This is a genomic window from Paraburkholderia caballeronis (assembly GCF_900104845.1).
Classification (GTDB): Bacteria; Pseudomonadota; Gammaproteobacteria; order Burkholderiales; family Burkholderiaceae; genus Paraburkholderia; species Paraburkholderia caballeronis.
This window is the reverse complement of sequence record NZ_FNSR01000002.1, coordinates 344,840-400,947: the sequence shown is the minus strand read 5'-3', so window position 1 is coordinate 400,947 and position 56,108 is coordinate 344,840. Positions and strand designations below refer to the sequence as shown.

53 protein-coding genes (2 of these 53 running past the window's edge) are annotated in these 56,108 nt (G+C 64.8%); 28 read left to right on the top strand and 25 right to left on the bottom strand.

The window, feature by feature from the left end:
- From BLV92_RS18245 to BLV92_RS18235, 3 genes are all read right to left on the bottom strand, one after another.
- Positions 1-1,937, bottom strand: partial view of an alkaline phosphatase family protein gene (locus BLV92_RS18245; protein ID WP_090547632.1) — the 5' portion only. The gene continues 187 nt to the left of window position 1, outside the view; 1,937 of the gene's 2,124 nt are visible here — the first part of the coding sequence; the start codon lies at positions 1,935-1,937; its stop codon lies off the left edge, out of view.
- Positions 1,909-2,268: a hypothetical protein gene (locus tag BLV92_RS18240; RefSeq protein WP_090547630.1), complete on the bottom strand. Its 360-nt coding sequence runs from the start codon at positions 2,266-2,268 to the stop codon at positions 1,909-1,911. The genes BLV92_RS18245 and BLV92_RS18240 overlap by 29 nt, the downstream gene beginning before the upstream one ends.
- 134 nt (positions 2,269-2,402) lie before the next feature.
- Positions 2,403-3,302, bottom strand: a complete 900-nt coding sequence (locus tag BLV92_RS18235; protein ID WP_090547629.1) for a LysR family transcriptional regulator — start codon at positions 3,300-3,302, stop codon at positions 2,403-2,405.
- Between the two features lie 151 nt (positions 3,303-3,453).
- Between BLV92_RS18235 and BLV92_RS18230 the strand changes: the two genes are divergently transcribed.
- On the top strand, positions 3,454-4,656 hold the full coding sequence (locus BLV92_RS18230) for an MFS transporter (protein ID WP_208862124.1): 1,203 nt from the start codon (positions 3,454-3,456) through the stop codon (positions 4,654-4,656).
- Here BLV92_RS18230 and BLV92_RS18225 read toward each other — a convergent pair.
- From BLV92_RS18225 to zwf, 3 genes are all read right to left on the bottom strand, one after another.
- Positions 4,620-4,925, bottom strand: coding sequence for an NIPSNAP family protein (locus BLV92_RS18225; protein WP_090547626.1), 306 nt, complete (start codon positions 4,923-4,925; stop codon positions 4,620-4,622). The genes BLV92_RS18230 and BLV92_RS18225 overlap by 37 nt on opposite strands.
- A 210-nt stretch (positions 4,926-5,135) precedes the next feature.
- On the bottom strand, positions 5,136-5,957 hold the full coding sequence (locus tag BLV92_RS18220) for an ROK family protein (RefSeq protein WP_090547624.1): 822 nt from the start codon (positions 5,955-5,957) through the stop codon (positions 5,136-5,138).
- A gap of 62 nt (positions 5,958-6,019) precedes the next feature.
- Complete coding sequence (gene zwf, locus BLV92_RS18215) at positions 6,020-7,615, bottom strand: glucose-6-phosphate dehydrogenase (protein ID WP_090547623.1); 1,596 nt, start codon at positions 7,613-7,615, stop codon at positions 6,020-6,022.
- A 426-nt stretch (positions 7,616-8,041) separates the two neighbouring features.
- On the opposite strand from zwf, the gene BLV92_RS18210 reads away from it, so the two are divergent.
- Positions 8,042-8,533 (top strand): polyhydroxyalkanoate granule-associated phasin, encoded by a 492-nt coding sequence (locus BLV92_RS18210; RefSeq protein ID WP_090547621.1) that lies wholly within the window; start codon positions 8,042-8,044, stop codon positions 8,531-8,533.
- A gap of 38 nt (positions 8,534-8,571) precedes the next feature.
- Positions 8,572-9,447, top strand: coding sequence for a class I SAM-dependent methyltransferase (locus BLV92_RS18205; protein WP_090551146.1), 876 nt, complete (start codon positions 8,572-8,574; stop codon positions 9,445-9,447).
- Between the two features lie 371 nt (positions 9,448-9,818).
- Here the strand turns inward: BLV92_RS18205 and BLV92_RS18200 are convergent, their stop codons facing one another.
- Positions 9,819-10,754, bottom strand: a complete 936-nt coding sequence (locus BLV92_RS18200) for a hypothetical protein (protein ID WP_090547619.1) — start codon at positions 10,752-10,754, stop codon at positions 9,819-9,821.
- A 281-nt stretch (positions 10,755-11,035) separates the two neighbouring features.
- Here BLV92_RS18200 and BLV92_RS18195 point away from each other — a divergent pair, with 281 nt between their 5' ends.
- The 8 genes from BLV92_RS18195 to BLV92_RS18160 all read left to right on the top strand — a co-directional run bounded on the left by BLV92_RS18195 (position 11,036) and on the right by BLV92_RS18160 (position 15,577).
- Positions 11,036-11,605, top strand: coding sequence for a phasin family protein (locus tag BLV92_RS18195; protein WP_167627113.1), 570 nt, complete (start codon positions 11,036-11,038; stop codon positions 11,603-11,605).
- Positions 11,580-12,137 carry a hemerythrin domain-containing protein gene (locus tag BLV92_RS18190; protein ID WP_090551142.1) on the top strand — a complete coding sequence of 186 codons (558 nt, stop codon included), beginning with the start codon at positions 11,580-11,582 and terminating at the stop codon, positions 12,135-12,137. Before BLV92_RS18195 ends, BLV92_RS18190 begins: the two co-directional genes overlap by 26 nt.
- Positions 12,138-12,339: 202 nt before the next feature.
- Complete coding sequence (locus tag BLV92_RS18185; RefSeq protein WP_243842374.1) at positions 12,340-12,792, top strand: DUF2934 domain-containing protein; 453 nt, start codon at positions 12,340-12,342, stop codon at positions 12,790-12,792.
- Between the two features lie 373 nt (positions 12,793-13,165).
- On the top strand, positions 13,166-13,402 hold the full coding sequence (locus BLV92_RS18180) for a hypothetical protein (RefSeq protein ID WP_090547615.1): 237 nt from the start codon (positions 13,166-13,168) through the stop codon (positions 13,400-13,402).
- A gap of 327 nt (positions 13,403-13,729) precedes the next feature.
- Entirely contained in the window at positions 13,730-14,266 is a 537-nt protein-coding gene (locus BLV92_RS18175; RefSeq protein WP_090547613.1) for a low affinity iron permease family protein, read from the top strand.
- Positions 14,267-14,519: 253 nt separating this feature from the next.
- A complete protein-coding gene (locus BLV92_RS18170; protein WP_090547612.1) occupies positions 14,520-14,783 on the top strand; it encodes a CsbD family protein in 264 nt (87 codons plus the stop codon).
- Between the two features lie 120 nt (positions 14,784-14,903).
- Positions 14,904-15,278 carry a phage holin family protein gene (locus BLV92_RS18165; RefSeq protein ID WP_090547610.1) on the top strand — a complete coding sequence of 125 codons (375 nt, stop codon included), beginning with the start codon at positions 14,904-14,906 and terminating at the stop codon, positions 15,276-15,278.
- Entirely contained in the window at positions 15,275-15,577 is a 303-nt protein-coding gene (locus tag BLV92_RS18160) for a hypothetical protein (RefSeq protein WP_090547608.1), read from the top strand. Before BLV92_RS18165 ends, BLV92_RS18160 begins: the two co-directional genes overlap by 4 nt.
- A 639-nt stretch (positions 15,578-16,216) precedes the next feature.
- On the opposite strand, the gene BLV92_RS18155 is transcribed toward BLV92_RS18160, so the two are convergent.
- From BLV92_RS18155 to BLV92_RS18145, 3 genes are all read right to left on the bottom strand, one after another.
- Positions 16,217-17,026 carry an IclR family transcriptional regulator gene (locus BLV92_RS18155; protein ID WP_090547607.1) on the bottom strand — a complete coding sequence of 270 codons (810 nt, stop codon included), beginning with the start codon at positions 17,024-17,026 and terminating at the stop codon, positions 16,217-16,219.
- A gap of 111 nt (positions 17,027-17,137) precedes the next feature.
- Positions 17,138-18,493: an MFS transporter gene (locus BLV92_RS18150; RefSeq protein WP_167627112.1), complete on the bottom strand. Its 1,356-nt coding sequence runs from the start codon at positions 18,491-18,493 to the stop codon at positions 17,138-17,140.
- A 103-nt stretch (positions 18,494-18,596) separates the two neighbouring features.
- A complete protein-coding gene (locus tag BLV92_RS18145; RefSeq protein WP_090547604.1) occupies positions 18,597-19,511 on the bottom strand; it encodes a TauD/TfdA dioxygenase family protein in 915 nt (304 codons plus the stop codon).
- Positions 19,512-19,737: 226 nt separating this feature from the next.
- On the opposite strand from BLV92_RS18145, the gene BLV92_RS18140 reads away from it, so the two are divergent.
- From BLV92_RS18140 to BLV92_RS18130, 3 genes are all read left to right on the top strand, one after another.
- Positions 19,738-20,346: an SRPBCC family protein gene (locus tag BLV92_RS18140; RefSeq protein WP_208862123.1), complete on the top strand. Its 609-nt coding sequence runs from the start codon at positions 19,738-19,740 to the stop codon at positions 20,344-20,346.
- Positions 20,347-20,489: 143 nt separating this feature from the next.
- On the top strand, positions 20,490-20,765 hold the full coding sequence (locus BLV92_RS18135) for a hypothetical protein (RefSeq protein ID WP_090551138.1): 276 nt from the start codon (positions 20,490-20,492) through the stop codon (positions 20,763-20,765).
- Positions 20,766-20,831: 66 nt separating this feature from the next.
- The gene (locus tag BLV92_RS18130) at positions 20,832-21,173 is read left to right on the top strand and encodes a cupin domain-containing protein (protein ID WP_090547602.1); all 342 of its coding nucleotides are present in this window, start codon (positions 20,832-20,834) and stop codon (positions 21,171-21,173) included.
- 18 nt (positions 21,174-21,191) lie between these two features.
- On the opposite strand, the gene BLV92_RS18125 is transcribed toward BLV92_RS18130, so the two are convergent.
- On the bottom strand, positions 21,192-22,664 hold the full coding sequence (locus BLV92_RS18125; RefSeq protein WP_090547600.1) for an HD domain-containing phosphohydrolase: 1,473 nt from the start codon (positions 22,662-22,664) through the stop codon (positions 21,192-21,194).
- A gap of 300 nt (positions 22,665-22,964) precedes the next feature.
- Here BLV92_RS18125 and BLV92_RS18120 point away from each other — a divergent pair, with 300 nt between their 5' ends.
- The 5 genes from BLV92_RS18120 to BLV92_RS18100 all read left to right on the top strand — a co-directional run bounded on the left by BLV92_RS18120 (position 22,965) and on the right by BLV92_RS18100 (position 26,610).
- A complete protein-coding gene (locus BLV92_RS18120) occupies positions 22,965-23,540 on the top strand; it encodes a DUF308 domain-containing protein (RefSeq protein ID WP_090547599.1) in 576 nt (191 codons plus the stop codon).
- 108 nt (positions 23,541-23,648) lie between these two features.
- Positions 23,649-23,855: a type 2 periplasmic-binding domain-containing protein gene (locus tag BLV92_RS33100; protein ID WP_090547597.1), complete on the top strand. Its 207-nt coding sequence runs from the start codon at positions 23,649-23,651 to the stop codon at positions 23,853-23,855.
- Between the two features lie 476 nt (positions 23,856-24,331).
- Positions 24,332-25,078, top strand: a complete 747-nt coding sequence (locus BLV92_RS18110) for an SDR family oxidoreductase (RefSeq protein ID WP_090547595.1) — start codon at positions 24,332-24,334, stop codon at positions 25,076-25,078.
- Between the two features lie 151 nt (positions 25,079-25,229).
- Positions 25,230-26,084, top strand: a complete 855-nt coding sequence (locus tag BLV92_RS18105; protein WP_090547594.1) for a DJ-1/PfpI family protein — start codon at positions 25,230-25,232, stop codon at positions 26,082-26,084.
- Between the two features lie 61 nt (positions 26,085-26,145).
- Positions 26,146-26,610: a YybH family protein gene (locus BLV92_RS18100; RefSeq protein WP_090547592.1), complete on the top strand. Its 465-nt coding sequence runs from the start codon at positions 26,146-26,148 to the stop codon at positions 26,608-26,610.
- 110 nt (positions 26,611-26,720) lie between these two features.
- Here the strand turns inward: BLV92_RS18100 and BLV92_RS18095 are convergent, their stop codons facing one another.
- Positions 26,721-27,668, bottom strand: a complete 948-nt coding sequence (locus BLV92_RS18095; RefSeq protein WP_090547591.1) for a GlxA family transcriptional regulator — start codon at positions 27,666-27,668, stop codon at positions 26,721-26,723.
- An 87-nt stretch (positions 27,669-27,755) separates the two neighbouring features.
- Between BLV92_RS18095 and BLV92_RS33095 the strand changes: the two genes are divergently transcribed.
- Positions 27,756-27,896, top strand: a complete 141-nt coding sequence (locus BLV92_RS33095; protein WP_166676564.1) for a LysR family transcriptional regulator — start codon at positions 27,756-27,758, stop codon at positions 27,894-27,896.
- Positions 27,897-28,000: 104 nt separating this feature from the next.
- Here the strand turns inward: BLV92_RS33095 and BLV92_RS18090 are convergent, their stop codons facing one another.
- Together BLV92_RS18090 and BLV92_RS18080 are read right to left on the bottom strand one after the other, a co-directional pair.
- Complete coding sequence (locus tag BLV92_RS18090; RefSeq protein WP_090547589.1) at positions 28,001-28,720, bottom strand: Crp/Fnr family transcriptional regulator; 720 nt, start codon at positions 28,718-28,720, stop codon at positions 28,001-28,003.
- A 911-nt stretch (positions 28,721-29,631) separates the two neighbouring features.
- Entirely contained in the window at positions 29,632-30,660 is a 1,029-nt protein-coding gene (locus tag BLV92_RS18080) for a Crp/Fnr family transcriptional regulator (RefSeq protein WP_090547588.1), read from the bottom strand.
- A 180-nt stretch (positions 30,661-30,840) separates the two neighbouring features.
- On the opposite strand from BLV92_RS18080, the gene BLV92_RS18075 reads away from it, so the two are divergent.
- On the top strand, positions 30,841-31,218 hold the full coding sequence (locus BLV92_RS18075) for a hypothetical protein (RefSeq protein ID WP_177197934.1): 378 nt from the start codon (positions 30,841-30,843) through the stop codon (positions 31,216-31,218).
- Between the two features lie 133 nt (positions 31,219-31,351).
- Here BLV92_RS18075 and BLV92_RS18070 read toward each other — a convergent pair whose 3' ends face one another.
- On the bottom strand, positions 31,352-32,176 hold the full coding sequence (locus tag BLV92_RS18070; protein WP_090547587.1) for a PRC-barrel domain-containing protein: 825 nt from the start codon (positions 32,174-32,176) through the stop codon (positions 31,352-31,354).
- Between the two features lie 518 nt (positions 32,177-32,694).
- On the opposite strand from BLV92_RS18070, the gene BLV92_RS18065 reads away from it, so the two are divergent.
- From BLV92_RS18065 to BLV92_RS18060, 3 genes are all read left to right on the top strand, one after another.
- Positions 32,695-33,141, top strand: coding sequence for a type II toxin-antitoxin system HicB family antitoxin (locus tag BLV92_RS18065; protein WP_090547585.1), 447 nt, complete (start codon positions 32,695-32,697; stop codon positions 33,139-33,141).
- A 63-nt stretch (positions 33,142-33,204) separates the two neighbouring features.
- Complete coding sequence (locus tag BLV92_RS32135) at positions 33,205-33,360, top strand: hypothetical protein (RefSeq protein WP_167627111.1); 156 nt, start codon at positions 33,205-33,207, stop codon at positions 33,358-33,360.
- A gap of 896 nt (positions 33,361-34,256) precedes the next feature.
- Positions 34,257-42,941, top strand: coding sequence for a glycoside hydrolase family 94 protein (locus BLV92_RS18060; RefSeq protein ID WP_090547583.1), 8,685 nt, complete (start codon positions 34,257-34,259; stop codon positions 42,939-42,941).
- A gap of 294 nt (positions 42,942-43,235) precedes the next feature.
- Here the strand turns inward: BLV92_RS18060 and BLV92_RS32365 are convergent, their stop codons facing one another.
- Positions 43,236-43,541: a hypothetical protein gene (locus tag BLV92_RS32365; RefSeq protein WP_177197935.1), complete on the bottom strand. Its 306-nt coding sequence runs from the start codon at positions 43,539-43,541 to the stop codon at positions 43,236-43,238.
- 201 nt (positions 43,542-43,742) lie between these two features.
- Between BLV92_RS32365 and BLV92_RS18050 the strand changes: the two genes are divergently transcribed.
- Entirely contained in the window at positions 43,743-45,053 is a 1,311-nt protein-coding gene (locus tag BLV92_RS18050) for a cation:proton antiporter (RefSeq protein WP_090547581.1), read from the top strand.
- 229 nt (positions 45,054-45,282) lie between these two features.
- On the opposite strand, the gene BLV92_RS32130 is transcribed toward BLV92_RS18050, so the two are convergent.
- From BLV92_RS32130 to BLV92_RS18035, 4 genes are all read right to left on the bottom strand, one after another.
- A complete protein-coding gene (locus BLV92_RS32130; protein WP_167627110.1) occupies positions 45,283-45,423 on the bottom strand; it encodes a hypothetical protein in 141 nt (46 codons plus the stop codon).
- 144 nt (positions 45,424-45,567) lie between these two features.
- Positions 45,568-45,861 (bottom strand): DUF1488 family protein, encoded by a 294-nt coding sequence (locus tag BLV92_RS18045; RefSeq protein WP_373681812.1) that lies wholly within the window; start codon positions 45,859-45,861, stop codon positions 45,568-45,570.
- Positions 45,845-46,123 carry a hypothetical protein gene (locus BLV92_RS18040; RefSeq protein WP_243842377.1) on the bottom strand — a complete coding sequence of 93 codons (279 nt, stop codon included), beginning with the start codon at positions 46,121-46,123 and terminating at the stop codon, positions 45,845-45,847. Before BLV92_RS18040 ends, BLV92_RS18045 begins: the two co-directional genes overlap by 17 nt.
- A gap of 480 nt (positions 46,124-46,603) precedes the next feature.
- Positions 46,604-46,921 carry a hypothetical protein gene (locus tag BLV92_RS18035; protein WP_090547577.1) on the bottom strand — a complete coding sequence of 106 codons (318 nt, stop codon included), beginning with the start codon at positions 46,919-46,921 and terminating at the stop codon, positions 46,604-46,606.
- A 333-nt stretch (positions 46,922-47,254) separates the two neighbouring features.
- Here BLV92_RS18035 and BLV92_RS18030 point away from each other — a divergent pair, with 333 nt between their 5' ends.
- Complete coding sequence (locus tag BLV92_RS18030) at positions 47,255-48,196, top strand: transglutaminase family protein (RefSeq protein ID WP_243842378.1); 942 nt, start codon at positions 47,255-47,257, stop codon at positions 48,194-48,196.
- A complete protein-coding gene (locus tag BLV92_RS18025) occupies positions 48,174-48,983 on the top strand; it encodes a transglutaminase-like domain-containing protein (protein WP_090547573.1) in 810 nt (269 codons plus the stop codon). Before BLV92_RS18030 ends, BLV92_RS18025 begins: the two co-directional genes overlap by 23 nt.
- Positions 48,984-49,089: 106 nt before the next feature.
- On the opposite strand, the gene trhA is transcribed toward BLV92_RS18025, so the two are convergent.
- The gene (gene trhA / locus BLV92_RS18020) at positions 49,090-49,779 is read right to left on the bottom strand and encodes a PAQR family membrane homeostasis protein TrhA (protein WP_166676566.1); all 690 of its coding nucleotides are present in this window, start codon (positions 49,777-49,779) and stop codon (positions 49,090-49,092) included.
- 294 nt (positions 49,780-50,073) lie between these two features.
- Here trhA and BLV92_RS18015 point away from each other — a divergent pair, with 294 nt between their 5' ends.
- Positions 50,074-50,289, top strand: coding sequence for a DUF3820 family protein (locus tag BLV92_RS18015; protein ID WP_090547570.1), 216 nt, complete (start codon positions 50,074-50,076; stop codon positions 50,287-50,289).
- A 111-nt stretch (positions 50,290-50,400) separates the two neighbouring features.
- Here BLV92_RS18015 and BLV92_RS18010 read toward each other — a convergent pair whose 3' ends face one another.
- From BLV92_RS18010 to BLV92_RS17995, 4 genes are all read right to left on the bottom strand, one after another.
- A complete protein-coding gene (locus BLV92_RS18010; RefSeq protein ID WP_090547569.1) occupies positions 50,401-51,681 on the bottom strand; it encodes an oligogalacturonate lyase family protein in 1,281 nt (426 codons plus the stop codon).
- 108 nt (positions 51,682-51,789) lie between these two features.
- The gene (locus BLV92_RS18005) at positions 51,790-53,259 is read right to left on the bottom strand and encodes a sulfatase-like hydrolase/transferase (protein ID WP_090547567.1); all 1,470 of its coding nucleotides are present in this window, start codon (positions 53,257-53,259) and stop codon (positions 51,790-51,792) included.
- On the bottom strand, positions 53,256-56,024 hold the full coding sequence (locus tag BLV92_RS18000) for an exo-rhamnogalacturonan lyase family protein (protein WP_090547565.1): 2,769 nt from the start codon (positions 56,022-56,024) through the stop codon (positions 53,256-53,258). The genes BLV92_RS18005 and BLV92_RS18000 overlap by 4 nt, the downstream gene beginning before the upstream one ends.
- A gap of 20 nt (positions 56,025-56,044) precedes the next feature.
- Positions 56,045-56,108, bottom strand: partial view of a TonB-dependent receptor gene (locus BLV92_RS17995; protein ID WP_134166061.1) — the end only. 2,537 nt of this gene lie beyond the right edge of the window; 64 of the gene's 2,601 nt are visible here — the last part of the coding sequence; its start codon lies beyond the right edge, outside the window; its stop codon occupies positions 56,045-56,047.

The window sequence follows — 56,108 nt, the reverse complement described above, 5'->3', positions numbered from 1 at the left end:
AAGCCGACCTGCGACGGCTTCAGCCGGTAGTCGGCGACCGCGCGCGCCATGTAGCGCCCTTCGCGGCGCGCGAGCCGCAGCGTCGAACGCTGTTGCAGCAGGCGGTCGGCGGACTGGCTATCGGTATCGTCGTCGCCTTCGCAGGCGAGCTGCGGGCGGCTGTCGTCGGGGGCGGGCAGCGTGGCGGGCGCATCGGCGCGCGGCGCGGCGAGCGACAGCAGATGCAGGAAGTCGTTCGCGGCGGCGTCGCGCGCGGTCAGCGGCTTCATCCCGAAGAGCCGCTCCATCGACGCGAGCAGCGACGTGTGGTCATATCGCGTATGGTCGATCACGTTGCGCGGCACGAGCGGCGACACGACGATCGCCGGCACCCGCACGCCCAACTGGTCGAACAGGAAACCCTGCTTCACGTAGTTCTGATCGATCTGGTCGCCGGGCGGCGCCGCGGGCGGCGGCGCGACGTGGTCGTAGAAGCCGCCGTGCTCGTCGAACGTGATCAGCAGCACGCTCTTCTCCCACAGCGGCGAGTTGCGCAGTCCTTCGTACACGCGCTTCACCAGTTTCTCGCCGCGCCTCACGTCGTCGAGCGGATGCATCGAGTTTCCGCACGTGAAGTCGCCGGGGCCGGTCGCGTCGAATTCGTGCGCGCCGTACTTCGGCTCGATGAACACGAACTTCGGGCCGAAACCGGCGCTGCCGAGGTCGGACTCGAAATCGTCCATCGACGCGAAGCGGCCCTGCAACTCGTTCAGGTTCATTCCTTCGAGCGCGAAGCTGACCGGGAAATCGTCGCCCTCGAAAATCTTCCACTCGATGCAGTATTGGTCGAGCAGGTCGAACACGTTGCCGTTCTCGAAACGATAGCCGTCCACCGTCGTGCTCGTGACGACGTCGAGCTTGCCGGGGCTGTCGTCGAGTCCGCCGGAGGTCGCCGCGAGCTGGAAAAAGCGGTTCGGCCACGTCGGCCCGGGCAGCGACGAGAACCAGCAGTCGCACACCGCGAACTCGCGCGCGAGCGCGTTCAGTACCGGCAACTGGCCGGCGGCGAAGCAGTGCATGATCCGGTCGGGCGTGGACGACGGCGTGCTTTCGCCGTCGCGCGGCGCATGGTAGTTGTCGATGAAGCCCGAGTTGTCGATCGGCGGATAACCGCCCGGCACCGGCTGATACGCCGCGCCGCTGCCGCCGAGCGCGGTGAGCGTGTCCTCGAACTCGTGGCCGGGGTCCGCGTCCACGCCTTTCAGGAAGAAGTCGGCGGGCGCGCTGACGAACACGTTCGCGTTCGTCACCGGATCGACGTTGCTGTTGACCGCAGGATCGAAGCCTTCGTTGAACGTCGTCGGGTTGCCTTGCGGATCGACGCCGGTGATGCCGCTGAAGCCGAACAGATGATCGAACGAACGGTTCTCCAGCGTCAGCACGAACACGCGCTCGATGCGCGGCGGCGGCGTTTTTCCGCGGCCCGCGCGCCCGGTTAACGAGCCGAGCCATCGGCCGAACGCGAGCAGCGCGCAGCGCAGCGTGTCCCACGCGACGCAGACGAGCCGCAGCGCCCACGAGAACACGATGCACACTGCGTTGACGACCCACGCGAAACCCTTGCACACCCATTTCGCCACCCAGTACCAGCCCTGGCAGACCCAGTCGGCGACCCAGTACCACGCCTGACACACCCAGTTCGCGACCCAGTACCATGCCTTGCAGAAGAAGCCGGCGATGCAGTCCCACGGCGTGTACCAGTGGCATTCGTCCCACGCGCTGCACTGGTTCGAGCCTTCGTCGGCCCACTGCGAACACTGGTTCGAACCTTCGTCCGCCCATTGCGAGCATTGATACGCGCCTTCGTCCGCCCACGACGTGCAGGTCTCGCTGACCTCGTTGGTCCAGTCCGCGCAGGTGATGACGAACTTATCGACCCAGCGGGTGCAGGTGGTCATCGTGTCGATCCTCCACCGGATAACGGCGTTGCAGTCCGCGCACGAGCCACGCAAGCCGCAGCCGCGCGAACGCGATGCCGGCGACCTTGCCGAGCGCCGTCGCGAGCAGCGCGGCCAGCACGCCCGCGCCGATGCGCAATGGCAGGCCGGCCCAGTCGGGCGGCCTTGAGATCAGCATCGCGACGAACGCGAGCGTCGTCGCGGCGAAGCAGGCCGCGCCCATCGCGCAGCCGCACGCGTGCCTGAGCTTCGATGCTTTTTCGGCGCTGCGCGTGAGTTCGTCCCGCTGGTCGGGAAACCTGCGGATGGCCCGCCCGATGTCGTATTCCATGCTTGTCCTTGCGCGAGAGCCGCCCGGTCGGGTCCCGCCCGGTCTCAAGCATGATAGGTCGCGATGGCTGTTCGCCGGGTGCTTACAAGCGACGCGCCGACGATTGCAAACGGCGGGTTCCGTCCTGGCCGGCGTCAGGCGCGTGTCGGCGCGCCGTTCGCGACCAGCGCGTTGCAGAGCCGTTCCAGCGCGGCCGACCGCGTGCCGCGCCGGGTCAGCATCAGGATGTCGATCACCGCGTCGTCCGCGTCGATCGGCCGATAGACGACCCCGTCGCGGCTCATCGTCGTCGCGCAGTCCGGCACGATCGATACGCCGAGCCCCGACGCGATCAACGCGACGATCGTCGTGATCTGCGAGCCGAGATAACGCGTCGAGATGTCGAGCCCGCGCGCGCCGAACAGTGCGTCGATCCGCTGGCTGACCCCCGAACCGTAACCGTCCGGGTAACGGATGAACGGCCGCTGCGCGAGTTGTTCGAGCGTGACGTGCTCTTGCCGCGCGAGCGGATCGCCGGACGGCAGCGCGGCGAGCAGCCGTTCGCTGTGCAGCGTGACCGCGTCGATGCCGTCGATGTCGGGGAGCACCATCCGGCCCAACCCGATATCGAGGCGGCCGTCGGCGACCTGCATCCATTGGGACGCCGATGCGGTTTCGATCAGCGTCAGATGCACGTCCGGCGCGTCGTTCGCGAACGCGCGCAGCGTGTTGGCGAACAGCGGCGACAACGCGATCGAACTCGCGTAGCCCAGCACCACGTGCCCCGCGTTGCCGAGCGCGGTTTGCCTCGCGATCGACGTCGTCTTGTCGAGTTGCGCGAGCAGGTCGCGCGCATGAGGCAGGAAACGCGCGCCGTCGGCGGTGAGCGTGACCGCGCGCGTGCTGCGCTCGAACAGCCGGAAGCCGAGTTCGCTTTCGAGCGCGGAAATCTGCCGGGTGAGCGGCGGCTGCGCGATGTGCAGCCGCTGTGCGGCGCGGCCGAAGTGCAGTTCGTCGGCGACGGCGGCGAAGTATCGGAGCTTGCGTGGGTCCATGGCGGGGCGCGTGGGCGCCGGGTATCAATCGGTTGGAAATCGGTATTGGTCAACGCGCGGCGCGGACCGTATAAATATCGCAGTTAAGGAGAACGGTGCCAACCCTATGCATGGTCGTGACAGTCGTGAAGGTCGGGACAGGATCGCGGTGATGCTCGCCGGCTGCGCGGCGTTCCTGAGTCTCTATGCAAGCCAGGGCGTGTTGCGCGAACTCGCGGACGACTTCCGCGTGAACGCGGAGCGGGCCGGCTTGACGATCGCCGCGACGACGCTGGCGGTCGCGCTCGTCGCGCCGTTCGTCGGGCGGCTCACGCGCGGGTATGCGCGGCCGCGCGTGATCGCGTGGTCGTCGATGCTGCTCGCGGCGCCGATGGCGCTGTCCGCGCACGCGTCCAGCTTCGCCGCGCTGCTGCTGTGGCGGTTCGCTTCCGGGGTGCTGATTCCGGTCGTTTTCGCGAGCACCGTCGCGTTCATCGGCGAGCGATGGGAGCCGCGGCGGATCACCGAGGTCACGAGCCTGTACGTGACCGGCACTGTTGTCGGCGGCTTTGCGGGAAGGTTTATCGCGGCGCTCGTGACCGCGTATGCGGACTGGCATCGCGCATTCGAGGCGCTCGCGGCGGCGAGCCTGCTGGTCGGGCTGGTCATTCGCGTTCTGCTGGCGGATGGCCAGCCGCATGAGGCGCATGACGCGCATGAGGCGCGCGATGCGGCTGTCGATCGGCGCGAAGCGGGCGGCGGCGGGGCGGCGGCGTCGCTGTTCGGCGGCCCGCTGGTCGCCGCGTATGCGGTCGGCTTTTGCGTGCTGTTCGCGCAGGTTGCGTCGTTCACCTATGCGAGCCTCTATCTCGGGCGGCCGCCGTTCTCGCTCGGGCCGGCCGCGCTCGGGTCGATCTATGCGGTGTTTCTACTCGCGCTGGTGGTGACGCCGGTGGCGGGGCGGGTCGCGCGGTCGAGGCCGCAGTCGCAACTGCTGCTCGCCGCGTCGCTGCTCGGCGCGCTCGGCTCGCTCGTCACGTTGAGCCATTCGCTCGCGATGGTGCTGGCCGGGCTCGCGCTCAGTTCGAGCGGCGTGTTCGTCGCGCAGGCCGCCGCGACTTCGTTCGTGACGTCGTCGTCAGGAGCGGCGAAGGCGACCGCGATCGGCATCTACCTGTCGTGTTATTACCTCGGCGGGAGTCTCGGCGCGATCGTGCCCGGCGCGGTGTGGGCGCGGTTCGGCTGGCCCGGGTGCGTCGCGCTCGTCGTGCTGGTGCAATGCGCGTGTCCCGTCGTCGCGCACTGGGGCTGGCGCGCGAGACCCCCGCATTCGACGCGTCAGTCGAACACCGGCCTGAAGAAGCTGCGTTCGTAGCTCAATACGCAGCGGGTTTTGGCCGCGTAGGCGAACGCGGCCTGGCAATCGGTGTCTTGCTGCGAGTCCTGCCGGTAGGTTTCATAGGCCGCGAGGCTCGGAAACGAAAACAGCGCGAGCGCGATGTTGTTCGCGCCTTCGGCCGGCAGAAAATAACCGTGATGCTTTCCGCCGAATTTCTCGACGAGCGGAATCCACATCTTCGCGTAGGTCTCGAATTCGGCGATCAGATTGGCGTCGATCACGTAGCGGACGTGGCAGGTAATCATGGCGGCGGCAATGGCGAGTGGCGGGTTCGCCATTCTACCCGCCGTGGCGTGTCGCGACGTATTGGCGGATTGCCGGATAAGGCATGAATGGATCGCTGCAATCAGCCTTTAATCGCAACGGCGTTTGCCGATAAATATATGAATGGCCGGAGCGAACCGCATCGAGAAAAAATCATCGGAAAGACGACCGAAGACGGGAAGCCAAGAGAATCACCTGAAAATCCCTGTCCGCTGCGTCGCTTCGGGAAACTGCCGCGTTTCGCGCACCGACCGCGGATGCCACAGACGCGCCCCGCCTTCGAGGCCGCTATCGTTCGACACAGTCGTCACGTTCGGCGGCAGGTCGAACGTGAGCCGCGCCGCGTTGCCGCCGCCTATCCATAGTTTGTCGTAGTGCACGAGCGATTCGAGAATGCCGATGATTTTCTCGACGCGTCTGTTCCAGCGCTTGTCACCGGCCTTATGACGTGCGGCATCGCCGATGTACTCGTCGTACGCGTGTTTCCTGCTGACCGGATGATGCGCGAGTTCGAGATGCGGCATCAGTTCGCCGTCGCGGAACATCGCAGTGCCGGTGCCCGTGCCGAGCGTCAGCACGAATTCGAGGCCGCGTCCTTCGATGGCGGCCAGGCCCTGCATTTCGGCATCGTTGATCATGCGCACCGACGGATTGCCCAGGCGCTCGCCGAGCATCTTCGCGAGCGGCACGTCGCTCCAGCCATCGACGCCGAGATGGGGGGCAGTCAGCACGTGGTTCGCGCGCACGAAACCAGGAAAGCCAACCGATACATGCGTCGGCTGATACTGCTTGATAAGCGGTTCGACGAGCGCATGGAGCGTTTCGACGAGCAAGGTCGGCGTGCATGGATGCGGCGTCGCCACGCGCACGCGCCCGGTGCGCATTCCGCCGTCCGCGTCGACGATGGCGGCCTTTAAACCGGTCCCGCCCACGTCGATGGACAGAATATTCTCAATGCCTGCCGATGCAGGCGTCGCGCCCGTCGCGCCCGTCGTGCCTTTCGTCCTGGTCACTCATTCCTCCGTTGATGGTGCGTGTGTCGTCATGTCGTTTGCCCCGTCGATCGGGTTGACGTTTATGTCGGTTCAGTCGGCGTGAGCGAACGCCACGCGCGGCCGTCGCACGCGAGCAGCGCATCCGCCTCGGCCGGGCCTGCGCCGCCCGCAGCGTAGTCGTACACCGGAATCGCGACACCGTGCTTCGGATGCAGTACGCCGTCCACCGCGGCCCACGTCGCTTCGATGCTGTCGGCGCGCTGAAACAGCGTCTCGTCGCCGAGCATGCAGTCATACAGCAGCGTTTCGTAGCCGACGTTCGCACGTTCCGCAAAGAAGTCATCGTAGTCGAACGACGAATGCACCGCATCGATCTGCATGACCGGCCCCGGGGTCTTGACGTTGAAATGGAAGCTCGTGCCATGCGACGGATCGATGCGCAGCGTCATGACGTTGGGCGTCAGCGTGTCGACGGCCGTCGCGCGGAACGGGCGAAACGGTACGTTTTTCAGGTGCACGGAAATCTCCGTGCGTCGCGCGGCAAGCCGCTTGCCAGTACGCAGATAGAACGGCACGCCCGCCCAGCGCCAGTTGTCGATCTGCACCCGGGCGGCGGCATACGTTTCTCTTTGACTGTCTGGCGCGACGTCCGGTTCATGGCGGTAGGCCGCACCCGAGAGTCCTTTCCCGTATTGTCCGAACACCACGTCGTCGGGCGTGAGCGGCTTGAGCGCATCGAAGATTTCCGCCTTCCTGTCGCGCACCGCTTCGGCGTCGAACGAATTGGGCGGCTCCATCGCGACCATGCCGAGTAGCTGGAACAGGTGGTTCGGCACCATGTCGCGGAACGCGCCAGTCTGCTCGTAGAAGCTGCCGCGTCCTTCCACGCCGATCATCTCCGATGCCGTGATCTGCACGCTGTCGATATACTCGCGCCGCCAGATCGGCTCGAATAGCGCGTTGGCGAAGCGTACGGCGAGAATGCTCTGGACGGTGTCCTTGCCGAGAAAATGATCGATGCGATAGATCTGCCTTTCCCTCACGAAGGTCAGCAGATGCCGGTTCAGATCGCGCGCCGACGCGAGATCGGTGCCGAACGGCTTCTCGATCACGATACGGCGGAATGGGCCGTTACCGTCGTCGTCTTGCTTCAGCAAACCGGCCTTGCCGAGACGCTCGACGATCGGTTTGAAGAAGCGCGCGCTCACTGCGAGGTAGAACACGACGTTGCATTGCGCGTTGCCGTCGAGTTGCTGCGCGAGGTGCTGATACGCGTCGTCGTCCTCGAAATCGCCCGCGATATAGTGCAGGCGGCGCGCGATCCAGTTCCACGCGTTGTCGTCGAGCTTGTCGGTGTGAAAGGTGCTTGCCTTGTCGGCGGCGAACTGCTGGAGCGCACTGTGCAGATCCTCGCACCATGCCTTCGTTTCGCGCTCGCCGTGATTGACACCGATGACCTTCATGCCGTCGTCGAGCAGGCCATCAACGGCGAGGTTGTATAACGCCGGCATCAGCAGACGTTTGGTGAGATCGCCGCCGGCGCCGAAAATCACGAGCGTGCAGGGCGGTGCGGGGTGCCTGCCTGCCGGCGACGCGGGTGCGCCATGCGGCCGCGCGGCCGCTTTGGGGCTGGTCGGCGCACGGGGGGAATCGCTGGTGGGGTGGTTCGTCGACATGATTTCGCTTGCGTTGACCGGAATGCCTCGCGGTCAGCAAAATCGATGCCTCGAATGACGGCGTTTGCAGGCTTGAGGTTCAATCTGTGGATATGCGCTTTTCGCCGCACGAAGGTGTGCCGGCGGCGGCGTTCTGAAATCTTTCCAAAGCCATTCGCATAGCTTGCTGCCTGAGCGCGATCGCGCCGGAGCCATGCTCCAGCGTCGCCCGGCCGCTCCTTTTCAACGACGGACGATAAGCTAGATATACGTTGCGTTGCAGCAGGACGAAGCCTATGCTGGACCGGCACGTAGCACCTTCTGGACAGACGCCTTTTTTGCTCTCTTGACGGGAATGTTGAATCGAGGTCGTGTTTGACCCATCCGGCCGGGCTTACGTCTACCAACGTTTTTTCCGCTTCATCAACGTAAACCAGGGAGCATTCCATGACGCCGTCTACACCGTATTCCCCCCTTCGGGATCTTTCCGTTACGTGGTTGCGCACCGTCGCGGAGGCCGGAGAAATGTTCGCCGCTACCGCCCAGGTCATGGGACATCGCACGGCACGCATGGCGCTTGCCGGCCCCGTACCGAGCGAGCGCGATCAGACCGAGTTCAGCCTTATGAGCCGGGAAAAGAAGGAGGCGGCGTCGGAATCGCTGCAGGCTTTGGGGTTTGGGTTTTTCAGTCTCGCCATGGTGATAGCCGTCGATATGGGCAACCGCATGTGGGCAACGTCTGTCGCGGCGGTTGCCCTGCTGGCCAGTCAATCGCCATCGCAGTGGCTGGAGCACCAGACAGCGTTGGCCGGCATCGCGGCCAACGCGCCGGCCAATCCGTTGCATTTGGCAAATTCGACTGCCCGCGTGATGCGGGAAAGTCTTGCGCCTATTCACGAGCGTGCCACCGCCAACGCGAAGCGCCTGAGTAGCCTCTGAGCGCCATGGCCCCCGTCTCATCGCCTCCTGCGGAGTCCATGCGGCAGGACAATCTCGTCGAAGCGACCCATGTCGTATCGAACCTTGACGGCGTTTCGGAAACGATGCTGTGGACGCTGCATGACCGGGCGTGCGAGTCAGGACGATCAGACGGCATCCTGACGGACCACGAGAGCGCCCGGATCTGCGAGGCGATCGACTACGACTTTGCCGGCCGCTTCGGTCATCCGGTCGGCTCCTTCGCTGCGCGTGCAGCCGCAATCGATCGTTTAATCGTGCGCTGGCTTCGGACTCACCCTGATGGCCTGGTCATTTCGTTAGGTGAAGGCCTGGAAACCCAGGCGCGCCGTGTCGATAACGGCCGAATGCAATGGCTTACCGTTGATCTTCCCGCGGCCATCGAGTTTCGCGAAAATTTCCTGAAACCGTCGAAGCGCTTTCGCCACATCGCGGCGAATGCGCTTGACCTCGAATGGGCCAACGGGATAGGGCCGGCCACCGACGTATTCATCGTCGCCCAGGGGCTGCTCATGTATCTTCAGCCCACGGCTGTAAAGCGCCTTTTTGCCGGACTGGTCGCCCGTTTTCCGGAAGCCGAGCTTGTTTTCGACGTCGTTCCGCAATGGTTTTCTTCCCTCACCCTGTGGGGCGTGATGAAGACCCCTTATTACCGGCTGCCACCCATGCCATGGGGCATCGATGCCAATAATATCGTCGCTTGTTTGCGCGAATGGTCTTCGGGCATTAAAACGATCAATCTGATCGAATATCGGGCGCCGCGTGGCTGGCCGAGATTGATGGAGGACCTGCTTCGCATGAACCCGACGAATAGAAGGTATCTTCCTTGCTTGGTGCAAGTCGTGCTCCACAAGAAAGAAAAACTGCCCTTGCACGCTGGTCCTCACAGCCGATGAGCTACAACAGCTCATTTTTTCACGACGCTTCGGCTGGCCCGAAGACGGACCGGCTGCGGCGCCGCGGTACGAGGGCGCCGGCATGCCCCCAATACAACGCCGGGCGTGTCGTCGAGGGGAGCAGAGCTTGTCGGGGGCCACGAAACCGCCTGTCTGGAGCCCTGCCGTCGCTGTGCGCTAGTCAAGGTCTGGCTCCGCAGGGATGGCCCGTTCATCCGTTTCGCCTGGCTTGCTGTGCGTCGCGGGTCATCGTGGCCGCATTCAATGCCAGAACAGCGCGATCAGGATGATGATGGGAATGGGCACGCCGAGCAGATAAAGAAGAATCGAACGCATGAGCAGCTCCTTGGGAAGACGAATCGAAGTTCCAGTCAGGCGTCGCGTACCCGGCCGCCGAACGTTGCCATCAGGCTTGCGGAGAACGCGCCCATCAGAAGCGAGACGAATAACCACAGCGATGCCCCGATGGCGACTTTGCGGGCCTTGTCCGCTGCATTTCTTGCAGCGGCATCCAGTGCTGCGACTTTCTGCAGGAAGCTCGTATAGGTGGCCACCACACGGGCGTGCGCGGCGTCCGGCGCAATGCCGGTGCGTTGCATAACCTGCTGGCTTAAATAGGCGGTATCTTCCGGCGACAGTTGATCCCCCGTTGCCGAACTATTGAGGAAGATGCGCGCCGCTTCCAGGCGCGGTATCTCGCTGCCGGCCGCCATCGTCGCGGTTGCGGCGGGTTGAGAACCGGCGGGCATCCGGAACAGCGAATCGACAAGGTAGCCGAGCGGCCACGTATTGATTGCGGCTCCTGCATTGCCGCGCTGCATTGCGCCAGGCGTTCCGTAGTCGCTCGCCGACGCATTGGTCGCGGCGGCCTGAGCGCCCGTCCGTACCACTCCCGCTGCGGCCGAGGTCAGTATCGCCGCCGTGAAAAGCGTCGCAACGGCCCAGCTCAGAAAGCCGTGAGCGGTGTCGCGGAAGTGAATTTCATCGACGTCAACCGCCAGCCAGCGGCGACGTAGCCGCCCCGCCAGATAACCGCCCAATCCCGAGGTGAGAATGGACGTGACGCAAACCCATATCACGGCCGCAAAGCCGAACGCTTTCGCATTCGAGGCACCCGACGACCAGGGGGAGATCGATGTCAGGCCGAGGCCTGTGCCCAGCGTCAGCAGGATGAGCGCGAATGCCGCGGAACCGACGCCGCCGGCGAGCACCGCTCCCCATGAAACCGCGCCGTCGTGTTGATGGACGAATAGGGCGGAATCTTCCGCGGCCGCCAGATAGTCTGCAGGATCTTCTGTCTGGTTCATCGATCGTCTCCCTGACCTGGTCGATACCGACGCACCCGGCATGGCCGCAGCGTTCGGCGAATTAGATTCGCCTGGAGAGCGAGCATTTTTCGTTCCCTCTGCTATCCGACGTTCCGGAACCGGGTTCAGGTGTCTACGAAACGCAGCCTTTGATCGCCACGAAATCGGCGGCGCTTCAAGGTTCGTTTCAGGTACGACCCGTGCGCGTATCCCCGAGCAATCCCGGTCATGCATTTCTGCATGCACGTCACATGCCGCGCCCTTACCTTAACGGAGCCTCTATGTACCCCGAAATCATGTCGCCATGGTCGCCGCAGCAACGCTATACGTCCGTCGAAGCTGCTTTCGCCTGCGCGACTGGGGTCTTCGCCGGTTTCGAGAAAACCGTCCAGTTGAACGTACAGACCGCAAGAACGCTTTTCGCCGAGCAGCAGGCGGTGGTTGACGCGTTGTTCTCCGCCGCATCGTTTAGCGAAGCGCTCGATCTTCAGTCACAGCAATTCCCGGCAGCGATCAAGAAGGTCTTCGCGTACTGGCGACACGTGGACGAAATTACGGCGGAAACGGGCCGGGAGCTCTTGGGGGCCGCCCCGGAGCGCTTCGGTATTTCCTGGAAGAGTCAGGTTGAGACGGCTGGCATTGCGAGCGCAGCCACCGCTCAGGAGCATGCCAGCGAGGCTAACGTACTCCGGGTGGAACCGCCGCCGGAAGCCGGCGTAGAGCCGGGTTCGATCGTCGACAGTACCGGCCACGCGATTTCGTCGAACGGTCTGCCGGGTGACGCGCCACGGGTCGAATTTCAACCGCATGACGGAGGAGATCATCATGGAAGCGAAACTGAACGAGACTGAGGCGGGATCTGCGTCGCAAGATGCGTTGGCGTTTCTTGAGGCGGACCATCGCGCAGTTGAAAAGCTGTTCTCGGCGTTCGAGAGATCGGCTGACGACGACCTTGAACGGAAGTCGGCACTGGCGCAGCGCGCATGCGAAGAGTTGTCCATTCATACGATCCTCGAAGAAGAGTTTCTTTATCCGGCCGCTCAGGAAGCGTTGCCCGGCGACGGCAAGATCGACGTCGACGAAGCCTGTATCGAGCATTTTCTCGTCAAGACATTGATCGCGAAGTTTGAAACGCTGAAGGCCGGCGAAAAGGGATTCGATGCGACCTTCAAGGTGATGAGCGAGATGGTGGGGCATCACGTCGAGGAAGAAGAGCAGCAGCTCTTCCCGGAATTGCGCAAATCGAAATGTGATCTCCATACGCTGGGAGGGAAGATGGCAAAGCGCAAGGCGGAGTTGCAAAGCAAGCTGGATGCTGTGGGAAGCCGGTCGGTGGGTGACAAGACCGGAGCGTTTCGATTCGACTCTGCACGGCTTTCGTGAGCCTGTATCGCATCGCCCTCATCGACTTCCACAGCATCGTTCCGATACGACTTCGAAGCTCGACAAAAGCGGAAACGTTTATTCCCGGCGTCATCGGAAGCCCCACGGGGGACGCGAAGGTATCGCCACAGTCGTTCTCAATACGCCCACCGCCGTAAGCGGTGGCCCAGACTTGATACGAATGCGGATGGGAGGAGTTGTAATGCAACGACTGGTTGATGTTTTGAATGGCGGCGGCACTGTGCTGCACACGTACCCCATCACCCTGGGGGAATGGGGGGATGCGGCGGACGATAGCCTGTATGAAGCGAAGGCGCTTGAGGCGGCGGCGCACGGCCGTCTGGTTCCCGACAATGAAATCGAAGGTCTAACGGCTCGCTTGCATGTCAGTCGGAGCGGGCAGATGTCTCCCTATGGCGACGACCTTGAACGAAGCTCCGAAACGAAGGATGGCCTGGAACAGGCGGTTCGTGAACGCGCTTACGCTCTTTGGGAGCAAGACGGCCGCCTCGACGGACGAACGGAGGTGTACTGGTATCGAGCGCTAGATCAACACCTGAGCGAGCGCGCATATGCGTTGTGGCAGCGGGAAGGTTGTCCGGAGGGGCGTGCGGACGAATTCTGGCTCCGCGTAGTCGGTTTCGAAGCGCAATAATGCTGCGTTTGGTTTGCCGCCGCTCGCTGACATTGCAGCAGGCCGATGATGGTTTTCGCCGAGCGCTTCGTCGAGCGCAAGGCAATCCGTCTCGGGCTGATCGACTGGCTGCGGACGCCTAAGCCACCACGCTGAAATGCGTGGGTCAGACGGCGCAGGTCCTGTGCGGCACGTTGCGGGCGCCCGGCACATAAGCCGGTATCGCCAACAGCCGGTGCACGCTTGTCTAGTGGTCATTGCGGCCCGGTCGCCCCCGGCTTGCAAGCTTTTAATGTGATGGGGCGGGGCGTGCGGACAAGCTCGCCCGACAACTGTGCAAGCCGTTTCCGGTTTTCTTTTCTGGTTCATTTCCTGTGACGAAACGGAGACATCCATGCGCCGAACGATCGCGTATCGCGGCTTCGAAATTCACGTCGAATTGACTCCATCGGCGGACGACACGTTTGACGTCACTTTTCAGATACAAGGCGGGACTAATCTCGAAGTGCTCGGCGCCCGAGGCGGACGCATACCGCTACGCAACGGGCCCTTCACCGAACGATGGGCCTACCTGGTAGCCGAGATCGCCGGGCAAGCCGCAATCGATGTTTTGCTTGGCCCGGTTGGCTGACTGGGCCTTTGTTTGCCCGACTCCGACCTCCGGTGGCGGCCCCAAGGTGCCGATGCGCACGTATCGCGCCCGCCCGGGCCACGTCAACGCAAGTTCCGGGAACGGATCGTGCTCCTTCCTCGTGCCCCTCCCCTCCATGCACGGCGAACCGCGGTGTGCACGTCAGAGTGCCGACTCTGAAACTGGCCACCCCCTCTCCCGGGCATCGCGGCCGACGGCCGCCTACGCGTCGCGCAGGTCCATACGAAGCCCCGGTTTTCCTGTTTCCCGCGGTTGCTACGCGCCTGGTAAACAGGTGAGTCGCCATGTCTCTTTCAGGATGTCGCCATGAAGCAGCAAGATCTCACGGATGGTCCGGCGCCCGTTCCAGAGACGTCGAGCCTGGCTTATGCGTCGGGCAACCGGATCGCCCGACTGTTCGACGCGTTTGCGAGCACCATAACGCGGTGGGCGGGTTCGCCGATCGCCTTCGGTTCAGCGGTTATCACGATCGTGGTATGGGTTGTGACTGGGCCGCTTTTTCACTATTCCGATGGTTGGCAACTGGTTATCAATACCGGCACCACCATTGTTACGTTCCTGATGGTGTTCCTGATTCAGCAAAGCCAGAACAAGGATAGTGTGGCGCTTCATCTGAAGCTGAATGAGCTGATCTCGTCGCACCGTCAGGCGAACAATCACCTGATCGGCATTGAGGAGGCGACCGAGGCGGAATTGCGTCGACTGGCCGCAATGTATCTGCGCATGGCCGGCGGCGAGAAGGAGGTCTTGTCTGGAGCGGGCCGGGACGAAGCGCCAGCGGCGGCGACAGAGGGTAGCAGAAAGTCCGGCCCCGATGGGACTGCGGCGGATGCCGCGAGGTGAAGTTCCTCTCGTTGGCAGCGTCTATCGAAGGAGAAAGGATCGAGTTCTCCGTGAAAATGGAACTGTGTCAGCACGACGAGATGAAGCAGGGACCGCAGATCGGGTTGCTGAATAGCGGCGAACGATGAGCGTCTCTGATAGCAGGCTCGCGGATTGCGCGTCCGGGTGGTGAGCCTGGCGATACGATTCACGAGACATTGATCCGGAATCCGGATAGTCGGCTCCGTGCCCGAACCGAGAAAGGAGTAGCGCGATGGAAACGAGCAAAGCTGAAGGGGCTGTGCAGGAAGTGGCGGGCAAGGTCGAGAGCGCAGTGGGCGACCTGACCGGTGACACGTCGACCCAGCTCGCCGGCAAGACACGGGAGTTGGGCGGCAAGGCGCAGCAACTGTGTGCGGATACGACGAGCATGCTCCGCGACGCGACGACGACCAATCCGATCACTACGCTAGCGATTGCCGCAGCGGTCGGTTTCCTGATGGGTGCGATCTGGCGCGGCGGAAGCGGGGATCGCTAACGGATTCCCCCAGCCCTGTGGCGAACGTCTGGTGAGCGGCCTCCATCGTGGGGCTGCTCACGCCGACCGAAAGGGTTCGTTGATATCGCCAGGTGCTGGTTAGCGCGGCGGGAGGTGCAGATGTCACTCTATTCGAAGGCTGCGCAGTGGCGGCATATCGGGCGATTTTGTGTCCACCGGTTATCCGATTACGGCGAACTGGTTGCGATCGAACTCGCGGAAGCGAAAACGAGATTGCTTCGCGATGTCATCGCGCTGGTCGTGCTGGCGGTGGGTGCGTTGTTCACGCTGTCTTTCTTCTGCATCGCGGTGATTGCGTCGGCATGGCAGACGCGTTATTTCCTCGCGTCGGTGTGGGGCGTGGCGGGTGTCTGGCTGCTGGTGTCGCTGATCGCGTTTGCCGTCGTTCGTACGCGTCGGCCAGGCGTTCCGTTGTCGATGTTGCGAGGGGAGATCCAGCGCGACATGGATGCGCTCAAGGAGGTACTCAAATGAGGCTGCGACACCCGTATGAGGAGGCACAGGCACTCGTGCTCGCGCGCATGACGCAGAGCCGGGCGGTGCTGCTCGCCGATGCGCGCCGGCTGCGGCCCGTCCGTCGCGCAGACCGCCCAGGCCAGTGGGCGATCGAGCGCGAATTGTCGACGCTTCTGTCGAGTCCGGAGGCGAAACTCCTGGCTGGCGCATTTGCTGGCGCATTCGTGCTCGGACGCCACCGAGGGCTGGCGGCGATCTTCCGCTCGGCGATTGTCACGTGGATCGTGAGGTGGATGCGAGCGGTTGCGCTGAGGTGACGGTGTGGGTAGTCGCAGTCGCGCTGTCTTTTCCTTTTTGAGCAGTGCCGCGGGCGCTGGACTGTCCGATCGAAGAGGGTTCGCGTGGCTTGCTGCTGCGATCTGGTCTCTGGCGTGGGACCGAAAGCGGACGGGAGCCGGATCAATTGCGTTTCTGCCTCGCGGTGGAAGGCGCATTGAACGCCGGCATCGCATATCCGTTTGCAGAGACCGTATATGACGCACCGACACGCGCCCACAGATATCAGTCTGGGCGCCATCGCGCAGAAGGCCGCCGCTGCTGCAGGGCGAGTGTCGCGCGACGCGGGTCGAACAGCGCTTGCTCACGCTCGAACGATTCATGAGGCCGTAAAGTTCTACGGGTCCAGGTTTTTTGACTCGACGGCCAAAGGTTCGCAGACTCCGAACGATCGCGACGTGCTGCTGGATTTCAAGGGATGCGGCCTGCCGACCACACGTCGTTGCCCGCGTCGCTGAGCGTCCGATCAATCTCGTCGGTAAACTGCCGCCGCGAGTCGTTGCCGATCAACTCCACCGCGACGACGCCTGAATGCACGCTTCGCGCCCAACTGCCCGATATCGACACGCTGTCAAGAACACTCGCGGTCGAACGGTTACGCCGCGTGAAGCGGTGCGCGCTCACGCGCCAAGAACGACCCTGCCGATCAATTCCTGGATTTTCGCCGCGGTATCGACGAGGCGTGGACCCAGGTGTTCGAGCACCGTCTCGCGCGAGAACAGGAACGCGGGGCCGCCGCAGTTGATCGCGAAGTGCTCGCCGGCCGGCGATTGCAACGGCACGGCCACAGCGTTGATGTCGCTGTGCCAGTCGCCGAATGCGCTGACGAAGCCCTTGTCGCCCAGTTCCCTCGCTGCCTTCTTCACCATCGCGCGCAGATCCATGCCTTCGTTCGCGCCCGACAGCCGCAGCGATTCGACGAGCGGATCGCGTTCCTCGGGCGGCAGGCTGGCGAGATGCGCACGGCCGATCGCCGAGTGCGCAAGCTGCAGGCGATCGCCGAGGCCGAGCCGCACGATGATCGGCCCGACCGATGGCCGCACCGATTCGATCACCACCATGTCGAGCCGGTTGCGCAGACACAGATGCACTGCCGCGCCGCATTCTTCCGCCAGTTCGCGCAGGAACGGCCGCACGGCCTTGCACATGTCGAAGTGCGCGAGAAACGTGTTGGCCAGTTCGAGCGAGCGCGTCGTCGGAAAGAAGCGGTCCTTGCCTTCGAGTTGCCGCACATAACCCGCATTGACGAGCGTCGAGGCGATGCGCGCGACGGTCGGGCGCGGAATGCCGGTTTGCTGGGCGAGTTCCTTGACGGTCAGCGGATGCGGCGACGCGGTGATCGTCTCCAGCAGCGACAGGCCGCGCGAAAGGGCGGAAACATCGTCGTCGGCGGTTTTCGGGCGGGCGTCCGTGAGAGTGTCGAGTGCCATGTGCGGAGCGGAATAAAAGCGTCCGGCGGAGCGGATCTGCCGGACGCGTCGATACGGGTTGAGGCGGCTTCCATCACGCGTTTCGGACAAAACCGGCCTGCCACGGCTGCATCACCGTTGCCGCGCCATCATTGCGTGCAGCACGCCGATCAGCGCGCAGCCCGCGAGACACGCGACGGCCACGACGATGAAGCCCGCGGTGAACGCATGCGTCTGCGCACGCAGTTCGCCGACGATCGCCGGCATGATCGCGCCGCCGATGCTCCCCATCATGCCGATTGCGCCGATCGCGCCTGCGGACGTCGAGCGATGCAGGAACGACTGCGGGATGGTCCAGAAAATCGCCTGGGTCGCCAGTATACCGACACTGGCGAGCGTGAAGCCGAGCAGCATCGGCCACATCGAATGCGACAGCGCGACCAGCGCAAAACCGAGCGCCGACAGCGCGAACGCGAGCGACGCATGCAGGAAGCGATGCGGCGAGCGGTCCGACAGTCGCCCGAGCGCAACCATGCCGATCAATCCCGCGAGTGGCGGCATGGCGGAGAACAGGCCGATCGTGGTGAACGACGAGTGATACGTCTTCAGCATCTGCGGCAACCAGATTTGCGCAGACGTGAGGCCGCAGAACAGCAGCGTGTTGCACAGGCCCATCGTTAGCACGACCGGGTTGACGAGCGCGCGCAGCATCGACGTAGGCGCGACCACCTTCGCCGAAGGCGGATGCGCGTCGAGCGCGGCTTCGAGCGTCTGTCGCTCGGCGAGCGAGAGCCACGTCGCCTCGGACGGCCGGTTGGTCAGCCAGAACGCGCCGATCACGCCGAGCAGCACGGCGGGCAGCCCTTCGAGCACGAACAGCCACTGCCAGCCCGCGAGTCCGCCCGCGCCGTTCAGCGTGAGCAGCGCACCGGACACGATGCCCGACGCAATGTACGCAATCGGCACGGCCAGATTGAATGCAGCGTTGTACCGCGCGCGCCACGCGTACGGAAACCAGAAGCTCAGGAACAGCATCACGCCCGGAAACAGGCCCGATTCGGCGGCGCCGAGCAGGGCGCGCAGCGCCCAGAAGCTGACCGGGCCGACCGCGCACGCCATGAGCACCGTCACGATACCCCACAGCATCGCGATGCGCGTGAGCGTCGCGCGGGCGCCGATGCGCGCAAGCAGCAGGTTGCTCGGCACCTCGAACAGCGCATAGGTGAAGAACATCGCGCCGACGCCGATGCCATAGGCCTTCGGAGACAGACCGAGATCGCCGTTCATGGTCAGCGCGGCGAACGAGATGTTGCTGCGGTCCATGATCGCGACCAGATATAGCGCGACCAGAAACCACATCAGCTGACGTCCGACCTTGTCGACGACGCGGTCGAGTTCGGCCGCGTCGTGCGCGCCGGCCGCGCGGAATTCGCCGTTGACGCCCGTCGATGCGTTCATCAGTTCGGCCGGTCCAGTGGGTATGTTCATCGTCGTTTCCTGTCTCCTTTGCCGGAGCGGGCAAGGTGCGCTTGCTCCGGGGCTTGCGGATGGTGCTGTTTTTGTCGTGGTGGCCAGCGCCGCCGATCGCGCATCAGACTGTCTGGTGTGCGCACTCGTCGACGGTGTCGCTCGTGGCGGCCTGTTTGTCGCCATCGACGTCGAGCGTCGTCGTGCGACGCATCTCGCGGCGGATCGACAGGTCGTAGCGGCGTCCGCGATGCAGCGTGCTGCGGTTGTCCCACATCACCAGATCGCCTGGTTGCCACTTATGCACGTAGACGAATTCGCGCTGCGTGACGTGTTCCAGCAGATCCATCAGCAACATGCGGCCCTCGGCCAGCGTCATGCCGACCACTTCGCTCGCGTGCGCGCCGACGAACAGCAGCTTGCGCTGCGAGTCGGGATGCGTGCGGACCAGCGGCCATGTCGCGGGCGGCAGTTCGGCGCGCTGTGCTTCGGTGTAGTCGGTATCGCCGAGCACGAAGCGCGAGTGCAGCGCATAGTGCACCGCCTCGCGGCCTTCGATCTCGCGTTTCCAGTCTTCGGGCAGTGCGTCCCAGGCGGCGCGCAGGTCGCAGAACTCCGTGTCACCGCCTTGTGGCGCGACCGCGATGGCGGAGAGCATCGAGTAACGCGCGGCCGGCTTCTGGAACGAACTATCGCTATGCCACAGCTGGTTCGCCAGATTGCCGACGATGCGCCGCGTGTCGCGCGCGGCGATTTCGCCGTTGGTATCGACGTTCGAGATGTCGAGCAGTTCGTCATGGCGGAAGCGGCTGACGGTTTTCTTCACGCGCTTCAGGCCCAGATCGAGCGGCCCGAAGCCGCGTGCGAGCGCGACCTGCGCATCCTGCGACAGCGGCTGGTCGCGAAACACCAGCACTGCATGCCTGGCGATGGCGGCTTCGATGGCCGCCCGGTTGTCGCCGGTCAGCGGCTGTGACAGGTCGATGCCGCGTACTTCGGCGCCGAGACACGACGGGAACGGTTCGATTTCCAGTTTCACTGCGGATCTCCACAAAACGGACAATATGTCCAATGTGGTGAAAGATATGGCACGTAGACAGCCGCGTGTATGGGGGTTTACGTCATATTCTGATTTTCGTTATCCGGAAGTTATAGTCAATAACGGTCTGTGTGTCCGATATTTTTCGATCCGTTCGGTTCCAGGCGTGCGCGTTGATGTCCACCCCGGCCCCGTCCAATGCCGACAGTTATTGAGGAGTTCAGCCGTGAACAAGCTGGCCGTTTGTCTGTCGTTCGCGCTCGTGTGCGCGTTTCCCCGCGCTGCGGCGCTGGCGCAGTCCGTGTCGTCCGGGCCGTACCATTCGCCGATCCCGGACAGCATGAACGTTCGGTTCGTCGAGAACCGCATCGTGATCCAGCGCCCGGCGCGAGCCGTGTTCGACTGGGTGACGACGTGGGGCAATCTTCCTCGATGGTTGCCTGTCGCCCATGGCGTAGCGGTTGTTCGCGGCAAGCTGGACGCGCCTTCGCAGCTCGGGGACGTCCTGATTGAAAACGTGAATCCGGCGAACACAAGCGGCATCAGCAAGCAATACACCGTGGTCGCGCAGATCGACGGGTTTCTGTGGACGGTCGCGGGACAGGACGTTGTCAACGGCAAACCGGGCGATCGCATTCAGTACGTCGCAACGTTCGCTGTCACGCCAATCGGCCCCGATAGCTGTCTGTTCACACGCCTGTTTCAGACCGTGCGGCCGGATGAGGTGAATCCGGTCGAGCGTCGGGCCGTCGAGGATCCGGAGATCATCCAGAAGGGGCTGGCGAGGCTCAAGTCGGCGGTGGAGTCCGCTATTCCCAACGATGAGCGCGGGTGATCGGGCTCCCACTGCGAACCGCCCCGGGTGTATTCGCTTCCTGGCGCCATCGGTCATTTGACCGATGGCGCGGGCATCGACCCAATGCCATGCTACCCATCGGAGCAGCGACGCCAGTCGAGACTTCCGGGAGGATGAGCGCAATGTCGGTACGTCAATTCGTCGTCTGCATGGTTGTGAGCGGCTTACCCCGGGCATTCGGAGTCTGGGCCGTTTTTTCAGGCCTTTTCCAGCTTGGCAGTGCCGCCGTTCGCTGGAGACGCTCCGGCGAACGATGGGGAATGTTATCGAGCGGCGCACGCTCGGCGCTGGCGGGGGCGCTGCTTTCCAGCGATGCGATGGGCGCTGTCTACTTCTTCATCGCAGGGTCGTGGTGGTCGGCGGACGGATTTCGACGCAAGGGCGCGCGGCCCTCGTGAACGACCGGCTACCCGAACGCCGGTCGATGCGTCATCGATACTCATAGGTGCATGAGGGTGCATGAGATGGACGACAAGGATATTCCGCTTGCCAATGGCAAGGTGCAGTATCAGATGCTGTTGCGCGAGGATGGCTACACGGTCCACCGAACGACGGTTCAAGCCGGTGGCGAAACGCAATGGCATCACCATACGAACGTCAGCGACCGGTTTCTCGTGGTGAGCGGCGTGCTGACCGTAGAGTTGAATATCGACGGCCATATCCGGAGCGCCCGGGTACGCGATTTCTACTCGATCGATCCCGGCGTCATTCATCACGTCAAGAACGAAACGGACGAGGACGTCGTCTATATCATGGTGCAGGCGGGCGGCGTGCCGGATATCGTGCTGGCCGATCCGCTTCGTTGACGCGGCGACGCCATGCCGTCAGATCAGGCCCATCGCCGACGCCTTGAGGGTCGCCGCAGCGCGCGTCGAACATTCGAGTTTGCGAAACGCCTTCTCGACGTGGGTTCGTACCGTGCTCGGACTCATGGTCAGCGCCTGGGCGACCTCCTTGTTGCTCGCACCCCGGGAGATCGCGCGCAGCACGTCGATTTCTCGCGCAGACAGGCGCGGGCTATGCGACGCGCCTCGTGCGACGCGTTTCGCGACGGGAACGCCTTCCGCCACCAGCGCGCCCACCGCCTCGCCGCATAACCGGCCGTTTGCTGCTTCTTCCCGCAACAGGCGGGCGGCGGCCTCGTCGGTCAGCGCGGCGCGCCACGGCCGCATCGAGCGCAACGCAACCCACGCCACCGACGCAGCGAGCACGCGAGCCTCCAGTGTCAGCGCCGGATCGCGCGCGCCGCGGAAATATCCTGAACCGTCCTGCCGTTCGTACGCATACGACGCGAGTACGGCGGCTTCGCCCAGCGCGCCGGTCTGCCTGCCGGCGCGCTCTGTCCAGTACGGCACCAGCCGCACCTTTTCCCACGCGCTCGCAGGCAACGACGCGGGCCGGTTCCACACGTCGTTAGGCACGGCGGCCCGGCCGATGCCGTGAATCAGGCCAGCCCGGTACACGAGTTCGCGCCCGGCATCGTCCGACGCGAGACGGGCGTAACACCCGGCCGCCGTCACCGCGACCGAACGCGAAAAACCGGTCATCCACGGCAACTTCAGATCGATGACGTCGGCGATCAATTCCGCCGACGTCGAACCCTGCATGTCGGACGTCGCCAGCGCGGCATCGAAATCGGCCAGCGATGCACGCTCCAGTTCCGCCAGCCAGTTTCCGGCGTGGCTTGCAGCCGTCTCGACGAGGCGCGCCGGATATCTCGTGCCGGCGCGTTGCCCGATCAATCCGAGCGCCTGCTCGACGCCGTACGCGCGGCTGAACACCTCCAGATCGCCGGCCAGCGCGACGACCAGCACGGCCGCCGGGACCTTCTCGTGCGCGAGTCGCGCGGGCAGTCCGTTGCCGTCCCAGGTTTCGAAAATGTGCCGTAACGCCGTTTCGGTCATCGTCGAAAGGCCCAGTATGCGCGCGACCTCGCCCGATACTTCGCAGTGAACCTGCGCCAGCGGGACCATGGCTGCGCCGGCATTACCGATTGCCTCGGCCATGCCCGGCCTGCTTTCGAGCATCGCGGTGCGGATTGCCACGTCGTCGCCGAACACCTGCGCGAAACCCGCTGCGTTTGCCGTGCAACCCGACCAGCGCAGCAGCGACACTTCGCGGACCGCATCGCAAACCGATGCGTCGAGTCCGGCCGCGTGCGCGAGTCGCGCCGCCAGCCAGCCGGTGCGCAACGAATGGTCGGTGGGCTGTCCCATGCTTAGATCGCCGATGAAAGCAAGCGCCCTCACAGAGTCGAATATGCGCAGCGCGGCGTGATTGGCTTCAGCGTCGGACATCGAATAGGGCGGAACAATTCATGAGGGTGGGGCAAATAATCATACGCGACGTACAGGCTTATGCGCGCGTTTGAGCTTTCGAGGCCGCGCGCGACGCAGGCATAACGATGGTGCGCGATGCCCATGGATACCGAGGCAGGCCGCTGGAGAAACCGGCCGCTATCGGTCATCTGACCGATAGCGGCCAGTCTGCCGGGTTGCGATACTTGGCGCGGTAAAAAACGATCAGGCTGCTGTCCCGTTTTTTTTGAAATTACCCAGACCGGCCGGAGCGATGGCCGGATATGACAAGGAGTGTAAATGGTTGACCGTCACCCTGATTTCAGTCGCCCCAACCAGGAGCGATGGCTGAAGCGGTATTACTTTTCCCGAGCGGTATTTTCCCTGATCTGGGTTGCACTGGCGCTTTCCGTCGGCCGGCAAAGTCCGGCCGGAGCGGCGATCCTGTTCGTCGTTTATCCCGCCTGGGATGCACTTGCGAATTTCGTCGACATGTCGCGTAGCGGCGGCATGGCCATAAACCGCACCCAGGCTGCCAACGTCGCGATCAGTGCGATCACGACGGTTGCCGTGTTCCTGGCGCTGGGTTCAGCGATGTACGCCGTGCTCACGGTGTTCGGCGTTTGGGCCATTCTTTCGGGCGTGCTCCAGCTCGGCACCGCTGTGCGCCGCTGGAAGCACTTCGGTGCCCAGTGGGCGATGGTCTTGAGCGGCGCGCAATCCGCGCTGGCCGGCACGTTTTTCATCGTGCAAAGCCACGCGTCTGCGCCGCCCGCCATCATCAAGATCGCCGGCTATGCGGCTGTGGGCGCGATCTATTTCCTGATATCCGCCATCTCGCTGCACGTGATGGCAGCGCGGCGCAGGGTTGCCTGAACGCTTGCATGCCACGTTGGCGTGGTCCGGAGCAGTCTCGCAGCCTTATTGGCGACGCACTGCTTCGGACATGCGGCCGTTTGAAAGCGCTCACACCAGGGGGCCGGCATCGCGTTCCTGCCCGACTATGCGATCGACGAGTGGCTGGCCGATTACCGGTTGCTGGTCGTCCTTCCCGGTGCGGAGGAAAGCAGCGGGTATTTCAGAACCATGTGGCCGTCGGCCACGCACGTGACGCCCAGATTGCGGCGTGTCATCGACTTCATGACGGACGGTTGCTCCACGACCGACTCGCGGACGAAAGCGCAACGATAGGAGTGAAAGCGGAGATGCCCGTCCGAAACGGGCGTCTCCCTGTTTTCCTGCGTCGCGGTTATTCGACTCGTTCCACATCCCCGCCGACCCTTCGGATCTGGCGGCCCTGCACGATGTCATTGGGCCGGCCAGGAACTGCTCCGCCATTTCGTGTGCAAACCCGTCCCGTGCGTGACGGCGACCGTCGTCATACCCGTCGCGCCAGCGCCTTCACTACCGACGGCATCTCGCCGACCCTTCCTTAATCAAGCGCGAAAGCGGGTCCATCCGGCAGCGACGCGGATCCGCACGTCAGGGCAGCCATTCGGCCAACAGCCTGCGATCGGATGGCGTTTTTTGAGGGTTATAAGACCTTTGCGCCTTCTGCGTCGCGTTCCATACTTCGCGTGGAAGATCAGGCCGAGACAGGCGCACCAACACGATTGCGCTTCGAACCTCCGGCCTGGTCAATCACGACGTAGATAAAGGAACAGAAGATGAGGCTTAAAAACAAGTCAGCTTTGATCACGGGCGGGACTAGCGGCATCGGTCTCGCGACGGCCAGGCTGTTCATTGCCGAAGGCGCCCGGGTAGCGGTTACGGGTCGCGACGCCACCGTATTCGAGCGCGTGAAGGCCGAGCTTGGCGAGAACGCGCTCGTTCTCAAGGGCGACGTCCGTTCGATCGAGGACATGCGGGCGATTGCCGCTGAAGTGAAAGAGCAGTTCGGCGGCCTCGATGTCCTGTTCGCCAACGCGGGTCGAGCCTTCCCGTCCGCGGTCGACGACATCGACGAAGGTCTCTACAACGAGATCATGGACATCAACGTCAAGGGCGTGGTGTTCACGCTTCAGGCGGTGCTGCCGGACTTGCGGGAGGGGGCCTCGGTCATCCTCAATACTTCGTTCGTCGCGCAGACCGGCCAGCATGGCATCTCGTTGACCGCGGCGGCGAAGGCCGCGGTGCGATCACTTGCCCGTAGCTGGTCCTACGAGTTTCTCGACCGCAAGATCCGCTTCAACGCGATCGCGCCGGGCGCGATGGACACGCCGCTGATCTCCAGGTGGGGCATGTCCGATGAGTGGGTTCGCGACCGCAAGGCCGAGTTCGCCAAAGCCATTCCGGTGGGTTACATGGGCAAGGCCGAGGACGTTGCTTATGCGGCGCTCTATCTCGCCAGCGATGAGTCCTCCTATGTCGTCGGCACCGAACTGGTCGTCGATGGCGGCGCTTCGCAGCTTTGAGGCTTCAGTTCCCGATCCGGAGCCGTGCACGTCGTCCCGGCTCCTCCGCATCCTGATCGCACGCCCGCCACGCTCTTCGTCGTGGTGGTTCTTCAATCCGGCCCAACCTGGCTGCGCTCGCAGAGGGGCCGAAGTACAAGGAAAAATTATCTTGACCGACCATAGCGAAAACAACGTCTCCGACGAGCGGCTCACCCGGGCAGGCCATTCGCGCCGCGATATTCTCAAGTTTGGAAGCATCGCCACGCTCGGCGCCGTCCTGGGCGGCGTGGCCTTGCCTGGCCGCGCCGCGCCGGTTCTTGCGCAGGCAGGCAGCGAAGGGGAACTTGCCCCGAACGATCCCCTCGATATTTTGATCGTCAATTACGATGGCGGGACGCTTCTCGACTTCGCCGGCCCCAGCGAGATTTTCCATCGGCTGCCGAATACGAACGTTCGCTATGCGAGCCTCAATGGGGGCAGCGTGACCCTCGAATTTGGCGTCGTGTACGGCAAGACTGAACGACTGGCCGACATTGAGAAGACCGACGTGATCCTGGTCCCCGGCGGGTCCAATCTGGCGGCGCCGATGCGCCCGGAGTATCAAGCGCAGATCCGGCGTCTGGCTGATAGCGCCAAACATGTTACGTCGGTCTGCAACGGATCGCTCGTGCTCGCCGCAACGGGCGTTCTCAAGGGCAAGCGAAGCGCCTGCCATTGGGCCTTCGTCAACAAGCTGTCCGAATATGGCGCGATCCCCGTTCCGGATCGTTTCGTCGAAGACGACAACGGCCGGTTCATGAGCGGCGGCGGCGTGACAGCGGGCATCGACTTCGCACTTCGCGTTGCGGCGAAGCTGCGCGGTCAACAGGCCGCCGAATTCACGCAACTCGCGATCGAATACGATCCCGCTCCGCCGTTCCATTCCGGTCATCCGAGAGACGCGCGGCCGGAAGTCATCGCGATGGTCGACAAGGAACTGCCCGGCGCATCCAGGGGACTCGCACGAATCCCAGGCGTTCGCTGAAACCCCCGTGTTCAATCGGGTGTAACTCCCTTCCATTCAAGTCAAGACCGGAAATCATTAAATGCGACAGATTCGTCGTTGTGCGGCTGCTCTTGCAGCCTGTCTCCCCCTTTTTGCATTTGCCGCGCCAGCAACTGCCGCTGGCTCGCAGTCTCAGACCGAAGCGGCCATCAAGGCCGAGAACGCGCGATGGGCGGAAGCGTTCGGACGCGGGGACTATGAGGCGATAGGCCGCCTCTATACGAAAGACGGCACGCTCTTGCCGCCCGGCGGCGACAAAGTCACGGGTGGCAGCGCGATCGCTGAATACTTCACCAAAGGGTATGCCGGAGCAAAGCCCGACACCGTATCGTTCAGCCATTACGAGTTCTACGGTAATGATCGGATCGTAACGGAGGTTTCGGATGCGGAGGTCCATGACCATGACGGAAAGCTCAAACTTCGCGCCAAGCAGATCCTCGTTTTCCTGAAGGAGGGCGGCGCCTGGAAGTTGCATCGCGACATCTGGAACGACTACGCGCGCTGAAATCCGATGGTCGTTGAACGTCCGGCGAAATAGATAGTCACGCACCGAAAGCGCCATGGTGCCTTTAGACGGAGGCCGACCAGGCAGCGCGCGGGTCGGCCGTCGATCGGTCAGCGTCCGCTGGCCAGCCTGCTCTCGCGCCGGATCGCTTGCGGCGGGTGTCCATGCAGTTTGATGAAGGCCCTCCGCATCCGTTCCGGATCGGTGAATCCCACGGCAAGAGCAATCTGTTCGATCGGTTCGCTGCCATCCTGCAGGCGCAGTCTCGCAGCCTCGACTCGCAGGCGCTCTACCGCCCTGGCAGGCGTTTCACCTGTTTCCCGGCGAAATGCCCGTCCGAATTGCCGCAGACTCAAGCTTGCGGCATCGGCGAGTCGTTCGACAGGCAGCGCTTCAGCGAGATGTTCCCTGGCAAAATTCAGCGCGATGCGGATGCGATCCGATTCCGGCTCCATTTGCGACATGGCGGAGAATTGGGACTGACCGCCTGGGCGACGATACGGGACCACGAGGAGCCTGGCGACAGCGCGCGCGGTTTTCGCGCCGATATCTTTTTCGATCATGGCGAGCGCCAGGTCTATTCCGGACGCGATGCCCGCCGACGTCCAGACGTGGCCGTCCGCGATATAGATGCTATCGCCCTCGACCCTGGTGCGAGGGAAGCGCGACTGAAATTGAGCCGCGTATCGCCAGTGCGTCGTTGCTCTCCGGCCGTCCAGCAAACCGGTTTCCGCAAGCAGGAATGCCCCTGTACACACGCTTGCCACCCGCGAGGCCTTGGCGCTCAATTTCCTGGCAGCGGCGATGTTCTCCGGCTCGTGCATCGGATCGATCTCGCCGCCCACGAATATGACGGTGTCGAACGTGCGCTTCCCGCTCTGTCTGGTCTCGATCGGAAGGCCCGTATTGCCGGCCACTGGACCTCCGGGCTGCGAGATCACCTGAAGATCATAGGGGGTATGTCCATCGGCCGTGACCACCTGGTTAAAAGCCGAAAGTGGTCCAGCAAGATCGAGCGCATCGTGGCCGCGGCAAACGAAGAATCCGATTCGATGCATGACGAAGTCGTTATCAAAAATCAGTGAGGTGACACATTTTACAGAGAACCCTTAAATGTAGTCATCAAGGATATTTGTCGGTCTACGGTGAAATGCAGATGGATCGAGGCGTTTCACACGGTTGTTCGGTCCTGTCCGATGATGACCGCCGCACGGGCGCTGCGCACCTCGCAACCGGGCATCGATTGCCTGATCGCGGAGCTTGAGGACGAGGCCGGCGCCCACTAATCGCGAATTCCACGGGCGCCCGAATGCGGCGCTTTCCGCCGAAAAGACGCATGCGGATAAACAGAGCCAATCGTGTCTGCGTGGCTTCTTTCCGTCAAAGCCCGTCAAAGCGCCCGCAGATCGGGCAGCAACCGGTCGAATTCGCGTTTGACGACGGCATAACATTCGCATACCCGCTCTTCGAGCCTCGGGCGATCCACGACTTCGATGTGTCCGTAGCTATAGCGGATCAGGCCCGCGTCCTGCAATTTCATTGCGGCTTCGGTGACGCCGGGTCTGCGTACCCCCAGCATGTTGGCGATCAGTTCCTGCGTCATCGTCATTTCGTTGGACGGCAGCCGGTCTATGCTCAGCAGGAGCCAGCGGCACAGTTGCTGATCGATCGAATGATGCCGGTTGCACACGGCGGTCTGGGCCATCTGTGTGATCAGCGCCTGGGTGTAGCGCAGCAGCAGCCGCTGCATCGGCCCTGCGCGATGAAACTCCTCCTTCAGCAGACGGGCGTCGAGCCGGTACGCGTTGCCCGCGCTCTGCACGACCGCACGGCCAGGCGTCGTTTCTCCGCCCATGAAGATCGCCATGCCCACGATGCCTTCGTTGCCTACGATCGCGATTTCTCCCGATGCGCCGTTTTCCATCACGTACAGCAGCGAAACGATGGCCGTCGTCGGGAAATAGACGTGATTGAGTCGACGCCCGGATTCGTAGATGACCTGTCCGAGCGGCATATCGACAAGCACCAGATGCGGGGAGATGCGAATCCACTCGGCCTCGGGCAATACCGCGAGAAGGTGGTTTCCACTGCTGTGCTGCTCGTGTGCCATGCATCGCCTTCAATGTCGTGGCGGCTATCTGGAATGCCGCCACAGGAGTCGTTTCGGGCACCCGTAATGGCATGCCGGGAAGCGGGGCGCCGCCGCCGCGCGGTGTGATCCGCGCTCGCGGGCTGTCGGCGATGGGGGTGACCGTCAGGCAACAGGGGGTGGGGTCGGGATACGCGTCGGCGGAGTGGCATATCACCGTGTTTCGCAGCGCGGCGTCGGACGGTGACGGGGGAGGCGGAACGAAGCTGGTCCGTGTCGAGTACAAAGAGGAGCCGGGGCAGTATCTCACGGACCCAGGAGCGGGAGTGGGCGGTGACGATCGGCACGTTCCTGCCTCATGCCTTCGCATCGACGTTGCTGCCTGCCGTCAGGCGTATCGCGCCGGGCGTCTTTCCCGTGAACAGGACGTCGATTGTCCTGCACCGTACAGACCCGCGGCCCGGCAGACCCAATGATGGGTTCATCACGGTGACGCTCCAGCGGACGAAGAGGCGACGACTGCCTGTTCGAGCCATCCGTGCGGAACGGACTGGCGGGAAAAGAAAGCTTTTTGGAGGAATCCGAAAATGACTCAAAGCTATGCAGGCCGATCGCACGACGAGTGGGTCGCTGCCCGCACCGGGCAAGAACAAAGGGCACAGGAGCAGGCCGGCGGCGAGATGGCGATGGAAGGGACCGAAGCCGACGCGGAGCACAGTTGCGGCGTATTGTCGGCGCAGGGCAGACAGGTCTGGCATCGAGGGAGCGGAATCGATGGAGGCGGAATGGTGCCGGCGGAGGTGCCTGGCCATCGACCATCGCTGTCGATTGTCCGCCGCGTTTCCCTGCTATGGCGCCGAAGCGTTCCGGCCGCCGCAGCATGACGTGCGGTTAGGGCCGAGGCCGCATCGCGGCCGTAATCCGGCAGGACCTCAGTCGCCGAGCAGCCGGTCGCTTTCGCGCTTGACGACCCTGTAGCACTCGCACACCTGCGCTTCCAGCGCGCCGCGGTCCAGCACCTCGATCAAGCCGCGCGTATAACGAATGATGCCCTCGTCCTGTAGTTTCCGGGCGGTTTCCGTCACGCCGGCGCGACGCACGCCGAGCATGTTGGCAATCAGTTCCTGGGTCATCCGCACCTCGTTGGATTCGAGCCGGTCGAGGCTCAGCAGCAGCCAGCGACAGAACTGCTGGGAGATGGAGTGATGCCGGTTGCAGACCGCGGTTTGCGCCATCTGCGTGATGAGTGCCTGCGTATAACGAAGGAAGATGCGCTGCAGCGCGCCGCCGCGGGCGAACTCGTCTTTCACGACGGGGCCGCTCAGGCGGAACGCATGGCCGGCGCTTTGCACGATCGCGCGGTTCGGCATGGTTTCGCCGCCCATGAACAGCGCGACGCCCAGCAGCCCGTCCTTGCCGACCACGGCGATTTCCGCCGAGGCCCCGTTCTCCATCACGTACAGCATCGAGATGATGGCCGTGATGGGAAGGTACACATGGCTGAGATGATCGCCGGACTCGTACACCACCTGGCCCAGCGGCATGGCGACCGTCGACAGGTGCGGCGCGATGCGCTCGCGTTCGTCTCGCGGCAGCGCCGCCAGCAGATGATTCGTGGTGGGTAGCGCATCGGTGTCGGGCGGCATCACATTCGCGTCGGCGCTGGCGGGTTCGGGCACCTGACCGTTCCGTTCGACTCTCGCAATGAGGCGCGCGTGGTGCGCTATCTGCTCCTGCCGGTTTTTCTCGGGCAACAGGCTCAGTACCGCCGAGCGTAGCGTGTCGTGGCCGAGCGCATCGAGGATCTTGATTTTGGTGAGCGTGCCGAGGTCGCTCTTGCCGGTCCGCCACGCGGAGATCTGCGCGCGCGTGAGCATCAGGCTGTCAGCCAGCTGCGCGTCGCTGCTGAAATGCCCTCGACGTTTCAACTCATCGAACAACCCGTACCAGTCGAACTGCATGGCGTTATGGACAAATGGTGTCAAATTCATTTGACGACTGTCTGTCGCCATGAAATACTGATCCAGGCGCCCGCGTGTCAAATTTGTTCGACATTTATAGCATACGCACATCTTGTCGTGATGCGGGGGCGATGCTTTTCCGCATTCATGCCGCGCTCGTGCACTTCGTGAGGTCGCAGCATGAACGACTCTTCTCAATACATCCGGCTGCCTGGCGGACTGTCCGACCGGCTCCTCGCTGTCACGCCTTCGCCGCTCGAAGATGATGAATTTGCTGCCCAGCAGATCGAATTCATCAGGCACGTCTTTGGTCATTGCGTCTATCTGCGGGAGCAGGGTCGCGAAACGCCTGTCGGCGATGCGTTTCTCGGCGTATTCGTCAATCTGTTCGAGGCGATGGACGTGAATGCACCGGAAGAAGCGCGTCGCTGCGCGATTCAGTTGCAGGCAATTCTCCGCATTATCTTTCCCGGGTTCGATTGCGACGACCTGTTGCCGGACAACGAAGCGGAGAGGGGACCGGTGCGCGGAGGTCCGCCAGCCGGCAACGATGTCTGATCGTTCCGTGAAAATCGCGGCAACCATGAGGTACCCGGGCGCGTGCGGCTGACCTGGCGTTCGTCCGCCGCATCCGCGAATGGGACGCGAGCAATTGCACGACGCAAGCCCCGGACGAAGGGGACTCGCGACGCTACGTGAGCCCGATGCGCTGATCCTGTGCGTCCATCTCGTCGGTGGAGCGCAGCGGCGGCGTTTCTTCGCGCGACCAATAGCCTTCTTTCCCATAGAACTCGTGAAGCGTCACCTCGTAACTTCGCCGTACCGGCGCGGCGTCGTCGTAGGCCGGGCTACGACGTACCTCGTCGCGCGTGAGCGACGTCGATGCCGACGACGCGAGCCAGTCGACGAGTTCGATCCACGGCGTCGCGATCAAGATCGTTTTGCCTTCGGGCCACCAGTTGCGCGGATCGACGGCCAGATAGCGGATGACCCACATCCGGTCGTCGTAGACGAGGCCGGACAGGTGACCGAGACTGCCGTCGGCCGTTTCAAGATCGTAACCTTTGACCTCTTCCGTACTGCGCAGATGAACTTCGGGCTGCACGCGGTTAGTGTGCAGGGTCTGGCGAGGCGGCGCGGCGCCCGCGCGATCGAAAGCCGGCCACGCGCCCCTGCCCCACAGATTCGGACCTGCCCAGTAAGCCGGATAGTTGTAGTACCGCAGATAGTCGATTTCGTGCTGGCGCGACACCGGCTTGTGCGTGTCGATAGCCGGGCTGTCGCGCACCTGTTGGCGCGTCAGGTTGACATGGACGATGCCGGACGACCAGTCCACATGCTTGACCGAAATCGGTGAGATCAGAACCTGCCGGTTCCGAAGCCAATCGCCGGTCTCGACGACGAGGTAGCGGAGACCCCACGCCTCGTCGTCGAAATAGATCTGATCGATCCGACCGAGGTCGCCGTCCGATGCATGAACGGCGCATCCCTGTAGAGCAGTTACGCTTCGCAACATGATTTCCTCGCAACGTTAAGGTTTCGGCCGCCGCACCCATTCGGCGTGCCGGAGCGGCAGACTTCTTCGGTGAGCCGATTCGCGCCGCCTTCGTGCGTCCGGGCAACGCGTTAGCCATAGATGGGTTGTTGGCCGGCGGAAATATCGATACGCGTCGCGTTGTCGCGACCCGTTCGCGAGAACCGTGGGTCGCGCCGTACCGCATGGAAAAAGTCGTGTCGATGGCTGGCAGCGGGCGTGTGGCGCTGGGTGACGCGATGGATGCCGATATCGGTCGAAGGGGACGTCCATGCCTTCCGGCGCTCCGTCTGCCCGGAGTGGCGACCGATATCGTCAACACTACGCCGGTCCGCGTGCCGATGCGGTACGACAGCGTACAGATGCATAGTCTGCGCGAAATCGTCGGGAAGACGGGCAGGGCGAGGCAAGAAAGTCCTGCACCGTACAGACAGGCGGCTGCGTTGATTGCACCCTTGCGACTTGCGCGGAAATTCCACTGACCGCAACGGGGATGGACCATGCACTATCCGCTTTATGTCCACCGGCGCGAGGGGGGAGGATATCGCGGCAGCTTCGCGGATTTTCCGGCTATCGAACTGGCGGCGAATTCGCTCGAAGACCTGGCGCGGGACGCGCAGGACGCGGTGCAGCGCGTGTACGGCCGCAGCGAGCACATCATGCCGGAGCCTACTGGCGACACGGCGGCCTTGCAGGCGCTCGACATCGACGACGGAGCCGGCTTATGGCTGTTCGTCGATATCGACGTGACGGACATCGTGTCGAATTCCGCGTGGGCTCAGGTCAGTTTGAGCAAGTCCGTGCTGCGGGCAATCGATGAGGCCGCGCGGACAGCCGGCATCAGTCGATCGGCGTTGATCGAGCGGGCCTGCGTCCGTGAACTCGTGCGGGAAGGCGGAAGCGGAACCGTGGCTGGGCTGGACGGGAAAATCGCGGAGCCGACATAACGGCGGCGCATCCCCGAAGTGTTTGTCAATCGAAGGACGGTTCCGACCTCGTGGGAGGGCGAAATGAGCCAATCATTGGGAGCTTACCTGGCAGCTATCGCAGCGATGGTTTTCGTTGCGATCTGGCTGGCGGCGCGGCAGTGGCGGGTGCGCAGGCTGGCGAAGGTGGTGCAGCCGGGCGCACAGCGCATTCCGGCCCGGACGGACAGCAATCTTTAGATATCCCGGCTATCCGGCGCGGCCATCGATCGGGACGCGCCTGTCAACTGGGTCGCTCCCGTGGCCCCAGGGTGATGTCGATGCGGGGCACCCCCGCTGTTTCTGCGACGGCATAGGCCGGCCGGCCCAGGAACGGGCCGTTGCGCACCCGCGCAAGCTTGATGAGCGGTTCCAGTCCAATAGCGAGGCGTCGTTCGATAGTTGCCGGATAACTGCCGGCATCCTCGCGAGTGTCTTCCCGGCGGGCGGCCCACTCGGGCAATTTCGTGTATCGCGACCCGCGTTTGTCGTCACCGTGGATTCGTCCTGAAGCGTCGGTCCTGTCCGATCGACGATACCTCCACCGTACAGACGCGCGGCCGACATGGCCCGATGATGCTCATATGGCGGCGGCACGCTTTGCATGGTCTTTCGCATCGGTGCGCGGCGCACAGGCAGAGATACGCCACGGGTCCCGACGCGGAGCCTGCCCCTGAGTCACGCTGCCGCGGGCTGGCAGAGAGGTCGTCACGGGCCGCACGCTTCCTTTCTTTTCGCGCTTTCAGACCGGCGAATCTCCCCGCCGCCACGCTGCGTAGTTCGTATCCGCGCAGACCCGGTTCATCACTCGACCAAAGGCAACGTATGACGTTCTCGGCAATATGGGGCATCGTGATCGGAATGGCGATCATGTTCGGCTTTTCGCTTTATCGCTACGCGCTGGCGCACGAGCGCACGCCGATCCGTTAGGGCAGGCGTCGCGCGTCGACCGGCGATGCCGGTTCCGCGTCCGCGAGCGCTGATGTCGTAGCCCCGGGCGGACAAGTGCGATACCCGCTGGCACGACGGCCTGTTCCCGTCGGTTTTCTTTTGCCGTCGGGCAGGTCAGGCAGGCTCTTCTGGAGAAGGACATTTCGATAACCGGGTTTTTACGCGGAGCGCGGCGTCACACGACGCCTTCCCCCTGGAACAGCACCGCGCCGATCCGCGAGGAGTTGTTCGGCGAGGAGCGGCTGGCGCAACATGCACGCAGCCTCGCCGGCGCACAGCCGATCGCGCGGCGCGCGTCCGCCGGCCCCTCGCTTGCCGCGAGACTCAAGGACAACGCGCGCAGTCTGTTGCAGGCCTACGAAGCGATGGTGATCGCGGTGGGCAACGACGAGGCGATCACGCCTGCTGCGGAATGGCTGCTCGACAACTATCACCTGGTCGAAGAGCAGGCGCTGCAGATCCGCGACGACCTGCCGCCCAGCTACTATCGGCAACTCCCCAAACTCAGCGCCGGCCCGTTTGCCGGTTATCCGCGCGTATTCGGTCTGGCGTGGGCGTTCGTCGCGCATACCGACAGCCGCTTCGATCCCGATCTGCTGTGCCGGTTCGTGCTCGCCTATCAAACCGTGCAGCCGCTGACGATCGGCGAACTGTGGGCCGTGGCGATCACGCTTCGCATCGTGCTGATCGAGAATCTGCGGCGTCTCGCGGACGAGATCACCGAAGGGCGTATCGCGCGCCTCGATGCCGACGCGATGGCCGACCGCCTGCTCGGCGTGGGCGGACACGCTCCCGAGTCCATCGAAGTCCTCGTGGCTCGCCATGGACAGTCGACGCTGCGCGACACCTTTGCGGTGCAACTGATCCAGCGATTGCACGATCAGGACCCGGACGCGACCCCGGCGGTGAGGTGGTTGCGGTCGCAACTCGCCGCGCAGCACACGACGGCGGAGCAGATCGTGGCCGAGGTGCACCAGCAGCAGGGCGCGGCGAGCCTGACGGTGCGCAATGTCATCACGAGCCTGCGCTTGATCTCCGACGTGGACTGGAGCGATCTGTTCGAGCGCATCAGCCCGGTCGACGCGATATTGCGCATTCATCCCGGCTTCGCCGAGATGGACTTCCCGACGCGCAACCTGTACCGCGGCGCCATCGAAGCGTTGGCGTGCGGTTCGTCGATAAGCGAAACCGACATCGCGCGCCGGACCGTCGCCGCCGCGCAGGCAGCGGACTCGGCGTCGGTCGGCGGCGAGCAGCCGAACCGCGCCGCCGATCCCGGTTATTACCTGCTGGCGGCGGGCCGCCGGGCGTTCGAGACGGCGATCGGCTATCGCCCGCCGGCGGCGGTGTGGCTGCGCCGTATCACGCGCCGCGCAGGGCTCGGCGGCTATGTCGGCAGCATCCTGCTGCTCGCCGCGCTGCTGCTGACCGGCATGCTGGTGTGGCTGGCCGGTTTGGCTCCGCTGTCGTGGTGGTGGCTCGCACTGGGCCTGGCCGGCTGGTTGCCCGCGATGGACGTGGCGGTGGCGATGGTCAACCGGGGGGTGATGCGCGACGTCGGCGCCACGCTGCTGCCGGGGCTCGCGCTGCGCAACGGCGTCCCCGACGGGTTGCGCACCCTGGTGGCCGTGCCGACGCTGCTGACCACCGAGGCTGAACTGGCCGCGCAGATCGAGCGGCTGGAGGTCCATCATCTGGCGAGCGGAAGCGGCGAACTCTACTACGCGCTGCTGTCCGACTGGACCGATTGCACCGCTGCCGAGGCCCCAACCGACGATGCACTGCTCGCCGCCGCCGCCGCCGGCATCGAAGCGCTGAACCGGCGTTATCCGGCCACGTCGGATAGCCGTCGTTTCCTGCTGCTGCATCGCCGGCGCGCGTGGAATGCCGAGGAAGGATTGTGGATGGGGTGGGAGCGCAAGCGCGGCAAGCTGCACGAACTGAACCGGCTGCTGCGCGGCGCGCAGGACACGTCGTTCGTCGCCGTTGGCGGGCAGCCGCCCGACGTGCCCGCCGGGGTCCGCTACGTGGTCACGCTCGATGCGGACACCCGCCTGCCGCGCGACACGGTGCGCCGTCTGATCGGCAAAATGGCCCATCCGCTCAACCGGCCGGTGTTCGATCCGCTGACCCGGCGTGTCGTCGAAGGGTATGGCGTGTTGCAGCCGCGCGTGACGCCGTCGCTGCCGGTCGGTGCGGAGGGCTCGCTGTTTCAGCGCGTGTCGTCGAGCCCGAGCGGGATCGATCCTTATGCGGCGGCGGTATCGGACGTTTATCAGGATCTCTTCGACGAAGGTTCGTATGCGGGCAAGGGCATCTACGACGTCGATGCCTTCGAGCTGGCCCTGGCCGGCCGGGTGCCGGACAACACGATGCTGAGCCACGATCTGTTCGAGGGCATTTTCGCGCGGGCGGGCCTCGCGTCGGATATCGAAGTCGTCGAAGCCTTCCCGTCCCGCTACGACGTCGGCGCGGCCCGTCAGCATCGCTGGGCGCGCGGCGACTGGCAACTGCTGCCGTGGCTGGTCGCGATGAACCGGCGGCCCGATCTGAGGCTGCGGGCCACGGGCCGCTGGAAGATGCTGGACAACCTGCGCCGCACGCTCACGGCCCCGGCGGGTTTTATCGCGCTGCTGGTTGGCTTCACGTTGCCGCTGCCGGCCGCGTTGCTGTGGAGCGCCTTCGTGGTGGCGACGATCGGCTTGCCGGTGCTGCTCCCCGTACTGGGCGCGCTGATGCCTCACTGGAGACGCGCGCAGGTAAAAATGACGACGCGCAGCCTGCTGCATGTGTGGCTTGGCGACCTGCAACTCGCGCTGGCGCGAACCGCTTTGTCGATCGTGTTTCTGGCGCTGCAGGCGTGGTCGATGACCGATGCCATTGCGCGCACGCTGTTTCGCGTGGTGGTCAGCCGCCGGCATCTGCTCGAATGGACGACCGCAGCCGAAGCCGGCGTGCGCGAGCGTCCGTCGCCGTGGACGACGTTCGTGCGGCTGCGCGGCGGCGTCGCGCTCGCGCTGCTCGGCGCGGCGGCCAGCGCATGGGTCGGATGGCGAGCCGGTCATCACGGCGCATGGGTGGGATTGCCGTTCGTGGCCGGCTGGCTCGTTTCGCCGGCGCTGGCGTACTGGTCGAGCGTGGCGCCGCGAGCGGCCGGCGATCTTGCGGTCACTCCCGACGACGCCTGGCAGCTGCGCCTTCATGCGCGCCGCACGTGGCGCTATTTCGAGACGTTCGTCACGGCAGCCGACCAGATGCTGCCGCCGGACAATTTTCAGGAGGACCCGCACCCGGTCGTCGCGCATCGCACGTCGCCGACCAACATCGGGCTTTATCTGCTCGCGACGGTCAGCGCGCGGGAGTTTGGCTGGCTCGGCACGCGGGACGCGCTCGCGCGGCTGGAGGCTGCGTTGGCCACGATGGAGCGCCTGCCGCGTTATCGCGGCCATTTCTACAACTGGTACGACACGCAGGATTTGCGGCCGCTGGAGCCGAGATACGTGTCGTCGGTCGACAGCGGCAACCTGGCCGGCCACCTGATCGCGCTGGGCAATGCGTGTCGCGCGTGGGCCGCCGGTCCCGCCGTGGCGCTTCCGTGTGCGTTCGCGGGCATCGGCGACACCCTGGCGTTGCTCCGCGCCGCCGTGTGCAAGACCACGGGGCCGCCTCCGCGGGCCGTTTTGCATCGCGAGTTCGAGCAGGCCGCGGCGGCGTTGCAGGCGGCGCTGGCCGTGCATGAGCCGGGTACGTCCGGCAAGGTCGCCGCACGGGAGCCGACGTGGCCGCCCATCGTGCTGCTGGCCGCGACAGTGGCCGACATCGCGCGCGCACTGGTCGACGAAACCGGTGGCGGGCAGGGCGGCGCGAAGGACGACGTGCTGTTCTGGGGCGACGCGCTCGAACGCGCGATTCACGGTCACCGCCGCGATGGCGAGTGCGCGCCCGAACGGGCGGCGTTCGCCGCGCGCCTGAACGCGCTGGCCGGCGCCGCGTTGCAGATGGCCGATGCGATGGAATTCGGCTTCCTGCTGGACCCGGTGCGCGGGCTGCTGTCGATCGGTTACGCGGTGGCCGAAGGGCGGCTCGATCCGGGCAGCTACGATCTGCTGGCGTCCGAGGCGCGGCTGGCGAGCTTCGTGGCCATCGCCAAGGGCGACGTTCCCGCGCGCCACTGGTTCCGGCTCGGCCGCGTCGCGACGCCGGTGGCGGGCGGCGCCGTGCTGGTTTCGTGGTCCGGTTCGATGTTCGAATATCTGATGCCGTCGCTGGTGATGCGCGCGCCGGCCGACAGCCTGATCGCGCGGACCGGCAGCCTCGTGGTGCGCAAGCAGATCGACTACGGCGCGGCGCTAGGCCCGCCGTGGGGCATCTCCGAATCCGCGTATAACGCGCGCGATCTCGAATTCACCTATCAGTATTCGAGTTTCGGCATTCCGGACCTGGGGCTCAAGCGCGGTCTCGGCCACGACGCCGTGATCGCGCCGTATGCGACCGCCCTTGCGTCGATGATCGCGCCGGATGCGGCCGCACGGAATTTCGAGCGTCTGTGTACGGCGGGCGCCCAGGGCCGCTTCGGCTTCTACGAGGCGCTCGACTACACGCCCGCGCGCGTGCCCGAAGGCCGGCAGGCCGCGGTGGTGCGCGCGTTCATGGCGCATCACCAGGGCATGTCGATCGTGTCGATCGCCAACGCGCTGCTGGCCGGCCGCATTCGCGCGTTCTTCCATGCGGAGCCCGCCATTCAGGCGACCGAACTGCTGTTGCAGGAGCGCATGCCGGGGCGGGTAGCGGCTGCGCATCTGCGCGTCGACGAGAACAAGGGGGCCGGGCCGACCCGCGGCGCGGGGCCGGGTATCGTCCGGCGCCTGTTGTCGGCGAACGATCCGTCGCCCGCCACCCATCTGCTCTCCAATGGGCGTTACGCGGTGATGATCACGGCGGCCGGCTCGGGATACAGCCGCCGCGACGACCTGGCTGTCACGCGTTGGCATGAGGACGCCACCTGCGACGACTGGGGCAGTTATCTGTATCTGCGCGACGTCGCGAGCGGCGAATGGTGGTCGGCCGCCTGGCAGCCCGCCGGCGTCGCGCCGGACAGCTACGAGGTGAGCTTCACGGAAGACCGCGCGGAATTCGTGCGGCGCGACGGCACGCTGACGACCTCGCTCGACGTGGTGGTGTCGCCCGAGGACGACGCGGAGGTGCGGCGGGTGTCGGTGACCAATGGCGGCACGCGCGAGCGCGTGATCGAGTTCACGTCGTATGCGGAGATCGTGCTTGCGCCGGCCGCCGCCGACCGGGCGCATCCCGCGTTCGGGAATCTGTTCGTCGAGACGGCGTATCTGCCCGACTCGTCGACCATTGTGGCGACGCGCCGTCGTCGCGGGACGGCCGAGCCCGAGGTCTGGGCCGCGCATCGGGCGGAAATCGAGGGCGACGCCGTCGGGGCCGTCGAAGTGGAAACCGACCGCGCCCGCTTTATCGGCCGGGGGCGCAGTGTGCATGCGCCGCTGGGGCTCGCGAGCGCGCGGGCGCTCGGCAATTCGGCGGGCGTGGTGCTCGACGCCGCGTTCGCGCTGCGCCAGCGTCTGCGCATCAAGCCGGGCGAGACCGGCAGCGTCGCGTTCTGGACCCTCGTCGCCGATTCGCGCAGCCAGTTGCTCGATCTGGTGGACAAGCATCGCGACGGCGCGTCGTTCGCGCGCGCGGCGATGCTGGCGTGGACCCAGGCGCAGATGCAGTTGCGTCACAACGGGGTGAGTCCCGACGAGGCGGCGCTGTTCCAGCGGATGGCCGGCTACCTGCTGTACAGCGATGCGTCGCTGCGGCCGGGTTCCGATGCGCTGCTGCGCGGCGCGGCGGCCGTAACGGCGGCGGGCGGCGTAGGCGTCGCGCCGCTCTGGGCGCATGGCGTGTCGGGCGATCTGCCGATCCTGCTGGTGCGCATCGACGATATCGAGCACATGGCGCTGGTGCGGCAACTCGTGCATGCGCACGAATACTGGCGCATGAAAGGGCTCGCGGTCGATCTCGTGATCGTCAACGAGCGCGCGGCGTCGTATGTCCAGGACCTGCAGGCCGCGCTCGAAACGCTGGTCCGGTCCGGCCAGGCCCGGCCGCCGCGGCCGGGGGCCGCGCGCGGCGACATCTTCGTGTTGCGCGCGGACCTGATGTCGGCGGCCGCGCGTGCGCTTTTTCCGGTCGTGGCGCGCGCGGTGCTGGCGGCGCGCAACGGCCGGTTGCTGGACCAGTTGCGCCGGCTGGCCGGCGCGCCGACGCCGGCGGCGCCGCGCGCCGCAAAACGGCCCGGGTCGTCGGCCGCGCCGGAGCGGCCGACGTCGCCTGGCGCCGGGCTCGAATGCTTCAACGGTTTCGGCGGTTTTGCGAACGACGGCAGGGAATACGTGACGGTCCTCGCCGCCGGCCAGTGCACGCCGATGCCGTGGGTCAACGTCATCGCCAATCCGCTGTGCGGCTTTCTGGTATCGGCCGAGGGCAGCGGTTACACGTGGACGTCGAACAGCCGCGAGCATCAGTTGACGCCGTGGTCGAACGATCCGGTGAGCGACCCGCCGGCGGAGGCGTTTTTCATTCGCGACGACGATAGCGGCGTGGTGTGGGGACCGCAGGCGAATCCCATGCGCGACCACGCGCAGCACGCGGCGCCTTACATCGCGCGTCACGGCCAGGGTTACAGCCGCTTCACGCATACCGCCGAGGAAGTCGCGGCCGAGTTGCTGCAATTCGTGCCGCTCGACGACCCCATCAAGATTTCCCGGCTGACGTTGCGCAACCTGTCGGGCCGGGTTCGCCGCCTGTCCGTGACGGCTTACGTCGAATGGGCGCTGGGCGCGTCGCGCAGTTTTGCCGCGCCGCATACGGTCACGTCGATCGACGCGTCGACGGGCGCGATGTTCGCCAGCAACGGCCGGACCGACGCGTATCGGGACCGCGTTGCCTTCGCCGACCTGGGCGGCCGGCAGAGTGCGTGGACCGCCGACCGGCGCGAATTCGTCGGCCGTAACGGCAGCCTGCGCGATCCGGCCGGACTGGGCGCCGCGCCGCTGTCCGGCAAGGTCGGCGCCGCGCTCGATCCGTGCGCGGCGCTGCAGACCACGATCGAACTGGCGCCCGGCGGCACGGCCGAGGTGGTGTTTCTGCTCGGTGAAGCCGAGTCGCCGCAGGCCGCCCGGCAACTGATCGGCCGCTATCGCGACGCCGATCCCGACACGGTGCTTGCCGCCGTGACCGCGTTCTGGGACGACACGCTCGAAGCCGTGCAGGTCGCGACGCCGGACCGCGCGATGGATCTGCTGCTCAACCGCTGGCTGCTGTACCAGACGCTGGTTTGCCGTGTCTGGGCGCGCGCGGGGTTTTATCAGGCGAGCGGCGCTTATGGGTTTCGCGATCAATTGCAGGACGGCATGGCGCTCGCGCGTGCGCGGCCCGAACTGACGCGCGAGCACCTGTTGCGGGCGGCGGCGCGGCAGTTCCGGGAAGGCGACGTGCAGCACTGGTGGCTGCCCGAAAGCGGCGCTGGCGTGCGCACGCGCATCTCGGATGATCGCGCGTGGCTGGCCTGCGCCACGGCTCAATACGTCGAGGTGACGGGCGACCGGGCAATTCTCGACGTGGAGGTGCCGTTTCTCGAAGGCCGTCCGCTGGCCGCGGACGAGCACGATGCCTACTTCGTGCCGGGCGTAGCGGATACGGGTGCTTCGCTATACGAACACTGCGTGCGGGCGCTGGAGCAAAGCCTCGGCCTGTTCGGCGCGCACGGCTTGCCGTTGATGGGCACCGGCGACTGGAACGACGGCATGAACCGTGTCGGTGAAGCGGGGCGCGGGGAAAGCGTGTGGCTCGGCTGGTTTCTTCACGCCACGCTGTCGGCGTTCGCCCCGTTCGTGCGCACGCGCGGCGACGCCGGGCGGGCGGACCGCTGGCTGGCGCGCGCCGAAGCCCTGCGCGAGGCGCTCGAAAGCTCGGGATGGGACGGCGACTGGTATCGGCGCGGCTACTTCGACGACGGCACGCCGCTCGGATCGTCCAGCAACGACGAATGCTCGATCGACGCCATCGCGCAGTCGTGGAGCGTGCTGTCGGGCGCAGCGGACGCGACGCGGGCAGAACGGGCGATGGCCGCGCTCGACGCACGGCTGGTTCGCCGCGATGACGGCCTGGCGGTGCTGTTCGCGCCGCCGTTCGATCGCGCGGCGCTCGATCCCGGCTACATCAAGGGCTATCCGCCGGGCATCCGCGAAAACGGCGGGCAGTACACGCATGCGGCGGTGTGGTCGGTGCTGGCCTATGTGCGGATGGGCGACGGCGATCGTGCCGCTGAACTGTTTGCAATGCTCAATCCGGTCAATCGCAGCAGCACCCGCAGCGGCGCGAACCGCTACAAGGTCGAGCCGTATGTGGCGGCGGCCGACGTCTATTCGGTCGCGCCTCACGTGGGGCGCGGCGGATGGACGTGGTACACGGGGTCGGCGGGATGGATGTATCGCGCCGGCATCGAGGGGCTGCTCGGCCTGCGCAGGCATGGCGCGGAACTGTCGATCGACCCCTGCGTGCCGAAGCGATGGCCGGGCTTTACCGCGGTGCTCCGCTACGGCGCGGCCCGGTATGACATCGCGGTGCGCAATCCGCACGGGGTCAGTCGTGGCGTGCTTGAAATGGCGGTGGACGGCGTCGCGCTCGAACCCGGCAGCAGCACGGTGCGGCTGGTGGACGACGGCGCTCGCCACCAGGTGACCGTGACGCTGGGCGAGCCTGCCGGCTTCAGGCCGGAGGAGGGGCGCGATGCAGAGACTGCGTTCGGACCTCGCTGAACGGATCGTCCTTTCCGGCTGCGTGCCCGTCGTGCGGCATCGCCGCGATCGGGAACGGGCGTCGATACGCCTGCGTACTGGCGCGATGGCGGGCTGGAATCCCTGTCAATCGGAATTGACGGCGTTGTGCCGGAAGGCTGTGGCGGAGGGCAGGCTGTGGGCGTAGTACAAACCGGGTGTTCGGGGCATTGCCGAATGAGTTCGCGGGGCGGCGCTGCGCGTAGCGGTGAGCGTCAAGGAGGGACGAGGCATTCTCGACAGTCGCTCACGACACGCGCCGCCGGGCCGGGACGACTAGCGGCCTTTCGAACCGGCATCCGCCTTTGTACGGGAATAAATCCGGCGCAACGGAGACGGTGCGATGCGGGCCTGTTGCTCGATCCTGTCGAGCATATCGAGCAACCAGACGATGCGTAGCGCGCCCGACGGAACGACGCTTTGGTAGGCCGACAGCGCCGTCGCGCGGCTCCGCCAGTATGAGAGTGCAAACGGACCGCCCGCCGCCAACAGCGGAAAGACCAGTTCGAGATGCGTCAGTTCTTTTTCGAATTGATGATGCAGCATGGCCAACCCCTCAACGCCGTGATCCAGCGAGTTCACGGATTGTGTCCGGGCCCGATTCGCCAGTCTGCACGCTATCGTACCGATGCCGGGCCGACGGTCATACGACGCGAACGCGAAGGCGCGGATGTCAGAATGAAGCCGAACCTTCCGCTTGCCGTCCGCCGTTCACCGCAGCGGCTTCGGTGAACCCGACTGCGACTCGCCCGGCGAGCGTCCCTGCGATGTTGTCCGCGATCCATGTCCGATCCCCTCTGGTATCTGTTGTGCGGCCTTCTGCTCATCACCATGGTGGTGGCGAGCGCGCCGCTGGCGCGTCTGCTGTTGAGCAGCGCGACGATTTATCTGGTCGCCGGTTACCTCGTCGGTCCCGGCGTGCTCGGGCTGATCGCGCCGGATCCGCTGCATCATGCCGAGGTGATCGGCCGGGTGGCGGAAGGGGCGCTGCTGATCTCGCTGTTTACCGTCGGATTACGCATGGGCGTGCCGATTCTCGACCGACGATGGATCGTTCCGCTGCGTCTCGCGTTCATCTCGATGGCGATCACGGTGGGACTGATTGCAGCGGTCGGCATGTGGGGGCTGGGGCTGCCGTTGGGAGCGGCGGTGCTGCTTGGCGGCATTCTGGCTCCCACGGACCCTGTTCTCGCTTCCGGCGTGCAGACCGAACGCGGCAGGGATCCCGATCAGTTGCGCTTCAGCCTTGCCGGCGAGGGCGCGTTGAACGACGGCACAGCGTATCCGTTCGTGATGCTGGGCCTCGCGCTACTGTCCCGGCATGATGGCGCGTCGTTCAATCTCTGGCGCTGGCTGGCGGTGGACCTGGTATGGGCGAGCGTGGGCGGGGTGCTCATCGGCGCGGGGCTCGGCGCCCTGATCGGCCGGCTGGTCGTGTATCTGCGCACGCGGCATTCGGAAGCCGTCGGCCTCGACGAGTTCCTGTCGCTCGGCTTGATCGCCATCGCCTATGGCGCGGCGCAACTGTGTCATGCGTCGGGGTTTCTGGCTGTCTTTGCGGTCGGCCTGGCGCTTCAGCGGGTGCAGGACAAGCCGCAGGAAGGGACTGTGTCGCTCGGCGCGGCCACGGGCGCGGAAGGGCACGCGTATGGGGTGATAGCGACGCACTCGCATCATGCCAGCACGGTGATGACCGATGCGGTGCTGGGATTCAACGCGCAACTGGAGCATCTTGCTGAACTGACGGTTGTGCTGCTGGTCGGCGCGCTGCTTCCTTATGCCACTGCGTGGTACGCGTTGTGGTGGTTCATTCCGACGATGTTCGTGCTTGTGCGCCCTATCGCGGTCGCCGCCGGAACGCTCGGTGCGGCCGGTACGGGACGGGCGCGAGCGATGGTTTCATGGTTCGGAATACGGGGAATCGGCTCCGTGTTTTATCTGATGTTCGCGATTCGACGCGGCATCGATCCGTCCATCGCGCAGCAACTGATCACGCTGACGCTCGCGACGGTTTCGGCGTCCATCTTTGCGCACGGTATATCGATACGGCCATTGATGAAGTGGTACAGACGGCGGTCGCCGCCGGAGGAATGATGCGGGTGCAGCGCGAACCGGGAGATATGTGCACGATCCGGCCGGCGTATGCAGCGATTGCCGCAACGCGGCGAGCGCCGCTTCGCGTCACGCGGAAAAGGGCGGGGGCGATGCCGAAAGGTCGGCAGCCCGTTCCAGCATGCGAACGAGTTTCTTCAAAGGCGGCAGGTCCCGCCGATACGGTGATCGTGGACCCCCATCACACGCCATTGCCGCAACCCGGCGCCTGCTATTTCTTCTTTGCCGGCTTGCTGGCGACAGCGGTTTTCGACGCGGCCGGCCAGGCTCCCTCTACAGCGGGAGACAGCAGTTTCTTGGGTTGCTTGGGCTTTTTCGCTTCGCGATTACCGCGTAGTTGACCTTTTGCCATTATGTTTCTCCTTCGTTTTTTCCATTGCGGAAGCAATCGCCGTGTCGCCCGTTCCGGGTGCGCGGGTTGCGATTGTCGCCCTCTGTTTTCGGGCCGACCCCTGCGAGAAAGTCGCTCGTACGGGCCTCATGTGACGACAGACCCTCAGTCGAGCGAGATCGAATATCTGTTTTGCGGGCCGCCTTTATACAGGTTTCTGGCCAGTCCCAGAATCCGGTCGCGGTTGCGGTCGAAGACCGCTAGCAGCGCGGACTCGTCCGAACCCGTGCTGGGGTTCAGCTTCGTCAGCATGGCGTCGTCGACCAGAAAGGCAATCTCGCGAGCGTTGTCGTAACCCCAGAAGCACACGCAATGTCTGGACGCGTCGTGGATACGGCTGGGATTGGGGAAGTTGATCACCACATTGCCTTTTCCCATCTCGTTACCGAGGGCTTTCATATCGCCACTTGCTGGCGTTGACGTCGAGGCGCGCGTCATTTTCGAGCCGCTTCTGGGCGCGCTCGCTGTCCGCCTTCTGCAGCGCGGCGGCGCGCGCCTTCTGCGTGATGATGAAGTCGCTTTGCCTGACGGGCGACGACGGTGCAGGTACGCTGTTTCGTTTGAGCATGCTGGCTCCATAAAAATTTAGAAGGACCCCGACGATGGCGAGCGGGTTGTCCGCATGCGCTCCCGGTTCGAAATGCCGGAAGTCGCTTTGCAATGCTGGCCGGGTTGGTACGTTTGCGGCCGGAGCGCGTTGAGCGCGCCTGCCGGATCACCAAACCGTTCGAATTGAGCGATTCGTGGAGGAAATTCTCGATCGCCGGACAAAAACCGTCGAACAAGGCGGGGCGAACAGAGACTGCACGACGTACGAAATGGGTCGTCGCAATGTCTGTCGTCGGGAACGTTAGGGTGTTTCCTTTTCAGAACACCCCATATTGGCGGAAGCGGCGGAAGAAACCGTGCGGCATCGAGGCAGAACGGGCAGCCCCGTACGTTGACTCCCATGAGAGTGCGCTCTTTAGGGCAGCAATGCAAGCGTAATTGCAAATGCTCACGGGCAATCACTCCGCAGGCGCTGCATGAAAAACGGCGCTTGCGATTGCCTGTGCGACATGAAAATAAGCTGGTTTTCGACTGTCGCGGCGACCCCGCACGCATCGCGGATGTCGCGAATGCCCGCAGGAGCAGCCGGAATCTAGCGTCCCGGTCCTTTCATGCCCTCGGCCTCCATCGCCGCATTGCGCTCCTCGCTCGCCTCAATGGGCTCGATCGTCTCGGTGACGGAAGCGGTTGCGCGCTCGGTGGCCGAGCGGGTCTCGTCGACGGTTTCGCCGGTTTCTCCTTCTTCGTCGTCCGGGGGCGCCAGCATGTCGTCAAGCATGGCCTTCAGTTCCGGCGTGTCCCATGATGCGCCACGTTGTCTTTTCCGCTTGATGTAGTGCCTGACTTCCGCGTCCTGCTCCTGGGTCAAAGGAAGGCCGCGAAATGTGTTTTGAGGGGTGGCTTCGCGCATGGCACTGCTCCCTGATCCGGTTTGTCGTGTTTTTCAGTTTAGCCCTGTTATGGCAGGGACGTGTCGGATATCGGTCAGTGAATCGCACAGTCCATCGATAGGATCCCAAAGGTATTGAATGAGCTGTGTCGTTTCGTTGCGGCGCAGTTTTTCGTCCGCGCCGCGAAAAGATAAGAAGCTTTAGATACCTCGAAGGTGTATGCTCGAAACGTCGTCTTTCAATTCGGTGCCTGTGACGCGGATTCAGACAGGAATCCAGGCCAGGCACCGCACAGGTCATGCAGCGTCGATGGCCTGATCGCCCTGTCGCAGCAGGTTTACCCAGCAAGCGTGATGCCTGAATCGGGCGGAACCATGAGCGGGCCGCGGCGCCTCACTGTCCGGCACAAGAGCACCTATCGTTATTCTTCGCCCGTGAGTTTCGGCGAGCATCGGATGATGTTCCGTCCGCGCTCCGGCCACGATCTACGGCTCGTGGCGTCGCGACTGAGCATTACGCCGCAGCCCGTACGCCTGCACTGGCTTCACGACGTATTCGACAATTCTGTCGCGGTAGCCACGTTCGCGGACGACGCCTCTCAACTCCAGTTCGATAGCACGGTGACGCTTGAGCACCACGAGGTGCCTTCGCCGGAATATGCGATCGAGCCGTATGCCGCAAGCTGGCCGTTCGCCTACACCAACGAAGAGGCTGCGGATCTCGTGAACGCACGCAGCCGCCGAGGTCCCGACGCCGTTGTCGACGCATGGGCGCGGAGCTTCGTTGCGCGAGCCGGCGACCGATCCACGATGGGGCTGCTGCGCGCGATGACGACCGGAATCAACGGCGAATTCCGTTATGTCCGGCGCGAGGAGAAGGGCGTCTACCGCCCGGCCGATACGTTGTCCCGTCGTAGCGGCAGTTGCAGGGATTTCGCCGTTCTGATGATCGACGCGGTTCGCTCGCTGGGTCTTGCCGCACGGTTCGTGAGCGGCTACCTCTTCGTGCCGGATCGCGCCGCCATTCAGGGCGGCGGCGCCACGCACGCGTGGCTGCAAATCTTCCTGCCGGGTGCGGGTTGGGTGGATTTCGATCCGACCAACAGCATTATCGGAAATCAACACCTGATCCGGGTGGCGGTCGGTTGGGATCAGCATCAGGCTTTGCCATTGTGGGGAACGTGGACAGGCGCACCAGATTCGTTTCGCGGTCTGGATGTCGAAGTGAACGTGACCGAGGACCCGATTGAATCGTTATGTGAAGGCTGCCGCAATGAAACTGCGCGTTGGTTATGAATTGAGTTACGAGTGCGAGCAGGACACGCCGATGATGCTGATGCTGAGCACGCACTACTCGCGTGTGCAGGAAGTCGTGTCGGCCGATCTGCTGGTCGTCGATCCGCCGGTGGCTATCCGGCAATATCGGGACGGTTTCGGCAATCTTTGCAGCCGGCTCGTGGCGCCGCCGGGGCGGATCACGATGTCGACGACCGCGCTGCTCGATATCTCCGATCAACCCGAAGCGCGCGAGCCCTACGGTTACCAGCATCCGGTCGACGAGTTGCCCGACGAGTGCATGGTATTTCTGCTGGGCAGCCGTTATTGCGAGACCGATTTGCTGTCCGACATCGCGTGGAAGCTTTTCGACAAAGCGCCGCCCGGTCGCGACCGGGTGCAGGCGATCTGCGATTTCGTTCATGGTCATATCGTCTTCGGATACGAGTTTGCGAGGCCGACCAAAACCGCGTGGCAGGCGTATCACGAGAAACGGGGCGTGTGCCGCGATTTTGCGCACCTGGCGGTCGCATTGTGCCGCGCCATGAACATTCCGGCGCGTTACTGCACGGGGTACATCAGCGACGTCGGCGAGCCGTTGCCCTATGGCACGATGGATTTCGCGGCGTGGTTCGAGGCGTATGTGGGCGGCTGCTGGCAGACCTTCGATCCGCGCAACAACGTCGCGCGCATAGGACGGGTGTTGATGGCCCGCGGACGAGACGCCGCCGACGTTGCGCTAAGCAACACTTTTGGTCCGGTCAAGCTCGTGAACTTCACCGTGCATTGCGCGCCGGAAGAAGCGTGATCGACTGAATGTCGCTGATGCCCATACCGCGCGATGCTGGGTCGGCAGCGCGTGCTGGCCGGCCTGCCGTGCGCGCCGGATGACTACGCATCCGCCCCACACGACGTCAAACCGCCCGGACGATGTCCATAAGCGTCGTGGTGACGGGTGCGCCGGGGGCGAGATAGCACAGTATCGAGGCCAGATGGCAGCCGGTGCCGCCCATCACGAAAAGATGCCATATCAGATGGCTAAAACGCGCGTGCGCACTTCGCATGTAGAAATACACGCCAGTGGTGTAGCAGAGGCACCCGACGGCGAGCCAGACCACCGTCTCGTGCGAGGCGTTGCGCAAAAGCGGGCGCACGGCGAAGAACGCGGACCAGCCCAGCAGCAGATAACAGGCGACGGCGACGCGTCGATCGGACAGTTTCCCGGCGACTTTCAGCACCGCCCCCGCGACGGCCACGCACCAGACGAACCCGAGCGCGAACCAGTCGGGAGGCCGAGGCGAACCTAGCGAGAAAGCCGAATAGGTGCCGGCGACGAAGATGAAGATCGCGCCTTCGTCGAGGCGCGTCAGCACCTGCTTGTATTCCCCCTGCGGACATCCGTGCGAGGCCGCCGAGAACAGATACAGCGCGCCGAGCGAAAGCGCATAGAGATAGACGCCGAACAGCGGACGCGAATCCCACGCATGGTTCGAGAGGGGGTGCCAGACAAAGAGGGCCGCACCGGCGGCGGCCAGGCCGATGATGTGGCTGATGCTGTTGGCCTGTTCCTCACGGGCGATGGGCCATGTCTCCAGTTCGGGCACGATGCGGATTCCATGGTTGCGGTCGACCCTTCATGGTAGAACCCCTGCGCGTGGTTTTCCATGGATTGCCGCGTTTGGAGCGGTGAATGCGCACCAGGCAGAATCCGAATCGGACCAGAATCGGACGTTGCACTGCTGCCGGCTGTCATACTCCCGTCACCCTGCATCATCGAACGAGCATTCCGGTCGTATGTTCCGCCGGCTCACGACTTTCAGTCGTGCAGGATCGGCCCGCACGCTGCGAGAGCGCTGTGCCGGGCTTGCGGAAACGGAAAGCCGTGCACAATACCCGCCATGTCAGTCCCAGACCTCGAACGCCTCGTCACCGTCACCATGCCCTTCGGCAAATACAAAGGCCGGCTCATCGCCGACCTGCCCGGGCATTACCTTAACTGGCTGGCCCGTGAAGGATTCCCGCGAGGCGAACTCGGCCGGCTGCTCGCGCTGATGCACGAGATGGACCATAACGGCCTGAAAAGCCTGCTCGATCCGCTGCGCAAACGCGAATAACCCCAGCGGGATCGATGCGGCCTCGGCGGCCGTGCCGGCGGCGGTCAACCGCCGGCATGGTTCGAGTGCCGGCGCGTGACCGCCGCGCTCCGGCACGCAGGAGATCAAAACTCAACGGGCAGCGGCAGCCCCGTCCGCCCGATCGACCTCCACCGCGAAGACATACGTCGGCCCGAACATGTTCGAGCGGAAGATCACGTACTTGCCATCGGGCGTGAAACGCACGTTCGGTTCCAGGTGGTAGTTGTGGGTGGACATGTTGACCAGTCGTTCGGCCTTCAGACGCCCCGGCTGGATCAGGTGTTCCCCGAGGCTGTGGTCGTCCTGCACCCGTTCCGGGCGGAACAGATAGATCCACTTCGCGCCGGGCGCCGCGCTGCCGTCGCCCGCGAACAGCGTGCCGTCAGCCGAACGGTTGAAATGGATCGACGATTCCTGCTGCTCGTAGTGATACCAGATCCGCTTGCCGTTCTCGACGTTGTAGCTGGCCACGAAGGCATCCACGCCCTCGGGAAAGTGCAGGTCGTACCAGATGTTCCCGTTGTCGTCCCACCACTGGTGCCCGACGCCTTCCATCTCCATGATGCGCGGATCGATGTGCCGGTTGTCGGAGCCGTCGGTGCGGATCGTCCACAGTTTTTCGACCTGTTGCCAGGCGCCCTGGTGCGCGTACATCAGCAGCGTCGGGTCGGTCGGCGAGAATTGCAGGTGATCGATCCAGTCCGTGCTTGCGAGCACCGGCTTCGTGTGGCCGGTATGCAGATCGACGGTGAACACGATCATCGGCAGCCGCGCGGCGAGTCGGCGCGCCATCTTCGCCTTCTTGTCGAGCGGCTCGTTGATGCCGTGGGCCTGCGCGGCCTGTCCGGCCTGGCGGCCGTTGTAATCCTCGCCTTCGCCGACGATGTAGCTGCCGACGCCGAGGGTTTCGTCGGCGTTGATCGAAAAGATGCCCGAGCGGCGCGGCAGGTCGGCGATCTTGCGCTGCTTGCCGGTATCGATATCGGCCGCCCATAGCGACGCGTACAGCGGATCGTCCGGCGATCCCTTGAAGTAATAGACGGTGAGCGTCCTGCGTCCCACCACGACGGCGCCGGGACCGCCTCCCACCGGCCCTTTCACCAGCGGCCGCGACGTGAAGGTCGTCAGGTCGAGCACCGCGATGCCGCGATCGGGCGTGGTGTAGACCATCTGCTTGCCATCGGGTGTGAATGCGTTGATGTTGAAGTACAGGCTGCCCGAACCGGGCTCGTCGGTCAGGCGAATGACGCGGTGGCCGGTATCCGGATCGATCCAGCTACGCGGCGGCGCATCGCCCGCCACGGCGACGGCGGATAGCGTGAGCAACGCGAGGCAGGTGAGGAAGCGGTGTAAATAAAGTCGAAACGTCATCGTTGTGGATTGCGGATAGGGTGGGATGAAACGAACAGCTGCCCGAACATATCGTCCGGGCAGCCGGCGAATGAGGACCGACACGGACGGTCATCTGTCGAATGCCCATTACGGATAAAGCTTCGCAGGCAGTATTTCCGCCGGCGGCTCTCCTGCGTCCGCGATCATGCGAAGCAGTTGCGCCTTCAGCGTGTCGGCGATCGCGCGATACTCTTTGCGTCCCGCCAGATTCACGATTTCGTGCGGATCTCTGCGCTGGTCGTAAAGCTGGTATTCCTGGTACGCCGATGCGCACGCCTGATGCGTGTTGCCCGCCAGGTCGGCGACGCAGTAAGTCCAGTCGTCGGTCCGGATCGCGCGTCCGGTCATCGATTCGCTGATCTGCACGAATTGCGGGTTCGACCACGTGCGCCGCGCGTTCGCATCGTCGAGCAGCGGCATCGCGCTGCGCCCCTTCCAGCCGGCCGGTATATCGACGCCTGCCGCATCGAGCAGGGTCGGCGCGACGTCGATCAGGCCGACGAGGCCCGGCACCGCGATTGACCGGTCGAATCCGGGGCCGTCGACGATCAGCGGAACGCGTAGCGAGCTGTTGTGCACGCTGCGCTTGTACTCCTGGTTGCGCGTCATGAAGTGGCAGCCGTGATCGCTGACGAACACGAAGATCGTGTTCGACGCCAGATGCGCTTCTTCGAGCACGCGCCGCAGGCGGCCGACCGACGTATCGATCGCCTCGATGCAGCCGTAGTAGTCGGGCAACTGGTCTTGCCACGTGCCCGGAAACGGGCGCAGGTCTTCCGGCACGGCGGGATTCGCGAAACGCGCCGCCGCGCCGTTCGGCGCAACCGGGCGATGCAGGTCGTTCTGCTGATGCGGCTCCAGTTGCGACACGCACAGGAAGAACGGCTTGTCGTGCTTCGCGCGCAGGAACCGTTCGGCCCGGTCGGTCAGAAAATCGACCCGGTACTGGTCCCTGAAACGGATCGGCTGGTTGTCGGCGTCCCAGATCGTCCCTTCGTAGGGGTGACTCGTGTGCTCCAGCGCGTTCGCGCCTTCCCACAGGTCGAGAAAGCCGCCGCGATCCGCGGCTTTCACCGGACCCGGATCGCCGCCGTCGCGCGGGTTCTCCAGCGCGAGATGCCATTTGCCGATGTAGTTCGCGCTATAGCCGGCTCGGCGCAGTTCGCCCGCGAGCGTCGGCAGCGACGGATCGAGCCGCAGTCCGTTGTGCCAGACGCCGGCTTCCGTCGCGTGGCGGCTCGTGAACAGCACCGAGCGCGCGGGCGCGCAGACGGGCTGGTTCGTCAGCGCGCCGGTGAAGTTCACGCCGCGCGCGGCCAGCGCATCGAGATTCGGCGTGCGCGTCGACGCGTTGAGGCCGTTCGCGCCGACGAAGTCCCAGCGGAACTGATCCGCGATGTAGAGCACGATGTTGGGCCTGACCGCGGACCGCCCGGCGGCCGCACTGGACGGGCTTGCCGAACTTGCCGCGCGCGCCGCCGCCGGCGCCGTCGCCGCCAGCGCGGCCGACATCGACGTCTTGATGAACCCGCGGCGTCCCCCGTTCGATGGCTTCATGGCGCGTCCTCCGCGGGGATCTGCGGCGCGGCGAGCGCCAGCAGCCCGATCGCGCCGAGTCCCCACTGGGCGGTCGAATTGGTCGATACGCGCCGCGCTTCGTCGATGTCGTACAGCACGTCCGGCACGCGGATGCGCCGGCTTTCGAAGTCGGCATACGTGCTGCCGGCTTTCCCCGCGAAGAACTGCGCCCACGCGCGTTGCAGCAGGTCGGGGCGGCCGGTTTCGCGGCCCGCGAACGCGAGCAGGCGCGCATGTCCCTGGCTCAGATTGAGCTTGCCGAGGCTTTGGCCGAGCGCGGCTTGCTGTTCGTCCGCGCTCGCCGAATAGAGCGTGCAGTATTGCAGCCACGCGTCGCGGAACGCGGGGACCGGCAACGTGCGCAGCAGTTCGCCGCAAACTTCGGGCAGCCCGAATGCCGCGCTCAGATGCGAAACGGAGATCGTGCCGGTCGTGTCGCGCAGGAACCGTCCGGTGCGCAGATCCATCACGCCCGCGCCGGTAAAAAAGCCGTGCGGCTGGCCGGCGATCGACTCCATGCTCGCACGCAGCTTCTCGCGCCACGCCGGGTCGCCGGTGCGTTCCCATTCGGTCAGCCACGCGCTAGCTACCGCGCCCCAGTCGGTGCCGAACGACACCGTCGCGTGATGCTCGGGGTCCTGTTCCGGGAACCGCTCGCCGATCTTGCGGCCGGGCAGGATCTGGCGCAGCCGTTCGACGGCGTTCACCTGTTCGCGCATCAGGTCGCCGACGCGTTCGTCGGCGGTGAGGTAATAGAAGAAACGATGGTTGAAAACCGTGGACACGCGCAACTGCTTCGCGCTGTCGCCCCAGTGCTGCACGTCGTGACGCGACCCGAGCGGGCTGAACGGCCCGATGTGATGCACGTCGACCTCGCTGCAATGGCGGGTCATCGCCTCGGCCATCCGGAACGCGTCCGCGCGGCCCGAATGCAGGTAGTAATGCCACAGCCAGATTTCGGTGCTCAGTTCGCCGTTGTCCCACGCGAAGCCGCCGACGTCGTAGCGCCATACATGGCGCGACGCGTCGTATGTGTGCATCACGTCGCCGTAGTTCCAGAAGCCGTACCACTTGCGCTGTTCGACCTGCGCGCGGTAGTAGTCGAACACCCAGCCCAGATAGTGTTCCAGCCGCGCGGCGGCCGGAGCCGGGCCACGTTCCGCCGGACGCCAATAGGGGCTGAAGACGCCGGCCCGGTCGAGCCATGCGCCCGGCGCGACCAGTTGCGGCGGCGCCTGGATGCGCCGGCTGATCGCGGCGAGTTGCGCGGGCGTCGGCGTCGTGGCGAGCAGCTGCAGTTCGATTTCGGACGTACGCGCGACGCCGTAGGGCGTCATGAAGCCAGGCTCGTAGTCCTCGTAGGTGATGTCGAGCGCGTCGCGTTGCAGTTCGTACGTCGTTTCGCCGAGGCCGTCGTGATACGGGCGCAGATCCATGGCCGGCGCGTTCGGCGCCCATAGCCACAGCGTGACGGTCGCGGTGTCGGTCTGCGCGTTGGCGATGTCGATCTGCGCGGGAAAGCTCTGCCAGAAATGGCGGATGCCGAACGCAACGCCGCCGCCCGGCGTGCCGAGATAACCGGTGCCGGCCGCGCGCGTGCCGCTCGCCGAATGAATCCAGCCGCAGCCTGCCTGCGTGCGTTTCTCGATCGTGAAGCCGTCCGGCGTCGGTTGCAGCAGCGTGTAGTCGCCGAAGGCCGGCACGAAACGCAGTTCCTTCGCGAAGACCGGACCCAGTTCGGTGGCGGACGGCACGGCGTGGCCGGCCACTTGAGCGGCTTCGATCTCATGCCCCGGACTGCGGCGCAGCCCGGTCAGCCCGCGCACGGCTTCGGCGAACACGCCGCCGTTGTCGCCGACGAAACGCACGTGGCGTTCGTGAAGCTCGCCGTCGAGCGGCGCGGAGAAGCGCAGGCCGATGCCGCGGATGAACGTGTGTGTCGGATCGACGTCGTACACGAGGCTGTGGACCGCGCGGACGTTGTCCGATCCCCGGTAGAAATAGAGCCGCACGACGAACGGCAGCACGCGGTGCGACCGGTCGTCCCGATGCGCGCCGGTCAGTTTGACGACCGCGCGCGACGGGCCGTTCTGTTCGAGCGTGACGGTGTCGATCTGTCCGCGATAGCGGCTGCGCGTCGGCGTTTGCGTTTCGTCGTCGGTGTCGCGTCGGTCGTCTGCGAGCACGATCAGGCGGCCGTCGCGCAGCGTGGCCGCGCCGCGCCGGCTGATCGTGCGGAACAGCGTGTCGCCGGACCGCGGCACCACGCATTGCAGCGGGCCGGTGTCGAGCTGGATCGCGTCGGCGGTTTGCGTCGCGAGCGCGGGGCCGTTGGGCGTTTCGCCGTTCGCCGGCTCCAGCGTGCAGCGGCCTGCGTTGCCGCTACCGCCGACGCGTTGCAGGTCGTCCGGCGCGAGCGCGTGCGCCGACCATTTGATCGAGCCGTCCGGCCAGGTCGCGAGCGGCCACGACTGCACCGGCTGCGTGCCGTCCCCGCCGCGCAGCACGAATCCGCTGGCGGACCGCACCGCGCCTTGCGGCCACGGTACGCCCCACGTCGTGCCGGCGAAGTCGTCGGGCGCGCCGTCGAGCCATTGCAGCGGCGCGGACGTGGGCGAGTCGCCATCGTTGTCTCCATCGCGGCGGCGAGCGTCGTCGCGCGCCGCCGCGTCCCGCAGCGGCGCCGCGCCGAGCGCCAGCGACACCGTCTTGAAGAACGTGCGCCTGTCGAAACCTCTCTTCATCGCCTGGGTCTCCGCGCGGATCAGAACTGGTACGTCAGCGTGCCGCCGATCATGCGCGGCTCGCCGATCCAGCCGACCACCGAG

Bases quoted from the DNA above. Each gene is read 5' to 3' on its own strand.
- BLV92_RS18130 (WP_090547602.1), top strand. From the start codon at position 20,832: ATGGACGACAAGGATATTCCGCTTGCCAATGGCAAGGTGCAGTATCAG.
- BLV92_RS32135 (WP_167627111.1), top strand. From the start codon at position 33,205: ATGAGCCAATCATTGGGAGCTTACCTGGCAGCTATCGCAGCGATGGTT.
- BLV92_RS18200 (WP_090547619.1), bottom strand. From the start codon at position 10,754: ATGAACCAGACAGAAGATCCTGCAGACTATCTGGCGGCCGCGGAAGAT.
- BLV92_RS18235 (WP_090547629.1), bottom strand. From the start codon at position 3,302: ATGGACCCACGCAAGCTCCGATACTTCGCCGCCGTCGCCGACGAACTG.
- BLV92_RS18015 (WP_090547570.1), top strand. From the start codon at position 50,074: ATGTCAGTCCCAGACCTCGAACGCCTCGTCACCGTCACCATGCCCTTC.
- BLV92_RS18025 (WP_090547573.1), top strand. From the start codon at position 48,174: ATGAAACTGCGCGTTGGTTATGAATTGAGTTACGAGTGCGAGCAGGAC.
- BLV92_RS18150 (WP_167627112.1), bottom strand. From the start codon at position 18,493: ATGAACATACCCACTGGACCGGCCGAACTGATGAACGCATCGACGGGC.
- BLV92_RS18135 (WP_090551138.1), top strand. From the start codon at position 20,490: ATGTCGGTACGTCAATTCGTCGTCTGCATGGTTGTGAGCGGCTTACCC.
- BLV92_RS18065 (WP_090547585.1), top strand. From the start codon at position 32,695: ATGCACTATCCGCTTTATGTCCACCGGCGCGAGGGGGGAGGATATCGC.
- BLV92_RS18095 (WP_090547591.1), bottom strand. From the start codon at position 27,668: ATGCATCGAATCGGATTCTTCGTTTGCCGCGGCCACGATGCGCTCGAT.
- BLV92_RS18125 (WP_090547600.1), bottom strand. From the start codon at position 22,664: ATGTCCGACGCTGAAGCCAATCACGCCGCGCTGCGCATATTCGACTCT.
- BLV92_RS18155 (WP_090547607.1), bottom strand. From the start codon at position 17,026: ATGGCACTCGACACTCTCACGGACGCCCGCCCGAAAACCGCCGACGAC.
- BLV92_RS18045 (WP_373681812.1), bottom strand. From the start codon at position 45,861: ATGAAAGCCCTCGGTAACGAGATGGGAAAAGGCAATGTGGTGATCAAC.
- BLV92_RS18185 (WP_243842374.1), top strand. From the start codon at position 12,340: ATGCAACGACTGGTTGATGTTTTGAATGGCGGCGGCACTGTGCTGCAC.
- BLV92_RS18100 (WP_090547592.1), top strand. From the start codon at position 26,146: ATGCGACAGATTCGTCGTTGTGCGGCTGCTCTTGCAGCCTGTCTCCCC.
- BLV92_RS18190 (WP_090551142.1), top strand. From the start codon at position 11,580: ATGGAAGCGAAACTGAACGAGACTGAGGCGGGATCTGCGTCGCAAGAT.
- BLV92_RS18225 (WP_090547626.1), bottom strand. From the start codon at position 4,925: ATGATTACCTGCCACGTCCGCTACGTGATCGACGCCAATCTGATCGCC.
- BLV92_RS18010 (WP_090547569.1), bottom strand. From the start codon at position 51,681: ATGACGTTTCGACTTTATTTACACCGCTTCCTCACCTGCCTCGCGTTG.
- BLV92_RS18000 (WP_090547565.1), bottom strand. From the start codon at position 56,024: ATGAAGAGAGGTTTCGACAGGCGCACGTTCTTCAAGACGGTGTCGCTG.
- BLV92_RS18180 (WP_090547615.1), top strand. From the start codon at position 13,166: ATGCGCCGAACGATCGCGTATCGCGGCTTCGAAATTCACGTCGAATTG.
- BLV92_RS18030 (WP_243842378.1), top strand. From the start codon at position 47,255: ATGCCTGAATCGGGCGGAACCATGAGCGGGCCGCGGCGCCTCACTGTC.
- BLV92_RS18240 (WP_090547630.1), bottom strand. From the start codon at position 2,268: ATGGAATACGACATCGGGCGGGCCATCCGCAGGTTTCCCGACCAGCGG.
- BLV92_RS18075 (WP_177197934.1), top strand. From the start codon at position 30,841: ATGAACGACTCTTCTCAATACATCCGGCTGCCTGGCGGACTGTCCGAC.
- BLV92_RS18035 (WP_090547577.1), bottom strand. From the start codon at position 46,921: ATGCGCGAAGCCACCCCTCAAAACACATTTCGCGGCCTTCCTTTGACC.
- zwf (WP_090547623.1), bottom strand. From the start codon at position 7,615: ATGTCGACGAACCACCCCACCAGCGATTCCCCCCGTGCGCCGACCAGC.
- BLV92_RS18080 (WP_090547588.1), bottom strand. From the start codon at position 30,660: ATGCAGTTCGACTGGTACGGGTTGTTCGATGAGTTGAAACGTCGAGGG.
- BLV92_RS18090 (WP_090547589.1), bottom strand. From the start codon at position 28,720: ATGGCACACGAGCAGCACAGCAGTGGAAACCACCTTCTCGCGGTATTG.
- BLV92_RS18070 (WP_090547587.1), bottom strand. From the start codon at position 32,176: ATGTTGCGAAGCGTAACTGCTCTACAGGGATGCGCCGTTCATGCATCG.
- BLV92_RS18005 (WP_090547567.1), bottom strand. From the start codon at position 53,259: ATGAAGCCATCGAACGGGGGACGCCGCGGGTTCATCAAGACGTCGATG.
- BLV92_RS18110 (WP_090547595.1), top strand. From the start codon at position 24,332: ATGAGGCTTAAAAACAAGTCAGCTTTGATCACGGGCGGGACTAGCGGC.
- BLV92_RS18170 (WP_090547612.1), top strand. From the start codon at position 14,520: ATGGAAACGAGCAAAGCTGAAGGGGCTGTGCAGGAAGTGGCGGGCAAG.
- BLV92_RS18165 (WP_090547610.1), top strand. From the start codon at position 14,904: ATGTCACTCTATTCGAAGGCTGCGCAGTGGCGGCATATCGGGCGATTT.
- BLV92_RS18050 (WP_090547581.1), top strand. From the start codon at position 43,743: ATGTCCGATCCCCTCTGGTATCTGTTGTGCGGCCTTCTGCTCATCACC.
- BLV92_RS18205 (WP_090551146.1), top strand. From the start codon at position 8,572: ATGCGGCAGGACAATCTCGTCGAAGCGACCCATGTCGTATCGAACCTT.
- BLV92_RS18230 (WP_208862124.1), top strand. From the start codon at position 3,454: ATGCTCGCCGGCTGCGCGGCGTTCCTGAGTCTCTATGCAAGCCAGGGC.
- BLV92_RS18120 (WP_090547599.1), top strand. From the start codon at position 22,965: ATGGTTGACCGTCACCCTGATTTCAGTCGCCCCAACCAGGAGCGATGG.
- BLV92_RS18175 (WP_090547613.1), top strand. From the start codon at position 13,730: ATGAAGCAGCAAGATCTCACGGATGGTCCGGCGCCCGTTCCAGAGACG.
- BLV92_RS32130 (WP_167627110.1), bottom strand. From the start codon at position 45,423: ATGGCAAAAGGTCAACTACGCGGTAATCGCGAAGCGAAAAAGCCCAAG.
- BLV92_RS18195 (WP_167627113.1), top strand. From the start codon at position 11,036: ATGTACCCCGAAATCATGTCGCCATGGTCGCCGCAGCAACGCTATACG.
- BLV92_RS18160 (WP_090547608.1), top strand. From the start codon at position 15,275: ATGAGGCTGCGACACCCGTATGAGGAGGCACAGGCACTCGTGCTCGCG.
- BLV92_RS18210 (WP_090547621.1), top strand. From the start codon at position 8,042: ATGACGCCGTCTACACCGTATTCCCCCCTTCGGGATCTTTCCGTTACG.